50 protein-coding genes and 3 tRNA genes (1 of these 53 only partly in view) are annotated in these 57063 nt (G+C 56.2%); 40 read left to right on the top strand and 13 right to left on the bottom strand.

The genetic code is table 11. The features are described from left to right. Positions 1 to 61, top strand: partial view of an L-cystine transporter gene (locus ACT3TC_RS10325; RefSeq protein WP_087107938.1) — the end only. The gene continues 1331 nt to the left of window position 1, outside the view; 61 of the gene's 1392 nt are visible here — the last part of the coding sequence; the start codon falls outside the window, past its left edge; its stop codon occupies positions 59 to 61. A 167-nt stretch (positions 62 to 228) separates the two neighbouring features. On the opposite strand, the gene fdxA is transcribed toward ACT3TC_RS10325, so the two are convergent. Both fdxA and mutS read right to left on the bottom strand, forming a co-directional pair. Beyond that, positions 229 to 552: a ferredoxin FdxA gene (fdxA, locus tag ACT3TC_RS10320; protein WP_087107940.1), complete on the bottom strand. Its 324-nt coding sequence runs from the start codon at positions 550 to 552 to the stop codon at positions 229 to 231. 157 nt (positions 553 to 709) lie between these two features. Then, entirely contained in the window at positions 710 to 3298 is a 2589-nt protein-coding gene (gene mutS, locus ACT3TC_RS10315; protein WP_444639967.1) for a DNA mismatch repair protein MutS, read from the bottom strand. Between the two features lie 148 nt (positions 3299 to 3446). On the opposite strand from mutS, the gene ACT3TC_RS10310 reads away from it, so the two are divergent. From ACT3TC_RS10310 to ACT3TC_RS10270, 9 genes are all read left to right on the top strand, one after another. Continuing rightward, entirely contained in the window at positions 3447 to 3980 is a 534-nt protein-coding gene (locus ACT3TC_RS10310) for a CinA family protein (RefSeq protein ID WP_087107945.1), read from the top strand. A gap of 88 nt (positions 3981 to 4068) precedes the next feature. Then, on the top strand, positions 4069 to 5130 hold the full coding sequence (recA, locus tag ACT3TC_RS10305; RefSeq protein WP_087107947.1) for a recombinase RecA: 1062 nt from the start codon (positions 4069 to 4071) through the stop codon (positions 5128 to 5130). 5 nt (positions 5131 to 5135) lie between these two features. Beyond that, on the top strand, positions 5136 to 5597 hold the full coding sequence (locus ACT3TC_RS10300; protein ID WP_444639965.1) for a regulatory protein RecX: 462 nt from the start codon (positions 5136 to 5138) through the stop codon (positions 5595 to 5597). Positions 5598 to 5767: 170 nt separating this feature from the next. Continuing rightward, entirely contained in the window at positions 5768 to 8377 is a 2610-nt protein-coding gene (gene alaS / locus ACT3TC_RS10295) for an alanine--tRNA ligase (RefSeq protein WP_444639963.1), read from the top strand. 98 nt (positions 8378 to 8475) lie between these two features. After that, complete coding sequence (locus ACT3TC_RS10290) at positions 8476 to 9726, top strand: aspartate kinase (protein WP_087107953.1); 1251 nt, start codon at positions 8476 to 8478, stop codon at positions 9724 to 9726. A 192-nt stretch (positions 9727 to 9918) separates the two neighbouring features. Next, positions 9919 to 10110: a carbon storage regulator CsrA gene (gene csrA / locus ACT3TC_RS10285; protein ID WP_444639962.1), complete on the top strand. Its 192-nt coding sequence runs from the start codon at positions 9919 to 9921 to the stop codon at positions 10108 to 10110. A gap of 123 nt (positions 10111 to 10233) precedes the next feature. Next, positions 10234 to 10326 (top strand) — tRNA-Ser (locus ACT3TC_RS10280). A gap of 17 nt (positions 10327 to 10343) precedes the next feature. After that, a tRNA-Arg gene (locus ACT3TC_RS10275) sits at positions 10344 to 10420 on the top strand. Between the two features lie 102 nt (positions 10421 to 10522). Then, positions 10523 to 10599: transfer RNA gene (locus tag ACT3TC_RS10270), tRNA-Arg, on the top strand. Between the two features lie 135 nt (positions 10600 to 10734). Here ACT3TC_RS10270 and ACT3TC_RS10265 read toward each other — a convergent pair. Then, the gene (locus tag ACT3TC_RS10265; protein WP_444639961.1) at positions 10735 to 11742 is read right to left on the bottom strand and encodes a tRNA dihydrouridine synthase; all 1008 of its coding nucleotides are present in this window, start codon (positions 11740 to 11742) and stop codon (positions 10735 to 10737) included. Positions 11743 to 11868: 126 nt separating this feature from the next. Between ACT3TC_RS10265 and ACT3TC_RS10260 the strand changes: the two genes are divergently transcribed. From ACT3TC_RS10260 to ACT3TC_RS10250, 3 genes are all read left to right on the top strand, one after another. Continuing rightward, positions 11869 to 12126 carry an OadG family protein gene (locus ACT3TC_RS10260; protein ID WP_193056492.1) on the top strand — a complete coding sequence of 86 codons (258 nt, stop codon included), beginning with the start codon at positions 11869 to 11871 and terminating at the stop codon, positions 12124 to 12126. A 91-nt stretch (positions 12127 to 12217) separates the two neighbouring features. Further along, complete coding sequence (gene oadA / locus ACT3TC_RS10255; protein ID WP_444639959.1) at positions 12218 to 14035, top strand: sodium-extruding oxaloacetate decarboxylase subunit alpha; 1818 nt, start codon at positions 12218 to 12220, stop codon at positions 14033 to 14035. A gap of 11 nt (positions 14036 to 14046) precedes the next feature. Beyond that, a complete protein-coding gene (locus ACT3TC_RS10250; RefSeq protein ID WP_087107962.1) occupies positions 14047 to 15369 on the top strand; it encodes a sodium ion-translocating decarboxylase subunit beta in 1323 nt (440 codons plus the stop codon). A gap of 73 nt (positions 15370 to 15442) precedes the next feature. Here the strand turns inward: ACT3TC_RS10250 and ACT3TC_RS10245 are convergent, their stop codons facing one another. Next, the gene (locus tag ACT3TC_RS10245) at positions 15443 to 16075 is read right to left on the bottom strand and encodes an IMPACT family protein (RefSeq protein WP_444639958.1); all 633 of its coding nucleotides are present in this window, start codon (positions 16073 to 16075) and stop codon (positions 15443 to 15445) included. After that, positions 16076 to 16513, bottom strand: a complete 438-nt coding sequence (locus ACT3TC_RS10240) for a LexA family protein (protein WP_444639957.1) — start codon at positions 16511 to 16513, stop codon at positions 16076 to 16078. 268 nt (positions 16514 to 16781) lie between these two features. Between ACT3TC_RS10240 and ccmA the strand changes: the two genes are divergently transcribed. From ccmA to smc, 10 genes are all read left to right on the top strand, one after another. Continuing rightward, complete coding sequence (ccmA, locus tag ACT3TC_RS10235; protein ID WP_444639956.1) at positions 16782 to 17402, top strand: cytochrome c biogenesis heme-transporting ATPase CcmA; 621 nt, start codon at positions 16782 to 16784, stop codon at positions 17400 to 17402. Between the two features lie 3 nt (positions 17403 to 17405). After that, entirely contained in the window at positions 17406 to 18134 is a 729-nt protein-coding gene (gene ccmB, locus ACT3TC_RS10230; RefSeq protein ID WP_444639955.1) for a heme exporter protein CcmB, read from the top strand. A gap of 14 nt (positions 18135 to 18148) precedes the next feature. Next, positions 18149 to 18895: a heme ABC transporter permease gene (locus ACT3TC_RS10225; RefSeq protein ID WP_444639953.1), complete on the top strand. Its 747-nt coding sequence runs from the start codon at positions 18149 to 18151 to the stop codon at positions 18893 to 18895. Then, entirely contained in the window at positions 18895 to 19104 is a 210-nt protein-coding gene (ccmD, locus tag ACT3TC_RS10220; RefSeq protein WP_444639952.1) for a heme exporter protein CcmD, read from the top strand. The genes ACT3TC_RS10225 and ccmD overlap by 1 nt, the downstream gene beginning before the upstream one ends. After that, complete coding sequence (gene ccmE / locus ACT3TC_RS10215; protein ID WP_444639950.1) at positions 19094 to 19570, top strand: cytochrome c maturation protein CcmE; 477 nt, start codon at positions 19094 to 19096, stop codon at positions 19568 to 19570. The genes ccmD and ccmE overlap by 11 nt, the downstream gene beginning before the upstream one ends. Positions 19571 to 19619: 49 nt before the next feature. Then, positions 19620 to 21623: a heme lyase CcmF/NrfE family subunit gene (locus ACT3TC_RS10210; RefSeq protein ID WP_444639949.1), complete on the top strand. Its 2004-nt coding sequence runs from the start codon at positions 19620 to 19622 to the stop codon at positions 21621 to 21623. Beyond that, positions 21620 to 22147: a DsbE family thiol:disulfide interchange protein gene (locus ACT3TC_RS10205; RefSeq protein WP_444639948.1), complete on the top strand. Its 528-nt coding sequence runs from the start codon at positions 21620 to 21622 to the stop codon at positions 22145 to 22147. Before ACT3TC_RS10210 ends, ACT3TC_RS10205 begins: the two co-directional genes overlap by 4 nt. After that, a complete protein-coding gene (locus ACT3TC_RS10200; RefSeq protein WP_444639946.1) occupies positions 22138 to 22608 on the top strand; it encodes a cytochrome c-type biogenesis protein in 471 nt (156 codons plus the stop codon). The genes ACT3TC_RS10205 and ACT3TC_RS10200 overlap by 10 nt, the downstream gene beginning before the upstream one ends. Beyond that, on the top strand, positions 22605 to 23495 hold the full coding sequence (gene ccmI, locus ACT3TC_RS10195; RefSeq protein WP_444639944.1) for a c-type cytochrome biogenesis protein CcmI: 891 nt from the start codon (positions 22605 to 22607) through the stop codon (positions 23493 to 23495). The genes ACT3TC_RS10200 and ccmI overlap by 4 nt, the downstream gene beginning before the upstream one ends. An 83-nt stretch (positions 23496 to 23578) precedes the next feature. Next, positions 23579 to 27073, top strand: coding sequence for a chromosome segregation protein SMC (gene smc, locus ACT3TC_RS10190; RefSeq protein ID WP_193056502.1), 3495 nt, complete (start codon positions 23579 to 23581; stop codon positions 27071 to 27073). A gap of 21 nt (positions 27074 to 27094) precedes the next feature. Here the strand turns inward: smc and ACT3TC_RS10185 are convergent, their stop codons facing one another. Then, entirely contained in the window at positions 27095 to 28264 is a 1170-nt protein-coding gene (locus tag ACT3TC_RS10185) for a mandelate racemase/muconate lactonizing enzyme family protein (protein WP_193056503.1), read from the bottom strand. Positions 28265 to 28363: 99 nt separating this feature from the next. Here ACT3TC_RS10185 and ACT3TC_RS10180 point away from each other — a divergent pair, with 99 nt between their 5' ends. The 4 genes from ACT3TC_RS10180 (at position 28364) to ACT3TC_RS10165 (ending at position 33924) form a co-directional block, all read left to right on the top strand. Then, positions 28364 to 29242 carry a LysR substrate-binding domain-containing protein gene (locus ACT3TC_RS10180; RefSeq protein ID WP_193056521.1) on the top strand — a complete coding sequence of 293 codons (879 nt, stop codon included), beginning with the start codon at positions 28364 to 28366 and terminating at the stop codon, positions 29240 to 29242. Between the two features lie 512 nt (positions 29243 to 29754). Then, a complete protein-coding gene (zipA, locus tag ACT3TC_RS10175) occupies positions 29755 to 31509 on the top strand; it encodes a cell division protein ZipA (protein WP_444639943.1) in 1755 nt (584 codons plus the stop codon). A gap of 109 nt (positions 31510 to 31618) precedes the next feature. After that, positions 31619 to 33655 (top strand): NAD-dependent DNA ligase LigA, encoded by a 2037-nt coding sequence (gene ligA, locus ACT3TC_RS10170; protein WP_444631080.1) that lies wholly within the window; start codon positions 31619 to 31621, stop codon positions 33653 to 33655. Further along, complete coding sequence (locus ACT3TC_RS10165; RefSeq protein WP_172118191.1) at positions 33652 to 33924, top strand: YheU family protein; 273 nt, start codon at positions 33652 to 33654, stop codon at positions 33922 to 33924. Before ligA ends, ACT3TC_RS10165 begins: the two co-directional genes overlap by 4 nt. On the opposite strand, the gene mnmC is transcribed toward ACT3TC_RS10165, so the two are convergent. Next, on the bottom strand, positions 33918 to 35915 hold the full coding sequence (mnmC, locus tag ACT3TC_RS10160) for a bifunctional tRNA (5-methylaminomethyl-2-thiouridine)(34)-methyltransferase MnmD/FAD-dependent 5-carboxymethylaminomethyl-2-thiouridine(34) oxidoreductase MnmC (RefSeq protein ID WP_444639942.1): 1998 nt from the start codon (positions 35913 to 35915) through the stop codon (positions 33918 to 33920). The two genes, ACT3TC_RS10165 and mnmC, sit on opposite strands and share 7 nt — an antisense overlap. Positions 35916 to 36071: 156 nt before the next feature. Then, positions 36072 to 36371 (bottom strand): YciI family protein, encoded by a 300-nt coding sequence (locus tag ACT3TC_RS10155; protein ID WP_172118189.1) that lies wholly within the window; start codon positions 36369 to 36371, stop codon positions 36072 to 36074. A gap of 199 nt (positions 36372 to 36570) precedes the next feature. Here ACT3TC_RS10155 and ACT3TC_RS10150 point away from each other — a divergent pair, with 199 nt between their 5' ends. Together ACT3TC_RS10150 and ACT3TC_RS10145 are read left to right on the top strand one after the other, a co-directional pair. Continuing rightward, the gene (locus ACT3TC_RS10150) at positions 36571 to 37512 is read left to right on the top strand and encodes a PHP domain-containing protein (protein ID WP_444631078.1); all 942 of its coding nucleotides are present in this window, start codon (positions 36571 to 36573) and stop codon (positions 37510 to 37512) included. A gap of 64 nt (positions 37513 to 37576) precedes the next feature. Then, on the top strand, positions 37577 to 38200 hold the full coding sequence (locus ACT3TC_RS10145) for an L-threonylcarbamoyladenylate synthase (protein ID WP_442353078.1): 624 nt from the start codon (positions 37577 to 37579) through the stop codon (positions 38198 to 38200). Between the two features lie 88 nt (positions 38201 to 38288). Here ACT3TC_RS10145 and ACT3TC_RS10140 read toward each other — a convergent pair whose 3' ends face one another. Continuing rightward, positions 38289 to 39164 carry an ion transporter gene (locus ACT3TC_RS10140; RefSeq protein WP_444639941.1) on the bottom strand — a complete coding sequence of 292 codons (876 nt, stop codon included), beginning with the start codon at positions 39162 to 39164 and terminating at the stop codon, positions 38289 to 38291. An 88-nt stretch (positions 39165 to 39252) separates the two neighbouring features. Further along, positions 39253 to 40170 carry a CYTH domain-containing protein gene (locus ACT3TC_RS10135; protein ID WP_444639940.1) on the bottom strand — a complete coding sequence of 306 codons (918 nt, stop codon included), beginning with the start codon at positions 40168 to 40170 and terminating at the stop codon, positions 39253 to 39255. A 137-nt stretch (positions 40171 to 40307) separates the two neighbouring features. On the opposite strand from ACT3TC_RS10135, the gene ACT3TC_RS10130 reads away from it, so the two are divergent. From ACT3TC_RS10130 to argA, 3 genes are all read left to right on the top strand, one after another. Continuing rightward, positions 40308 to 40988 (top strand): TIGR00153 family protein, encoded by a 681-nt coding sequence (locus tag ACT3TC_RS10130; protein WP_193055358.1) that lies wholly within the window; start codon positions 40308 to 40310, stop codon positions 40986 to 40988. Positions 40989 to 40997: 9 nt separating this feature from the next. Beyond that, the gene (locus ACT3TC_RS10125) at positions 40998 to 42263 is read left to right on the top strand and encodes an inorganic phosphate transporter (protein ID WP_444639938.1); all 1266 of its coding nucleotides are present in this window, start codon (positions 40998 to 41000) and stop codon (positions 42261 to 42263) included. Between the two features lie 188 nt (positions 42264 to 42451). Beyond that, positions 42452 to 43768 carry an amino-acid N-acetyltransferase gene (gene argA, locus ACT3TC_RS10120; protein WP_444639936.1) on the top strand — a complete coding sequence of 439 codons (1317 nt, stop codon included), beginning with the start codon at positions 42452 to 42454 and terminating at the stop codon, positions 43766 to 43768. Between the two features lie 186 nt (positions 43769 to 43954). On the opposite strand, the gene ACT3TC_RS10115 is transcribed toward argA, so the two are convergent. Further along, a complete protein-coding gene (locus tag ACT3TC_RS10115) occupies positions 43955 to 44809 on the bottom strand; it encodes an SDR family oxidoreductase (protein ID WP_444639935.1) in 855 nt (284 codons plus the stop codon). 715 nt (positions 44810 to 45524) lie between these two features. Here ACT3TC_RS10115 and ACT3TC_RS10110 point away from each other — a divergent pair. From ACT3TC_RS10110 to ACT3TC_RS10100, 3 genes are all read left to right on the top strand, one after another. Then, positions 45525 to 46190: a hypothetical protein gene (locus ACT3TC_RS10110; RefSeq protein WP_444639933.1), complete on the top strand. Its 666-nt coding sequence runs from the start codon at positions 45525 to 45527 to the stop codon at positions 46188 to 46190. A 93-nt stretch (positions 46191 to 46283) separates the two neighbouring features. Then, positions 46284 to 46721: a phage holin family protein gene (locus ACT3TC_RS10105; RefSeq protein WP_444639932.1), complete on the top strand. Its 438-nt coding sequence runs from the start codon at positions 46284 to 46286 to the stop codon at positions 46719 to 46721. After that, entirely contained in the window at positions 46718 to 47896 is a 1179-nt protein-coding gene (locus ACT3TC_RS10100; RefSeq protein WP_444639931.1) for a DUF3618 domain-containing protein, read from the top strand. The genes ACT3TC_RS10105 and ACT3TC_RS10100 overlap by 4 nt, the downstream gene beginning before the upstream one ends. Before the next feature lie 112 nt (positions 47897 to 48008). On the opposite strand, the gene ACT3TC_RS10095 is transcribed toward ACT3TC_RS10100, so the two are convergent. Continuing rightward, a complete protein-coding gene (locus ACT3TC_RS10095) occupies positions 48009 to 48944 on the bottom strand; it encodes a MurR/RpiR family transcriptional regulator (protein ID WP_444639929.1) in 936 nt (311 codons plus the stop codon). A gap of 193 nt (positions 48945 to 49137) precedes the next feature. Between ACT3TC_RS10095 and ACT3TC_RS10090 the strand changes: the two genes are divergently transcribed. Together ACT3TC_RS10090 and ACT3TC_RS10085 are read left to right on the top strand one after the other, a co-directional pair. After that, on the top strand, positions 49138 to 50463 hold the full coding sequence (locus ACT3TC_RS10090; RefSeq protein WP_444639928.1) for an aspartate aminotransferase family protein: 1326 nt from the start codon (positions 49138 to 49140) through the stop codon (positions 50461 to 50463). A gap of 39 nt (positions 50464 to 50502) precedes the next feature. Next, positions 50503 to 51075, top strand: a complete 573-nt coding sequence (locus ACT3TC_RS10085; protein ID WP_444639927.1) for a carboxymuconolactone decarboxylase family protein — start codon at positions 50503 to 50505, stop codon at positions 51073 to 51075. A 194-nt stretch (positions 51076 to 51269) separates the two neighbouring features. Here ACT3TC_RS10085 and xseA read toward each other — a convergent pair whose 3' ends face one another. Continuing rightward, positions 51270 to 52607, bottom strand: coding sequence for an exodeoxyribonuclease VII large subunit (gene xseA, locus ACT3TC_RS10080; RefSeq protein ID WP_444639926.1), 1338 nt, complete (start codon positions 52605 to 52607; stop codon positions 51270 to 51272). A 169-nt stretch (positions 52608 to 52776) separates the two neighbouring features. On the opposite strand from xseA, the gene guaB reads away from it, so the two are divergent. The 3 genes from guaB to ACT3TC_RS10065 all read left to right on the top strand — a co-directional run. Next, positions 52777 to 54246 carry an IMP dehydrogenase gene (gene guaB / locus ACT3TC_RS10075; protein WP_172118172.1) on the top strand — a complete coding sequence of 490 codons (1470 nt, stop codon included), beginning with the start codon at positions 52777 to 52779 and terminating at the stop codon, positions 54244 to 54246. Positions 54247 to 54340: 94 nt separating this feature from the next. After that, complete coding sequence (gene guaA / locus ACT3TC_RS10070; protein WP_444639924.1) at positions 54341 to 55918, top strand: glutamine-hydrolyzing GMP synthase; 1578 nt, start codon at positions 54341 to 54343, stop codon at positions 55916 to 55918. A 309-nt stretch (positions 55919 to 56227) separates the two neighbouring features. Beyond that, the coding region (locus tag ACT3TC_RS10065) for a tyrosine-type recombinase/integrase (RefSeq protein ID WP_444639922.1) at positions 56228 to 57063 on the top strand (836 nt) is incomplete at its 3' end.

The raw sequence follows: 57063 nt of genomic DNA, 5'->3' as shown, positions 1-57063 counted from the left end.
GCACGACGCGGCTATTTTTGCTTCCAACGATGACCAGTTGGACGAGCCGAAAGCAGCGTGATTCAACTGACAAATTAAGCAAGCTACAAAAAGCCGCCTTCGGGTGGCTTTTTGCGTTTGTCGCGTGCGTTATCCTTGAAGAGGAGGGACAAGCAGACATAAAAAAACCAGCGCGGACGCTGGTTTTTAAGCCGATGGCTAACGACACGGTACTAAAAGCGTGCTGTGTTATCGCTCCAGCTTGTCGATCTTGCCGCTCTTGCCATCCCACTCTTCGGCATCCGGCAAGGCATCTTTCTTTTCAGCTATGTTGGGCCACACTTCAGCCAACTCAGCGTTGATCTCGATAAACGGTTCTTGCCCATCCGGCAGCTCATCCTCTGAGAAGATGGCTTCGGCCGGGCACTCAGGCTCGCATAGCGCACAGTCAATGCACTCGTCCGGGTGAATCACCAGGAAGTTGGGGCCTTCATAAAAGCAATCGACCGGGCAAACCTCTACACAGTCGGTGTATTTGCATTGGATGCAGTTTTCGGTAACGACAAACGTCATCGCGCTATCCCTCTTGCGGGACCGGGGGAGGTCCCGGTCATAGGTCAATCATGAATGGTTATAAAACGGCTGTTTCTTATAAGCTAAAAAGTATGGGCGACATTCTAGTGGCGCCCATACCTCACGGCAAGCACTTGGCTATCTTCTCTTGTACCGGTTACAACAAATCTCGCCATTGATAGACCAACGCCAGCGCCTCGCGGGGCGATAAATCATCAATGTCGGCACGCTCCAGTGCTTCTAAAACCGGATGTGGCGCACTGGCAAAGAGATCGTTTTGCTGGGGTGACGGGCTATTGGCAGGAGTCTGTTGTGCCGGGCCTGGGCGCGCCTGATGAGTGTCTACATCGCGCTGTTCCAGGTCAATCAACTTTTCACGGGCGCGCTTGATAACGTGGCTTGGAACACCGGCTAGTTGGGCGACCTGTAAGCCGTAGCTTTGGCTGGCCGGGCCTGCCTCAATGCGATGCATAAACACAATGCTATCGCCATGCTCTGTAGCGGTTAAATGAATGTTTTCCACGCCTTCGGCCTGCTCGGGAAGGGCGGTCATTTCAAAGTAGTGCGTAGCAAAGAGCGTCAGTGCCTGCGCCTGCGCCAAGTGCTCAGCGCTTGCCCAGGCCAGGGAAAGTCCGTCGAACGTACTGGTGCCCCGGCCGATTTCATCCATCAGCACCAGGCTATGCTCTGTGGCATTGTGCAGGATATTAGCCGTTTCGGTCATCTCGACCATAAAGGTGGAGCGCCCACCGGCAAGGTCATCCGAGGAGCCTATGCGGGTGAATATCCGGTCGACAGGACCAATCTCAGCCGCATCGGCAGGCACAAAGCTACCGCTATGGGCTAGCAGCGCGATCAAGGCGGTCTGGCGCATATAGGTCGATTTACCGCCCATATTGGGGCCGGTAATAATTAGCATGTGACGGTCAGGCGACAGCACAACGTCATTGGGCACAAACGGCTTGTCGCTTACTTGTTCCACTACGGGGTGGCGGCCAGCGGTAATGCTAATGCCGGTCGCGTCGCTCAGGGTTGGGCGCACCCAGTTAAGCGCATCGGCACGTTCGGCAAATGCACACAGTACATCAAGTTCGGCAAGCGCCCGGGAAGTGCTTTGTAGCGCCATGAGATGTTCGTTGAGTTCGCTTAGCAGGCGCTCATACAGCCACTTTTCACGGGTCAGTGCGCGTGACTTGGCGGAAAGCGCTTTGTCCTCAAACTCCTTGAGCTCGGGGATAATAAACCGCTCGGCGTTTTTCAGCGTTTGACGGCGGATGTAATCAGCCGGTGCTTGCTGGGCCTGGGAGCGGGGTAGCTCTATAAAGTAGCCGTGCACCCGGTTGTAACCCACCTTGAGGTTGGCAAGGCCAGTACGCTCACGCTCACGTAGCTCCAGTTGAACCAGGTAACTGCCAGCGTTTTCGGCCATACCGCGATGTTCGTCAAGCTCGGCATCATAGCCATCGGCAATCACACCGCCATCGCGGATCACCACCGGCGGGTTCTCGATCAACGCCCGGCTCAGCTGGTCGGCGATATCCGGATAGGGGCGAATATGCGGACGCAAATTATCCAGCGTACTGCCGCTTTCTACGCCACCTAACTGCTGCTCAAGTGCTGGCAACGTATTAAGGGCGTCTCTTAAGCGGGCCAGGTCGCGTGGGCGGGCGCTATAGAGCGCGACGCGGGCCAAAATACGCTCTACATCACCCACATCATTGAGTGTGTCGCGTAGCGTCATGTATGCAGCATCGAGGCTTAAAAGTGCCACCCCCGCCTGGCGACCCTGCACGGTTTCACGCTGGCGTAGGGGGCGATTCAACCAGCGCTTTAAAAGCCGCGACCCCATGGCGGTGGTGCAGGTGTCCAGTACGCTGGCAAGCGTGTTGTCCGTGCTACCGCCAAGGTTGATATCGATTTCTAAATTACGTCGGCTGGCAGCATCAATGACCACCGCATCATCACGGTTTTCAACGCTGAGTGCCGTTACGTGGGGCAAGCGCGAGCGCTGGGTATCTCGGGCATAGTCAATCAGTACCCCGGCGGCCACCAATGCGGTGGTAAGGTGGGCGCAGCCAAACCCACGCAGGTCCTGAACTTCAAATTGGTCGCACAGGCTGCGATTGGCGCTTTCCAAATCAAACAGCCACTCGCCCTGGCGACGCAAGCTGCGCTTCTGCGACCACACGTCGGGCAGCGTCAGGCTCTCAGGCACCAGTAGTTCGGCAGGTGAAAGGCGGGTCAGCTCGGCAAGCATTTCGGCTTCGCTCTCGACTTCCAGCACGCTAAAACGCCCGCTGGATAGCTCAAGCCACGCAAGCCCCCAGCGGTCGCTGCCGGGTGCCAACGCGACCAGCACGTTGTCGCGCCGGGCATCCAGGAGCGCCTCATCATGCAGTGTGCCGGGTGTTACGATGCGCACGACTTGCCGCTCAACCGGACCCTTGCTGGTTGCCGGGTCACCAATTTGCTCGCAAATGGCCACGGATTCACCGGTAGCCACCAAGCGGGCCAGGTAGCCTTCGGCGCTATGATAAGGAACGCCCGCCATCGGGATGGGTTTGCCACCGGATTGGCCACGCTGGGTAAGCGTGATATCCAACAGCGCAGCCACGCGCTTGGCATCATCAAAAAACAGCTCGTAGAAGTCCCCCATCCGGTAGAACAGAAGGACGTCAGGGTGTTCGCGTTTGATCTTTAAATACTGCGTGATCATGGGCGTATTGGGGGGGATGGCCTGTGACATGGGCGTCCTGATTGAGCGTGGCGTAAGCGCATTTCGCTTACGGCATGTTCATTAAATAAAAGCGTTAAATACGTTCTTTGAGCGATTTCGTTGAGAAAGCTAAACGCAGTATTCTACGCTGACTGATATCTTACATGAAGGAGCGACCATGACGCCCAGCATAACGAGCCTAAAAAATCTGGATTTGTCCCTGCTGGCGCAGCGGCTTGGAAAGCTTTGCCAGCAGCTGGATATAGAAGTGACCACGGCAGAGTCGTGTACCGGTGGTGGCATTGCCAGTGCGATCACCTCGGCTGCAGGTAGCTCGGCCTACTTCACAACGGGTTACGTGACGTATGCTAATGCGGCTAAAACGCGGCTGATCGGTGTCTCAGACGTTACACTACACACCCATGGCGCTGTCAGTGAAGCGGTGGTGAATGCCATGGTGGCCGGTGCCTGCCGTGATAGCGGCGCGCAGTTGGGCGTGGCGGTCAGTGGTGTGGCAGGCCCCGGGGGCGGCAGCGATGAAAAGCCGGTGGGTACGGTGTGGTTGGCTTGGGGCGATGTTAATCACCAGGAAGCCAAATGTTTTCATTTTCCCGGTGATCGCCAAGCGGTACGCGAGCAGGCCGTTCGCGAGGCGTTGGCAGGGCTGGTGGCGCGCCTGGATATGTTGGCTGAGGGTCAGGAAGAGAAATAATCGTTAAAAACCACGTTGAGGATTTGTTTAGCGACGAATTTTTGGCATAATACTGGTTAATTATACAGTCTGTGATGAGGGTGTTTGCATGGCTCAGGATGACAACCGTACGAAAGCGCTAAACGCCGCACTTAGCCAAATTGATCGGCAGTTCGGAAAAGGCACGGTAATGCGCTTGGGTGACGCGCCTCGCGTTGTGATGCCGTCAGTCTCCACTGGCTCGCTGGGGCTGGATATTGCGCTTGGCATTGGAGGATTACCCTTTGGCCGAGTAGTCGAAATCTTTGGCCCTGAATCCTCCGGTAAAACCACCCTGACGCTTTCCGTGATTGCTCAAGCACAGAAGCAGGGCAAGGTGTGTGCGTTTGTCGATGCCGAGCATGCGCTTGATCCAAGCTATGCGGAAAAACTGGGCGTTAACCTCGATGATTTGCTGGTTTCCCAGCCGGACACGGGTGAACAGGCGCTTGAAATCACCGATATGCTGGTGCGCTCAGGCGGCGTTGACGTGATTATTATCGACTCCGTGGCAGCGCTTACTCCGCGTGCGGAGATCGAAGGGGAAATGGGGGATACCCACGTAGGCCTGCAAGCACGTTTGATGTCTCAGGCGCTGCGTAAAATCACCGGTAATATTAAAAACGCCAACTGTTTAGTGGTCTTTATCAACCAGATTCGCATGAAAATCGGCGTGATGTTTGGTAGCCCGGAAACCACCACAGGCGGTAACGCACTGAAATTCTACTCCAGTGTCCGGTTGGATATTCGCCGCACCGGCTCGGTGAAATCGGGCGATGAAGTCACCGGTAACGAAACGCGCGTTAAAGTAGTTAAAAACAAGGTAGCTCCGCCGTTCCGTCAGGCCGAGTTCCAGATTCTTTACGGCAAGGGTATCTACCATGCCGGTGAGGTGGTCGACTTGGGTGTACAGTGCAATCTGGTCGACAAGGCGGGTGCCTGGTATAGCTATAAAGGCAGCAAAATCGGTCAGGGCAAGGCAAACGCGGCTCAGTACCTTGAAGAGCATCCGGCCATTATGGAGGAGATCGAAAGCCAGATCCGCGAACAGTTGCTTGCCAAGCCTGACCCCAAGAAAGAAGAGGCATCGGCTGCTGATGTTGCCGCCGATGCTGACGACGACCTGCTGTAACGCTTATGTTTGCTTCGTCACGTGATGCCACCCCACGCGACATCGCACTACAGCTGCTATCTCGGCGCGAGTACTCTCGCGCTGAGATAGCGCAAAAGCTAAAACAAAAAGCCGTTGCTACTGCTGACATTGAGGCGTGCCTGGATACCCTTGAAGAGCAGGGGCTTCAGTCAGACGTCCGCTTTGCTGAAAGCTTTATCCGTTCACGCATTATGCGCGGTCAGGGCGTGATACGGATTAAAGGCGAGCTGCATCAACGCGGCATCAGCCAGGAAATAGTGGCAGAAACCCTCGCTACCGTAGCAGAGAATGAAGGTGTCGATTGGTTTGAACTGGCCAGTGATACCTTATCGCGACGCTTTTCCTCCCCCGGTGAATCCCCCAAAGAGCGGGCCAAACGAGAGCGCTTTCTAGCGTCACGAGGCTTCGATTTTGAACAAATTCGTTACGCGCTCTCTTGCCTGTAAAGCCTTCTTTCATCACTATTGTGGGTTATCGTTTTCTGACGTCTTTAGCTCTTAGCCATTAACTGCCGCTTTAGTCGTTAGACAACTGCGCTATAATGGCGTTTTTGCGACCCCAGCGGGTAGCGGCGACAGCGCCCTGGGGCATCATGCTTTATTGTTACGGATACCCTATGAGAAGCGCAGAGATTAGACAGGCCTTTTTATCCTTTTTCGAAGAGCAAGGGCATACCATTGTGCCCACAAGCTCACTGGTGCCAGGTAACGACCCGACATTACTGTTTACCAACGCGGGCATGGTGCCGTTCAAAGATGTGTTTCTTGGCCGTGACCCACGCCCTTATGTGCGTGCCACCTCATCTCAGCGCTGCGTGCGTGCCGGTGGCAAGCATAACGACCTGGATAACGTTGGCTATACCGCACGCCACCATACGTTTTTTGAGATGCTGGGTAACTTCAGCTTTGGTGATTACTTCAAGCGGGACGCTATCCGCTTTGCGTGGACGTTTTTAACCGAAACGCTGGGTCTGCCTAAAGAGAAGCTGTGGGTCACCGTGCATATTAGCGATGATGAGGCCGAGCGCATCTGGAAAGATGAAATCGGCATCGACCCGGAACGCTTCTCCAGGCTGGATGAAGATAACTTCTGGCAAATGGGCGATACCGGCCCCTGCGGCCCCAGCTCAGAAGTTTTCTTTGATCACGGCCCTGACGTATGGGGTGGTCCTCCCGGTAGCGCTGACGAAGATGGCGACCGCTACATTGAGATCTGGAACCTGGTCTTTATGCAGTTTGATCGCGATGCCCAGGGCACGCTGAACCCGCTGCCCAAGCCCTCTATTGATACCGGTATGGGGCTTGAGCGGGTAGCGGCCGTTATGCAGGGCGTGCACTCCAACTACGAGATCGACCTGTTCCAGAATTTGCTCCAGGCGGCCGCCAAGGCGACCGGGCATGCCGATATGGCAACGCCTTCGCTACGCGTTATTGCGGACCATATTCGTTCGTGTGCATTTTTAATCGCCGACGGCGTGCTGCCTTCAAATGAAGGCCGTGGTTATGTGCTGCGGCGCATTATCCGCCGAGCGGTTCGCCATGGTCACAAGCTGGGCGCCACCAAGCCGTTCTTCTATACCCTGGTGGATGCACTGGATGCCGAGATGGGCGATGCCTATCCCGAACTGCGTGAGGCAAGCGCCCAAATTGCCCGTATATTGCTGAAAGAAGAGGAGCAGTTTGCGCGCACGCTGGACCACGGCATGGGCTTATTGAATACCGCGCTTGAGGAGCTTGATGGCAACGTGCTGTCGGGTGAAACCGTGTTCAAGCTGTATGACACGTACGGTTTCCCGTTTGACCTTACGGCGGACGTTTGCCGTGAGCGCGGTGTGACGTTGGATGAAGTTGGTTTCCAGCGCGAGCTTGACGCTCAGCGCGAGCGTGCCCGTGCGGCCAGCCAGTTTGGCGCCGACTACAGCGCCTCTATTGAGCTGGATGGCGAAACCCGGTTTACGGGATATGACCAGCTTGAAGATCAGTCCACGGTAACTGCTATTGTGGATAGCGAAGGCAACGCCCTTGTCGCGCTGGAGGCAGGCCAGAAAGGCACTGTCGTATTAGACCGTACCGCGTTTTATGGTGAATCGGGCGGCCAAGTGGGTGATACCGGCTACTTATACGTAGAGGGCGGCCGCTTCGAAGTTACCGATACACAAAAGCAGAACGGTCATCATCTGCACCAGGGCGTGATGATAGAAGGCACGTTGAACGTGGGAGCCAGCGTTCGTGGCGAGGTTGATGCCAGCTTGCGCTCTGCGACCATTCGCAACCACTCGGCCACTCACCTGCTGCACAAAGCCTTGCGCATGGTGTTGGGCGATCACGTGCAGCAGAAAGGCTCGCTGGTAAATGCTGAACGTCTGCGCTTCGATTTCAGCCACTTCGAGCCTCTGAGTGCTGATCAGTTGGCAGAGGTGGAGCGTCTGGTTAACGAGCAGATCCTTGCTAATGCGCCGACGTACGTTGAGCAGATGAGCCTGGAGCAAGCCAAGGCCAAAGGGGCTGCGGCGTTGTTTGAAGCCAAGTATGCGGAAAATGTTCGCGTATTGACGATCGGTGCTGACGGCTTTTCGATTGAACTGTGTGGCGGTACTCACGTTGCACGAAGTGGTGATATCGGCTGCTGCCATATCGTCAGTGAAGTAGGTATTGCCTCTGGCGTGCGGCGCATCGAAGCCATTACCGGCGAGAATGCGTTGGCCTATTTCCGCGAGCAGGAAGCGCGCGTGCAGCGGTTGGGCGATCGCCTGAAAACCAAGCCCGAGCAGGTGGAAGCCCGCGTTGAGTCATTGGTCGAGCGTAATCGCAGCCTGGAAAAAGAGCTTGAGCAGTTGAAGGCTAAGCTGGCAAGCGCTGCGGGTAGCGACATGCTGAGCCAAGCGCAGGAGATCGGCGGCGTTAAGCTGCTGGCGACTCAGTTGGAGGGAGTATCCGGTAAGGATCTGCGTGGCGTGCTCGACCAGCTTAAAAACAAGATTGGCTCTGGCGTTATTATCTTGGGCGTTGCCGATGAGGCGGCGGGCAAGGTCAGCCTGATTGCAGGCGTGACTCAAGACCTGACCGAGCGCGTTAAAGCCGGTGAGCTGGTTAACCATGTCGCCTCGCAAGTTGGCGGTAAAGGCGGTGGTCGTGCTGACATGGCGCAGGCGGGTGGCAGTCAGCCAGAAGCGCTGGCTGGCGCGTTAAGTAGCGTCCCCGCGTGGCTGGAGAACATACTTAGCTAATCACAAAGGCCGGTGGCAATTAACTGCAACCGGCCTTTTGCTAACTTAATATAATTACTTTCATCCCCCATTCCCGGACGAATAGGAAAAAACGGCATATGGCACTATACGTACAGAAGTTCGGTGGCACCTCGGTAGGTTCTGTTGACCGTATCAAAGCCGTGGCGGAAAAGGTCAAGGGCTTTCGTGACCAGGGCCACCAGGTCGTGGTCGTGGTCTCCGCCATGAGCGGAGAGACCAACCGGTTGACCGATATGGCCAATGCGCTTAATGATGACCCTGCCCCGCGTGAAATGGATATGCTGCTCTCGACCGGTGAGCAGGTAACGATTTCATTGCTCGCCATGGCGCTCCAGCAGGTTGGCGTTGCGGCCACTTCGCACACCGGTGCCCAGGTCGGTATTCATACTGACAATGCTTACACTAAAGCGCGTATTCAGCGCATTGAAACCGAAGACCTTAAGGCTGACCTCGACGCAGGCAAGGTCGTGGTTGTGGCTGGTTTTCAGGGCGTTGATGAAGACGGCAATATCACTACGCTAGGACGTGGTGGCTCGGACACTACCGGGGTAGCGCTTGCTGCGGCACTCGGCGCCGATGAGTGCCAGATCTATACTGACGTTGATGGGGTTTACACCACTGACCCCCGCGTATGCACCAAGGCACAGCGCCTGGAGTGCATTACGGTGGAAGAAATGCTGGAGCTTGCAAGCCTGGGCTCCAAAGTACTGCAAATTCGTGCGGTAGAGTTTGCGGGCAAGTACAACGTTCCCCTACGGGTACTGTCGAGCTTTGAAGATGGCCCCGGTACCCTAATTATTGCAGATGCTGACCAAGACGAGGACTCCATGGAAGAACCGCTGATTTCTGGTATCGCGTTTACCAAAAATGAAGCCAAGCTGACACTGCTGCACACGCCCGATGTACCAGGTGTTGCGTCGCGCATTCTTGGCCCTATCGCTGATGCCAACATTGAAGTCGATATGATCGTGCAGAACGTAGCACCGGCGGGTGACTACACCGACTTTACCTTCACCGTGGCGAAGGGCGACTACAAGACCACCAAGAAGCTGCTTGAAGAAACGGTTATTCCTGACCTGGGCGGTGGTGAGCTGCGTGGCGATGACAATATCGCCAAGGTATCCCTGGTCGGTGTTGGCATGCGCTCTCACGCCGGTGTTGCCTCGAAGATGTTCCGCGTTTTGGCTGATGAAAACGTCAATATCCGTATGGTTTCCACCTCTGAAATTAAAATCTCAGTGGTGATTGATGAAAAGCATATGGAACTTGCCGTTAACGCGTTACACAAGGCATTTGGCCTGGATAAGTCAGATATAGAATCTGAATAACATTTCTGCCTTAAACCTTCTACGCTGAGGAGGTACTCGCTACTTGCTGGTGGTGAGCTTTCTTTCAACGGGAGGTTTAGTTGTCATGGAGTCAGAGGCATTGGTTAGCGCGCCGCTATGCCGCATAATGGCTTAGTGGCGCCTCTGGTGGACACAACCCGTTGTATAAAACGTCTGAGAAGGAGATCAGCCATGCTCATCCTAACCCGCCGAGTTGGCGAAACATTGATGATAGGTGATGAAATCACCGTCACAGTGTTAGGTGTGAAAGGTAATCAAGTGCGTATCGGCGTCAATGCGCCGAAAGACGTGGCTGTACACCGTGAAGAGATCTATCAGCGCATCCAGCGCGAGCGTAGCAGTGAAGAAAGCGAAACAGAATAAATGGTCGCTTTTATCCGCCCAATACAGGGCGTATCAACGGTAAGATAAAGCTGGCGCGAAAAAAATCGGCATAGGACTAGACAGCAGTCGCTGAAATCGGTAACATTCGCGCCGTGCTGTTGAGGAGAGGTGGCCGAGTGGCTGAAGGCGCTCCCCTGCTAAGGGAGTATAGGGTTTATAGCCCTATCGAGGGTTCGAATCCCTCTCTCTCCGCCAGCCGCACATTAGAAGATGCGCCCGTAGCTCAGCTGGATAGAGTACCTGACTACGAATCAGGGGGTCGGAGGTTCGAATCCTCCCGGGCGCGCCATCTTCTAACCTGATGTAAGGCGGAAGCCTATAAGTATTTCATTACAAGTATTTAAGCATAAGCTCTTCATCATGTTTAGTAATGAGTATTTACATCACTAAAGCGCCCGTAGCTCAGCTGGATAGAGTACCTGACTACGAATCAGGGGGTCGGAGGTTCGAATCCTCCCGGGCGCGCCAGATTCTAAACCCGTTCTCTTTTATGAGAGCGGGTTTTCTGCTTTCTAGCCTGACCAAGGCGGCTCGCGCTTTGGTTTTGGATCGTTTTAAGCGCCCCGCATTGCGAGGGCGCTTTTTTTTGGTCAATGCTCTTGCTTAGTGGCAGCTGACAGCCGCCTCAGGGTGCGCTGTGTCGATGACCAGGCTTTTAAGCAGGGTATCAAGGTCTGTTAGGCGTTTAACGCGCTGAAAGTGCTGGTTGGCTTCTTCATTGCCCTGGCGCATCTGTGCGAGCCACTGCTTTACCAGTGAGACCACAACTCGGTCGGGTAGATGCTGCCGCTGAAGGTGCGCGTACTCCTTGATCACGCTGGCACGCATTGGCCATGTGGTTTCAGGCAGTCGTTCGCCGGTTCGCTGCCAGTGCCGGATACGTGGCGCAAGCCAGGGGTCTGCTAGCGCGCTACGGCCTAACATCACATCTCTGCAGCCTGACAGGGTGCGCGCTTTCCAGTACGCCTCCAGCGTCCATATATCGCCATTGGCAACCACGGGTATCGATACCTGCTGGCGCACTCGGCCGATCCACTCCCAGTGGGCCGGAGGGCGATAGCCTTCATCACGTGTGCGGCCGTGAACAACCAGACGAGTGGCACCGCCTGCCTGGGTCGCCTGGGCGCAGGCGACGGCTAAGCGCCGGTCTGAAAAGCCCAGGCGGATTTTAGCGGTGACCGGAATTTGACCCTCAAGTGCTTCGGAGACGGCCTTCACTGCCTGGTAGACGCGTTCAGGGCGGCGTAGTAACGAGGCGCCTCCATCATGCCGATTAACCAGCTTGGCCGGGCAGCCGAAATTCAAGTCCACGCTGACAGCGCCTAGCGCTAACGCCTGGCGAGTATTTTCAGCCAGCGCCTTAGGGTCAGAGCCAAGCAGTTGCAAATGCACGGGAATGCCGCTGGCGGTCGCAACAGGGCGGTTGGTAAGCTCAGGGCAGTGCTTGTAAAACACTCGGGGCGGGAGGCGCGTGTCGACCACGCGGACAAATTCGGTAACGGTCCAATCAAAGCCTGCCTCACGCGTTAATAAGTCGCGGGTGAGGGCGTCGATAACGCCCTCCATCGGGGCGAGGCCAATTTTTCCGTTTTGTAGTAAATTAACAACCATGACTTCCACTATGGCGCGATTGCGTTTTATGCTGGGTGTGGCAGGTTAGTGTATTACTTTGACGACGCCAAGTGGCTTTTAGAACCCTTTAAGCGTTAATTTATGCTCTACAACAAGAGAGACATTATGCAGAATGCAGAACTACTCCAGGAGGGGCTCGCAATTATGGGGCTTGGGATGGGCTTTGTTTTTGTTTTTCTTACTATTTTAGTCATTAGCGTTACGTTGATGTCAAAACTGTTGGGACGTTTTCAGCCGACGCCTGTGCCGACGTTGGCAGGTACAAAGCCTTCGTCTGCTCCTGCATTGAGTGGCGAGGACGAGGAAGTGACTGCAGTTATCAGTGCTGCGGTGCATCGTTACCGCTCATTAAAGCGTCACTAATCGGTAATTTTTTAGTCAGCCTATCCCCTTATTTGCCTTTATTTTGTTAGTTTTACTACATATCAATAATTTTAACGTGTGAGCTACTGCTATGAATGAGACAAAACGACCGCTGGGAATTACCGATGTGGTACTGCGTGATGCCCATCAATCACTGTTTGCGACCCGCTTGCGTCTGGACGATATGCTGCCCATCGCTGAAAAGCTGGATCGTGTTGGCTACTGGTCGCTAGAGACTTGGGGTGGCGCCACCTTTGATGCATGCATTCGTTATTTAGGCGAAGACCCATGGGAGCGCATCCGGGCATTAAAAGAGGCGATGCCCAATACGCCTCAAGCCATGCTGCTGCGTGGTCAAAACCTGTTGGGCTATCGCCACTATGCGGATGACGTAGTCGATAAGTTTGTCGAACGGGCCAAAACCAATGGCGTTGATGTATTCCGTGTGTTTGATGCCATGAATGACCCGCGCAACTTGGAGCGCGCGATTAAAGCGGTTCGTCAGGTGGATGGGCATGCGCAGGGCACCATTTCCTACACGGTAAGCCCGGTACATACCCTGGATAGCTGGGTCGATCTAGCGACCAATATTGCCGAAATGGGCGCAGACTCGCTGGCTATCAAGGATATGGCGGGGCTGTTAACGCCTTACACCGCATTTGAACTGGTAACGCGGCTGAAGAAAAATCTGTCTATTCCTGTTCACCTGCACTGCCATGCCACGACAGGACTTTCCACTTCCACCATTCTTAAGGCAGTCGAGGCCGGTATCGATAACGTCGATACCGCGATTTCGTCCATGTCGATGACGTATGGACATAGCCCCACAGAGTCCGTTGTTGCGATGCTCAAGGATACCGACCGTGATACCGGGCTGGACCTTGAGCTGTTGGAAGATATCGCGGGCTATTTCCGTGAAGTACGTAAAAAGTATGCTGCTTTTGAAGGTTCGTTACGCGGCATCGATTCGCGCATTCTGGTGGCCCAGGTGCCAGGCGGCATGCTGACCAATATGGAAAGTCAGCTGAAAGAGCAGGGTGCGGGCGACAAGCTGGACGATGTGCTTGGCGAAATTCCTCGCGTGCGTGAAGACCTGGGATTTATTCCGCTGGTGACGCCCACGTCGCAAATCGTCGGTACTCAAGCGGTAATGAACGTGATGATGGGCGAGCGTTACAAGTCCATTTCCAAAGAGGTGCAGGCGCTGCTGAAAGGCGAATACGGCGCGGCACCCGCCCCCTTTAATACCGAGCTTCAAGCCCGCGTGATGGAAGGCGGTCAGCCGATTACCTGTCGCCCGGCGGATAACCTTGCACCTGAAATGCAAAAGCTGGCGGCAGAGCTTAAAGAGAAAGCCGGCGCCGAGCAGGTACGCCTGGCAGAAGGCGACTGTGAAATAGACGATGTCTTGACCTACGCCTTGTTCCCGCAAATCGGTCTAAAGTTTCTTAAAAATCGTGATAACGCGGACGCTTTCGAACCTGCGCCCCAGGCGGCTGGTAGCGAGCCTGCCAAACCTCCGGTGGTTACTCAAGGCAGTGCGCCAGAGGCGGCACGTGGCCCTGAAACCTATACCGTAAAGCTCAATGGCAAAGCGTTTGTAGTGGAAGTTTCTGAAGGTGGCGATATTGGCCAGGTGCAAGAGCAGTCGCCTACGCCAGCGGCGAGCCCCGCCCCGGCAACCGCGGCGGCCAGCCGTGGTGAAGCCATAGAAGCACCGCTTGCTGGCAATATCTTCAAGGTGAATGTGCGCCCTGGCGACCAGGTAGTGGATGGGGACGTGGTCATCATTCTTGAAGCTATGAAAATGGAAACCGAAATTCGCGCCAGCAGTGCCGGCACGGTATCGAAAGTCAATGTTAGTGAAGGCGACAGCGTAGCTGTTGGCGACGTACTGATTGAGCTTTAAGGGCCTCGGGAATGGATAAGCTAGTCACGTTATGGGAGGGCTCGGGGCTTTATAACCTTGAGCTTGGCCAAGTGGTCATGATCGGGGTCGGGCTGCTGCTGCTCTATTTGGCGATCCATAAGAAATTTGAGCCGCTGCTGTTAGTGCCGATTGGTTTTGGGGGAATTCTTGCCAATATTCCCGAAGCTGGCCTTGCGATTTCAGCGCTGGACCAGGCCATTGAGGTTGGCAAGCCTGCCGTGCTTCAGCAGGTTGGGGCCGCGCTGGGCGTAATGCTGGATCCTTTGGCGGGTATTGATGCGTGGCGTGAAACGCTCAAAGTGGTTGCCCATGGTGAGGTAGCGCCAGAGCAGCTGCGTGCCGCTAAGGATATTGCGACAAGCGTCGGTTACAGCAATGGCATGCTGTATAACTTCTATTCAGTGGCCATTGCATCGGGTATCGCGCCGCTGTTGATCTTTATGGGCGTGGGCGCCATGACTGACTTTGGCCCGCTGCTTGCCAACCCTCGTACGCTGTTTCTAGGTGCTGCGGCCCAGTTTGGTATTTTCGCCACGCTGTTTGGTGCCGTTGTGCTGACCTCCATGGGCATCATGGACTTCTCGCTGAACCAGGCGGCAGCGATCGGGATTATCGGCGGCGCCGATGGGCCAACGTCTATCTATGTGTCCAGCGTGCTTGCTCCAGAGCTATTGGGTGCTATCGCGGTGGCGGCCTACGCGTACATGGCGCTGGTGCCGTTAATCCAGCCACCTATCATGCGGCTGTTAACCACTGAAAAAGAGCGTCAGATAAAAATGACGCAGCTGCGGCCCGTCTCCAGGCTGGAAAAAGTGATTTTTCCACTCATGCTGTTGATCCTGGTCGCGCTGTTTCTACCCGACGCAGCACCGCTTCTGGGGATGTTCTGCTTTGGTAATTTGATGCGCGAATGCGGCGTGGTAGAGCGGCTTTCGGATACCGCCCAGAATGCGCTGATCAACATCGTGACGATCGTTCTAGGGCTTTCTGTTGGCTCAAAGCTGATGGCGGAAAGCTTCTTGACGGTGGAAACCCTCGGGATTCTGGGGCTGGGCATCGTGGCCTTCGGGATCGGTACCGCCGCCGGGGTGTTAATGGCCAAGCTAATGAACCTAATGAGCCGTATGCCGATTAATCCGCTGATAGGTGCTGCCGGGGTATCCGCTGTGCCTATGGCGGCGCGTGTAGCTAATAAGGTCGGTCTGGAATCCAATCCGCATAACTTCTTGTTGATGCATGCGATGGGTCCAAACGTGGCAGGGGTAATTGGTTCTGCCGTGGCTGCCGGGGTAATGATTAAATATTTGGGATAAATAGACAGGATTGACGGGGAAGCAGAAGTGCCCCATGCACGGCTTACGGTTTACTCCGTAAGCCGTTTTTGGTTTAGGGGGCGGGTGCGTTTACCGGGGTAACGTCCAGCGTGCACTTTAGGCGATTTTCCAAGGGGGAAAGGTCGAACGTATGGTCGCGGGGCCAGCCAATGGTGAGCTGAACACCTTCGCCATCGTAGTTGACGTGTTCAATGGGGATGGTCTTTTCGTCGCACCAGGCGCGGGCGATCGCCTCGCTGGCAAAGGTAAGGCGTAGCGTGTAGGCGTCTCGCTCAATCACTTCACGCGTCGGTAAGGTTTCCAATGCATGGCTGATGGCTTGAGCGTAAGCCCGTGCCAGCCCGCCGGTGCCTAGTTTGGTGCCGCCAAAGTAGCGCGTCACGACACCGCCGATTTCACCCATTTGGCGGCCTTGAAGTACCTGGTACATTGGCCGACCGGCCGTGCCGCCAGGCTCGCCATCATCGGAAAAGCCAATCAGCGTTTGCTCCCCAGGCGGCCCAGCAATATAAGCCGTACAGTGATGGCTGGCATTGGGGTGAGCGGCTCTTGCCGCTTCAAGAAGTGCACTAAAAGCGGCCACATCTGGCGCATGGCATAGCCACGCCAGAAACTGGCTTTTTTCGACTTCTATCTCGGCGGTATGCCACTGCGAGGCAGCTAAATCAGGAACTTGATAACGCAATCAGTGCTCCATAAGGCCATAAGAATTGGCAGCAAGGTCGTTGGCACTATCCTGCGCCACACCCATTACCATTCCTAACACTTGAATATCACGATTGTGCAAAAAGAGATCCGGCGCTTGGGTATCGGCAGGCCATAAATGTACGCCAAAGCGACTGATCGAGAGCTGCTTCAACGCAACAGGTTGCTGATTGATGTGAGCGACGGCGGTTTCTTCGTGGGTATCGCATTGAAAACGCCGAATAATAATGACATCTCCATCAAGCAAGTTGCAATCACGCATTCGGTTGCCACGTATTTTTAGGGCGTAGGTATTGTGCCGCGTTCTGCGTGGTGCTGTTTTAAAGGCGCGTGCCGATTGAATGCCTTTAGGTGCGCAGGACGCGCTGCTCAATACGGTAGAACCGGCGTGAGTTGGTGCTGACATCGATATATTCATAGGAAATTCTCCAATGCAGCGCCCTTTCCCTAGGCGTTTAGTAGTGGCAAGCCAGTAGGCTGTTGGTATGTCTTTTCATACAGTGTTTTAGTATACAGCTGTTTTTGCATACAGTGGTAGTGCTGTTTTTATCCAGTGCCTTTGGCTATTCAAAATGCTGATACCGTCGGCACGCCTGGTGCATTCTCACGGCTGCTGCGATTGGCTGGAGATAACGTGGCTTTCCGTGTAGAGTTTTGGCCAACTATCAACCTGTTGGGAGACACCTTTGAGCCTGTGCCTGCAAGCACGACAACTAGCCTGCGAGCGTGATGGGCGCTGGCTATTTGAAGGGCTCGATCTCACGATTCGCAGCGGTGACATTGTTCGAATTGAAGGCCCCAATGGCAGCGGCAAGACCACGCTGTTAAAGCTGCTGGCAGGTCAACTGAGTGATTACCAAGGCGAGCTTTTCTGGAACGGCGCGCCACTTCGCAAGGTGCGTGAACATTATCTGGCTAACCTGCTGTATCTGGGACATTCGCCAGGCATCAAGGCCGGGCTTTCACCGCTTGAAAACCTGGCCTGGTACCAGGCGCTAAGCGGCGAGCGGGGTAATGAATCGCAGCGCCTGAGCGCTTTGGAGCAAGTAGGGCTTGGCGGTTTTGAGGACGTATTGGTCGGCCAGCTGTCGGCGGGTCAGCAGCGCCGTGTGGCGCTGGCCCGGTTAACGCTGACGCGCCGTCCGCTCTGGGTGCTTGACGAGCCGTTTTCCGCCATTGACCACCAAGGCGTAGCCGCGCTTGAAGCGCAGCTTTCAGCTCATGCTCAAGCCGGGGGGAGCATTCTGGTAACCACTCACCATGCGCTGGATGCTTCGCCCGCCGCTCGCTGTATTCAACTGGGGTAGACAATGACGCAGGGGCAGAAGGCGACCACTACACTACTTGAAACGCCGGTGCCGGGCGGGCTGTGGATCGCCTTTACCGCTACCCTGAAGCGTGATGTAACACTGATGTTCAGACGCCGCGGCGAGCTGTTCAATCCGCTGGTCTTCTTCGCGCTGGTGATAACGCTGTTCCCAATCGGCATTTCACCCGACCGCGCCGTACTTGCGCTGATCGCGCCAGGTCTTTTGTGGGTAGCGGCACTTCTGGCGGCGCTTTTGTCGCTGGATAGCCTGTTTCGCACCGATTATGACGACGGCAGCCTTGAGCAGATGCTGCTCGCGCCTCAGCCGCTAGCCGCGCTTAGCCTGGCCAAGGTGCTGGCCCACTGGTTGTTGACCGGGCTGCCGCTGGCACTGGTCGCGCCGCTTCTGGGTGTGATGCTGGCCCTGCCTCCGGGCAGCTACGCGGTGCTTGCGCTTTCGCTTTTACTGGGCAGTGCCAGTTTGAGCCTGCTTGGCGCGATTGGTGCGGCGTTGACCGTCGGTATCGCGCGAGGCGGTGTACTGCTGTCGCTGCTTATACTGCCGCTGTATATACCGGTGCTTATTTTTGGGGTCGGGGCGGTGCAGGCTGCTGTCATCGGTGAAGGTGTCGCGGTGCACCTGGCCATGCTCGGGGCCCTGCTGGCCGCGTCGCTACTGTTGGCTCCCTGGGCGATTGCCGCCTCGCTACGCATCAGTATCAACGGTTGAGGACAGAACACACCATGTGGACCTTTATTCATAAATGGGGCTCTCCCAAATCGTTTTATGCAATGAGTGCAAAGGTGCAGCCCTGGTGCTGGGCAGTCTCCCTGGTACTCATTGCGACCGGTACGGTATGGGGGTTAGCCTTTGCACCCACCGAGGTGAATCAGGGGCAGGGCGATAGCTTCAGGATCATTTATGTCCACGTGCCCGCCGCCTTTCTTGCCCAGTCGGTGTTTGTTTCGATGGCGGCAGCGAGCCTGGTCTTCATGGTATGGAAGATCAAGGTGGCGGATATGGCCGCGACAGTCATGGCGCCGTTTGGAGCGGTGATGGCGTTTGTGGCGCTTTTTTCCGGGGCGGTGTGGGGTGTCCCCACCTGGGGCACCTGGTGGATGTGGGACGCCCGACTGACCTCCATGCTGATTCTGTTGTTCCTGTTTCTGGGGGTGATCGCCCTGCGCAGCGCTTTTGCCCGTCGTGAGGGGGGGGCAAAAGCGGCTTCGGTACTGGCCATGGTTGGGGTCATCAATATTCCGATTATCAAGTACTCGGTGGACTGGTGGTTTACGCTCCACCAGTCGGCGACCTTTACGTTGACGTCGCGGCCCCTTATGCCCACGGAAATGTGGCTGCCGTTACTGATCATGGTGCTGGGCTTCTACTGTTTTTTTATCGCTCTCACACTGACGCGTACGCGGAGTGAAATCCTGCGTCGGGAAATTGATAAGCGTTGGGTCAGGGATTTGATCAGGGAGGCGCAGTAATGGCATTTACATCGTTTGGCGCGTTCTTGGCCATGGGCGGACACGGACCTTACGTGTGGGCGGCTTGGGGCGTTACGGCACTTTTGATGGTTGCCTGCATCATTCATGCTCGTTTTGAGCGCCGCCAACTGGCCAGTGCTGTAAAGCGCCGTGCCCGGCGTGGTGATAGCCATCCACCCCATCAAGCGAGACATGCTGATGACACCTAAACGTCGCCAGAAGCTAGTGATCATTCTCGGCGCGCTGGCGCTAGCCGCCGTGGCGGTAGGCCTCACGCTCTACGCCCTGCGCGCTAATATCAACCTGTTCTACAGTCCGGTGCAGATTGCCCAGGGGGACGCGCCCATCGAGCGGACAATCCGTGCAGGCGGTATGGTAAAGGAGGCCTCGGTGGTCCGTGACCCGCAAAGCCTGAACGTCGAGTTCCTGGTAACCGACTACGTGGACGAGCTTGCGGTGGCCTATAACGGCATCCTACCGGATCTGTTTCGCGAAGGGCAGGGCGTGGTAGTGGTAGGCAAACTGTCTACAGACGGGCGGTTTATCGCTGACAAGGTGCTTGCTCGCCACGATGAAAACTACATGCCGCCCGAAGTGTCGCAAGCGTTAGAAGAGGCAGGCTACTCGCCTGCTGATTATCAGGACCAACCGGTTGAAGCAGCCAGGCGTGAATAGGTTGAGCCAATGTCCTATACCCTAGAGTCCGTGTCATGCTGGAGTGCCGATGTTGGTAAAATTGATCCCTGAGCTTGGGCACTTCGCGTTAATTATTGCCCTGCTAATGGCAGTATTGCAGAGCGTAATGCCGTTAGCCGGGGCGGCCACGCGCAGGCCGCTTTGGATGGCATATGGTCATCCCATGGCCACGGGGCAGTTTCTGTTTATCGCAGTGGCTTATGTGTGCCTAACCGCCAGCTATGCGTTGGATGACTTCAGCGTGGCGAACGTCGCCAACAACTCCAACTCGCTGTTGCCCTGGTACTACAAGCTCAGTGCGGTGTGGGGCAACCATGAAGGGTCGGTGCTGTTGTGGAGCCTAATGCTGGCGGGCTGGGGGTATGCCGCTTCGCGCTTCTCAGGCGGCCTGCCTCGCGACATGGTAGCGCGGGTACAGGGTGTGATGGGCTTGATTAGCGTGGGATTTTTACTGTTTATCCTGCTGACGTCCAATCCCTTCGAGCGGCTTTTGCCCAATGTGCCTCACGATGGCGCGGACCTTAATCCGCTGCTTCAGGATATTGGCTTGATTGTTCACCCGCCGATGCTCTACATGGGCTATGTCGGGTTTTCCGTCGTGTTTGCCTTCGCCATTGCCGCGCTGCTGGGGGGGCGGTTGGATGCGGCCTGGACGCGCTGGGCGCGCCCCTGGACCAATATTGCCTGGGCCTTTTTGACGGTGGGTATTGCATTGGGCAGTTGGTGGGCCTACTACGAACTTGGCTGGGGAGGCTGGTGGTTCTGGGACCCGGTGGAAAACGCCTCGCTGCTGCCCTGGCTAACCGGCACCGCGCTGATCCATTCGTTGGCTGTCACCGAAAAGCGCGGGTCGTTTAAAAGCTGGACCGTACTGCTGGCCATTTCCACCTTTTCGCTATCGCTGCTGGGTACCTTTCTGGTGCGTTCTGGTGTGCTTACCTCGGTGCACGCGTTTGCCAATGACCCCTCACGCGGCTTGTTTATTCTGGTGCTGCTGACGATCACCGTGACGCTTTCTCTACTGATATTTGCGCTGCGCGCGCCCCGCGTGAGCCATCATGCGAGCTTCAACTGGCTATCACGAGATTCGCTACTGCTTATCAACAATATTCTATTGGTCATCATGACCGTGACCATTTTGCTGGGCACGCTCTATCCGCTGATTTTAGACTCGCTCAAGCTGGGTAAAATCAGCGTGGGCCCGCCGTACTTTAATGCGCTTTTTGTACCGCTGACGGTTGTGATGTGTCTCTTTATGGGGCTTGGTCCGGTCGCTCGCTGGAAGAGCATGTCGGCCAGTGAGCTGCGCCGTAAGCTGTGGCTTGCTGGCGTCGCTGCGCTGGTGCTGGGTATGGTGTTGCCGCTGATATACACCGGTGAATGGAACCTGTGGGCCTCATTGGGTATTGTGGCTGCGCTGTGGATCGTGCTGCCGATTGGGAAGGACATGTGGGATAAAACCCGCCACGGCTCTAGCCGCCTGGCGGGTTTGCGCAAGCTTTCCCTGGCATATTGGGGCATGGCGCTCGGGCATGTGGGCATTGCAGTGACGATTATTGGTGTGGCCGTGGTGTCCAACTATGCCTCTGAGCGCACGGTGCGTATGGCGCCGGGCACCGAGCTTGACGTCGCGGGCTATCAGTTCACGTTGACGGAGCTTAAAAGCCGCCGAGGCGCCAATTTTATGGCCGATACGGCCGTCATTCAGGTGCGCAATATCGAATCAGGGCGTGGTTTTATTATGCGCCCTGAGAAGCGCTTTTATCTGGCAACGGGTATGCCCATGACCCAGGTTGCGCTACGCCCCGGCCTGTTTCGGGATCTTTACGTTGCCATGGGTGAAGACCTGGAGGGTGGCAGTTGGGCCATGCGCATTCAATATAAGCCTTTCGTGCGCTGGCTTTGGCTGGGCGGTTTGTTGATGGCGTTAGGCGGCTTACTGGCGATAGCGGATAAGCGCTATCGCCGAACCAGAACGGCCGACCGTGCCGACATGGCCCGCTCGCCCAAAACGCAGGAAGCCGCGCTATGAGCCGTCGACTATGGCTGTTACTGCTACCGCTGGGTTTTCTTCTGGTGGCGCTGTTTTTATATCAGCGTTTGCAGCATGACCCGTCAGCGCGGGACTCTGCGCTGATGGCGCGTGCGTTTCCGTCATTTCAGGCCACCACGCTGCGCGACGAAGGCCGCCAAGTCGATCAAACGCTGCTCGAGGGGGAGATCTCACTGGTTAACGTATGGGGCGAATGGTGCCCGGCCTGCAAGCAGGAAATGCCCCAGCTTTTGGAACTGGCCGACCAGGGTATTCGTATGGTCGGGGTGAACTATCGTGATACCCGCGAAAAAGGAAGGCACTTTTTAAACGAGTTTGGCGACCCGTTTGAAGTGAATATCTTTGATCCTGACGGCAGCCTGGGTTTTGACCTTGGCGTTTATGGCGCGCCTGAAACGTTTCTGGTTGATGCCGAAGGGATTATTCGCTATCACCATAAAGGCGATATCTCGCCTCAGGATGTGGCCGAGCGTATTTTGCCGGAGGTCGCCAAATGGCGTTAATACGTACCCTGGCCGTGCTCTTCCTGCTGCTGTTGTCGACAAGCGTCGTGGCGGAGGGAATCGAGCTGCGTGAGTTTGACGACTCGGTGCTGGCGCAGCGTTATCACGCATTAACCGCGTCCATGCGCTGCCCGCTGTGTGAAAACCAGGCCATCAATGATTCGAACTCGCCTATCTCCGCCGATATGCGCGAACGGGTGTATCAAATGCTGCAGGATGGGCGCTCCGATAGCGAAGTGATCAATCACATGGTCGAGCGCTTTGGTGACTATGTTCTCTATAATCCGCGCCTGGAGAGCCGCACCTATCTTCTGTGGGGGCTACCCATCGGGTTAGGCGTCGGGGGTGTTTTGATCGTGCTGCTGATTGTACGCGCACGGCGCCATGCGTCTGCCAAGGCACTAAGTGCTGAAGAGCGCGCTCGGCTGGATGCGCTGATTCAGCGCAGGAGATCCTCATGACACTTTTATGGGTCGCCATGGCGATTGTTATGTTGCCAGCGATTGTCTTGCTACTTTCCCCGCTGCGTAAGGCGCATGCGCTTTATGACCAGCAACGTGCATATGAAGCCAACGACACTTCGGCCGAGCAGAACGTGGCCATTTTTCAGCGTCGGCTTGCCTCGTTAGAGGCGGCTCATGCGCGTGGCGATGTTAGTACCGCGCAGTTTGAAGAAGGAACGCTGGAACTTGAGCGTAGCCTTCTGGAAGATACTGCCACGCTGGCCGTACGACCGCTACAATCGCCCCTTACCGGGCGTTTAGCTGTGCCATTGATTGCCTTGAGTGTGGTGGCCATCAGTCTTTTTTGGTACCTGGAAGAGGGGGCCGAGGGTGATCTTGCCCTGTATGGCGTTCAACAGGAATTACTCAACGACCCTAGTGCTACTCCAGACACGTATATTCGTCGTATGGAAGAGCAGGCCGCGCTTCAGCCGAGCAATGCCAACGTGTGGGCCTCGCTGTTTCCGCTGTATCGCGATACCGGCCAGGAAGATAACGCCATCGATGCGCTGGAACGGCTCATCGCGCTGGAAGGCCGGCTTCCTGCACTGCTTGCCCAGCTTGCGCAAATTCGCTTCTTTATGGCGGGGCGTGAGCTGACCCCGGATGTGCAGCGTTTGGTGAATGAAACGCTGGCTCAGGACCCACGCCAACCAACGGTGCTCGGTCTGTTAGGCATTCACGCGTTTGATAACGGCGATTACGAGGGCGCAATGGACCGCTGGCGGCGCGCACTGGCAACGGTCAACGATCCGAACACGGCCGACTCGCTACGTGAAGGTATCCGCGCGGCCCAGGAGCGCCTGGCCGATACATCCGAAACAGCGGCGGCTGATGAGCCCTGAGCTAATCACCGCTGCCGAAGTCGTTATGAATCATGTATTTTGAATACGTCTCATGTTTATAAATAATTTTTTGTAGGATTGGCATGCGCTTAACCTCTATCCGCCTTGTTGGATTCAAGTCGTTTGTCGATCCGGTCACGGTGCCCTTCGACGGTAATATGACCGCGATTGTCGGCCCCAATGGCTGTGGCAAGTCCAATATTATCGACGCCGTGCGCTGGGTGATGGGCGAGTCTTCCGCTAAAACCCTGCGTGGCGAGTCCATGGCCGACGTTATCTTTAATGGCTCGACCGGGCGCAAACCGGTGGGCCAGGCGTCTATTGAGCTCAAGTTCGACAATCGCGATGGCACCATGGGTGGCGTGTATGCCCAATACGCGGAGATCGTGGTCAAACGGTTAGTGACTCGTGACGGCCAGTCCAACTACTTCTTCAATGGCCAAAAGTGCCGTCGACGGGATATCGCCGACCTGTTTATGGGCACCGGGCTTGGCCCGCGCTCCTACGCGATTATCGGCCAGGGCATGATCTCGCGATTGATTGAAGCTCGCCCCGATGACTTGCGCTCAACGCTTGAAGAAGCCGCGGGCATTTCCAAATACAAGGAGCGCCGCCGCGAAACCGAAAATCGTATGCGGCGCACCCAGGAAAACCTTGAGCGTTTGGACGATATTCGCGAGGAGCTGGATAAACAGCTTGAGCGCTTAAAGCGCCAGGCCGAGGCGGCCAAACGCTATCAGGAGTTAAAGCAGCAGGAGTACCGGCTTAAAGGCGAGCTGGCACTGCTACGCGGGCGCACTTTGCGGGCAGAGCAGTCGCAGCAGGAGAGCCGGGTTCGTGAGCTGGAAATCTCAGTTGAAAAAGATGTGTTTGGCGTACGCCAGTGCGAAACCCGCCTGGAGCAAGCTCGTGAGCAGCACGATGAGCTGGCCGAGGTACTGGAGCGCCACCAGCAGCAGTTTTTTGAAACCACCACGCGCATTGCACGGCTGGAGCAGGATCAGGCTCACCGGCGTAGCCGTGAGTCCCAGCTAGCCAACGATATTGCCACTGCACGGCGCGAGCTGGATGAGCAACGCCTGGTGAGCGAAGGCGACCGAGAGCGCCTTGCGGCCATCGACGAACGCTTTGAGGATCTGGCGCCCGAACACGAAGTGCTGGAAGAGCAGCTGGACGCCCTGGAACAGGCCTTGGCCGATGCTACCCCCGCCATGGAAGCCGCCGAGCAGCAGTGGTCGGACGCCGAAAATCGCTGGCGCGATGCCAGCCGCGAAGCCGACCGCAGCCAGGACCAGCTACGCGATTTAGAGCAGCGTATTCAACGCTTACAGGCAGAGAGCCAGCGGCGGCGCCAGCAGCGCGGCGATTTGGCGGACTTGAGCGCGCTACGCGAAGAGCACGCTCAGTTCCAGGCACAGTTGGAAGAAGCTGAAGAGCGTTCCGAAGCCTTCACCCAAACGCGTGAACAGTGGCAGCAGCAGTACAGCGATGCCAAACAGCGTTATCAACAGGCAACGCTTACCCGTGATGATAAACGCGCTGAATTGAGCCAGCGCCAGGGTGAGCTGGCCTCGCTGCAAACCTTGATGGATGCCGCGCTGGCCGACCATGACCCGGACATGGAAGCAACCCTGGCAACCCACGGGCTAAGTAATGCCCCTCGCCTGGGGGAAACCCTCAGCGTGACACCCGGTTGGGAGACGGTCATTTCCTGGCTGTTGGCGCCCTGGTTGAATGCTCGCCTGGTCGCAAGCCACCAGCTTGCCGCACTGCCGCAGGCGCTGGCTACCGACTGGTGTTTGATTGATGAGCAAGCGCCCGCCGCTTCAACCCAGGGCCAGCGGCTGGATTCACTGGTAAGCGGCGCTGGTGCGATAGGTGCATGGTTAGCAAGTATTCACTACGTTGAGTCCGGCGCCGAGGCTGAGCAGCTTGCGCCCGGCCTTGCAGCGGGAGAAAGCGTTGTTAGCCGTGACGGCGTTTGGCGGGGGCGCGGCTGGCTGCATCAGCAGGCCAATGGCGAAGGCGTTGATGCCTTACTGGTAACGCGGCGCCGTTTCAAGGAGCTGGACGCCCTGCGCGAGCAGGATGAAGAAGCGCTGGCGCTGGCTGAAGAACAGTGCGAAACGACCAGTGAGACTATTGAAGCCCTGGAGCTTTCCCGTGAACAGCAGGCTGAGCAGGAGCGTGGCCATGCTGCAAGCGTTCAGCAGTTGGCCATTAAAGAGCGTAGCGCTGCCCAAAAGCTGGAGCATTTGGAGAGCCGGGCCACCGAGCTTGATGCGGAGCTTGGGCAACTGCAAGAGGATGAGGCAGCGTTAACGCTTACCCTGGAGGAGCAGCGTGCCCGCTGGCACGTGGCGATGGAAACGCTGGAAACCACTGCACAAGCACGCGAAGAGGCCAGCGAGCAGCGTGGCCGCCAGCGCGAACAGCGCGACCAGCTGACTCAGCAACACGGCCCGTTAAAAGCACAGCAGCAGACGTTGGCATTAGAGCGTGAACGGTTAACCGCTGAGCGGAGTAGTTTGCGCGCCCAGCAGACGCGCTCCAGCGAAAGCGAAGAGCGCTTGACGCTACGCATAGCAGAGCTAGAAGAGTCACGGGAAACGCTACTTGAGCCGGACGAGTTGGCCGGTGAAGAGCTTGAAGAGCTACTACATCAGCGTGAGCAGCAGGAGCGCCGCCTTAACGAAACGCGCCAGCAGGCCCAGTCGCTGACAGAACAGCTGCGCAATGATGAGCTGGCCCGCCAGCAGCACGAACGCAATCTTGAACAGAGCCGCGAGCAGCTTCAGCAGCGGCGTATGGATGTTCAGGCGCTGGCGCTAAAAGCGGCCACGCAAGATGAGCAACTGGCCGAACTGGGGCATGACGCCGATGCCCTGGCCGAGAACCTGCCAAGCGATGCCAGTGAGCAGGTTTGGCAGGAGCGTTTGGAAAGCACTGGCGAGAAGATACGCCGCCTGGGCGCCATTAATCTGGCAGCGATTGAGGAGTACGACCAGCAGGCCGAGCGACGCAACTATTTGGAAGCCCAGCACGCCGAACTGACCGAAGCGCTGGAAACCCTGGAGCGAGCGATCAAGCGTATCGACCAGGAAACGCGGGTACGTTTCAAGGAAACGTTTGATCAAGTGAATAGCGGTTTGCAGGAGCTCTTTCCCCGCGTGTTTGGCGGTGGGGCGGCCTGGCTAACGCTTACCGGTGATGATCTTCTGGAAACCGGGGTGGCGATCATGGCGCGTCCGCCGGGTAAGAAGAACAGCACGATTCATCTGCTCTCCGGTGGGGAAAAAGCACTGACTGCGCTTTCGTTGGTGTTCTCGATCTTCCAGCTCAACCCTGCGCCGTTCTGTATGCTCGATGAAGTTGACGCGCCGCTGGATGATGCCAACGTGGGTCGATATGCCAAGCTCGTAAAAGAGATGTCGGAAAACGTTCAGTTCATCTATATCACCCACAACAAGATTGCCATGGAAGCCGCCGAGCGCCTGATGGGGGTGACCATGCAGGAACCCGGCGTGTCGCGCCTGGTATCGGTGGGGATTGATGAAGCCGCCGCGTTGGTGGATTAGGCGAATTAAGGCAGAATTTTCTTAGCCTTCGCCTAGCTCACGCATCACTGCATACAGCCTGGATTTGGCTTCAAAGCCTACGCCTGGAAGATCGGGCAGGCCGACGTAGCCATTTTCAACCTGAATGCCGTCAGCGAAGCCACCAAACGGCTGGAAGACATCCGGATAGGATTCGTTGCCGCCCAGGTGCAAGCCTGCGGCGATATTCAGTGACATTTGGTGGCCGCCGTGGGGTACGACGCGGCGCGATGACCAGCCAAGCTCATCCATCACGTTCAGCGTGCGCATGTACTCCACCAGCCCATAAGAGAGGGCGCAGTCGAACTGCACGAAATCGCGATCGGCACGCATGCCGCCATGGCGTAGCAGGTTACGGGCGTCCTGGTGCGAGAACAGGTTTTCGCCGGTCGCCATGGGTAATTCATAGTGGTTGACAAGCTCCGCCTGAAGCGCGTAATCCAGCGGGTCACCGGCTTCTTCGTACCAGAAGAGGTTATAAGGCTTCAGCGCTTCGGCGTAAGCGATTGCCGTTTTCAGGTCAAAGCGCCCATTGGCATCTACCGCCAGGCGGCTGCCATCGCCAACGACTTCAAGCACGGCTTCGATACGCCGAATATCTTCTTCAAGCGGGGCGCCGCCAATCTTCATTTTTACCACGTTGTAGCCACGCGCCAGGTAGCTACGCATTTCGTCCTGCAGCCTGGTGTGGTCTTTACCAGGGTAATAGTAGCCACCAGCCGCATATACCCAGACCTTATCGTCGGCCTGGCCGTTTCGATAACGCTCGGCAAGCAACTGGTAGAGCGGTTTGCCCTCAATTTTGGCGACTGCATCCCAAATTGCCATGTCGATCGTGCCTACCGCGACCGAGCGCTCACCGTGCCCGCCGGGCTTTTCGTTTTTCATCAGGGTGTTCCAGATAGCAAACGGGTCCAGGTTGTCGCGGGCGTGATCAATGAGCGTGTCGGGGTTGGCCTCGGTGATTCTATCCAGAAAGCGGTCCCGCATGAGCGCTCCCTGGCCATAGCGCCCGTTGGAGTTAAAACCGTAGCCAATCACGGGTTTACCGTCGCGTATCACATCAGTGATGACGGCCACGACCGAACAGGTCATTTTGGAAAAATCGATATAAGCGTTGGCAATCGGGGAGGCAATCGAAACGGTTTTCTCGCGAATATCCACAATACGCATGGCAAGCTCCTTGGTGGTTAAGTGCTTAACCCTATGCGTGACAAGGGGGGCTGCCCAATGCTATTACTAGGTGCTCCCATGCTGAAACGGCATTGCCCCATGGAACTCGTCTGGTTAGAAGACTTTACCGCCCTTGCCGAGCACGGCAGTTTTGTACGTGCTGCAAACTCCCGACATATTACCCAGCCCGCGTTCAGCCGACGGATCCGCGCGTTTGAACAGTGGATGGGCGTTAGCCTGTTTATTCGCACCCCACAGGGCACCACGCTCACCGACGCCGGTAAACACATACAGGCCAGTGCGTTTGACGCAATTGGCCGACTGTACCGCTTGCGGGCTGAAGCACAGCAAATTGCCGGGGAAGCGACCCGAACGTTGCAGTTTGCAGCGACGCACTCGCTGTCATTTACGTTCTTCCCCCGTTGGATAAGAGCCCTGGAGCAGGGAGCGCCCATGGAGGCCGTGCGCCTTCACTCGGATACAATGTCCACGTGTGAGCAGTTGTTGTTACAAGGTGACTGCCAGTTCTTGTTAAGCCATCGGCATTGCGCTGTTCCCTCACGGTTATCGCCTGACCAGTTTGAGAGTATAAAGGTGGGCGAGGATTCGCTGATTCCACTGGTGGGAAAAGAATTAAGCAGTTCTCAGTGCCTGGAAGTGTTGCCTTACCTGGGATATACCGATGCTTCGGGATTAGGCCGTGTTGTTAACCACTGGCTTAATGAAAATGCCACTTCTCTTATAAGTGCACCTCGCTTTACCAGCCACTTGGCTGCGGTGTTGATGTCCATGGTGTTGGAAAATAAAGGCCTGGCATGGATACCTAAAAGCCTTTCAGAACAAGAGATTAGCGATGGAAGGTTGGTGCGTGCATTAGATGATTCGTGGGACATCCCGTTAGAAATACACCTGACCCGACCACGTGTATTAGCCAGCCACTTTGCGAACGCATTCTGGCAAAAGCTGTCCAACGGTTAAGCAAATAACTGCTACAACTGTTAACAAATTGAGTAGAAATAATAAAAAAATGTGTAAAAACGCTCAACTTATCTATATTGATCATTATAAAATTGTGGTTAATGCTATGGTAGGTTTACCTTGAACTAGTGTGGCTGAGCTGGATTAAAGCCTTTTGCTGTTTTTATATACAGTAGTGGCAGGTTGGTTGTTAAGCTCGCTTCGCTTTAAGGATTAAGTAAACATTAAGTAAGATAGATTCAGTACATATACACTAGGATTAAAGAGCAGATTCACGACCTGAATAATAGCAACTGAGTCTGATCACGATGAACGTCAATATTGCTTAGAAAACGTCAGGAACTGTACTTAGGAACTGTGCTTAGGAACCGTGCCATAATGTAGAAATCGCTAAAAAATGGCTCTATTTATAGTAACCGCGCTATGCTAGTGGTATTTATTTACCACCTGAAAGGTTTTCACTCAGGTATGGCGCTTTAGTAACCGGTTAAATGACCCATGGAATGTTCGACATGGAACTAAGAGAATGGTTAATCATTTTAGGACTGGCGTTGGTGTCGCTCATCGTAGTCGACGGTGTGCGACGACTCCAACGCCAGCGGCGCGTCCCTCGTCTGGACCAGGCGGTTAAGGACCTTCCCGAGGCGAAGCTAACCGAGCTGGATGATGAGGCTAAAGAAGCCGAAATTAGCTGGGAGCTTCCGAACGGTGGCGCACGTGTCGTTAAACCTGCGGACTATAGTGGGGTCGGCGCGAAACCCAAGTTGGAACGTCAAGACCATCCAGGGCCTTCCAGAGTGCTATCCGAATTTAGGCGCTCCTTTGCCAATGCGGTCCCTAAGCGTAAAGCGACTACTCCGCCAGTGGATACAGCAGCATCTGCACAGCCTCAGCGCCAGGCCGCTGCGCCTAAAGCACACCCGGCTGACATTGATCGTCGAGAGCCAAGCATCTTCCCGAATAGCGACGCTCCAGCGGACGTGAGCCAGGTTGAACCCCAGCCAACGGCACAAGCCAATCCTGTTAACACTCAGTCGGTAGACAAAACAGCGTCAGAAGCGCATGCGCCTATTGCCGAGCAAGTGCCAACCCAAAGCAAGCCACACACTGGAGAGCCGTCTATCTCCCTATCTACTGCCAACGAAGAGTCCGTTGCTGCGAAAGAAGAGTCAGTCGCGGTGAATGAATCCGTCGCGGTGAATAAGGAGAGCCCCGCTGAGCCGGTCCTCGCTGTTGAAACAGACGCCGATCCTGTGTTGCGTGCAGAGCCAGAAGATGCCGCTTCGGCCAGGGCGCCCAAGCGTCGTCAACTGCGTGAAGATACGGCCGGCGAGTATGACGAGCTGGATGATGATGCCGTTGATGAGTATCGGCTGGTTGATTTTGAGGGTATGGGCCGCTCGCTTAAACGTCGCCTGATACAGCGTCGCCAAGAAAAAGCCCGTAAGAAAGCTGAAAAGGCCAAGCGTGCTGAAGCCGCCGCCAAGCTGAAAGCAGAGCGCAAAGCGCTTGAAGCCGAGCAGCGCCGTGAAGCAAAAGAAGCTGCCGAGGCAGAAAAAGCCCGCATTGCCCAGGAGCAGGCCGAAGCTCGCGAAGCCGCCGAAATTGCTGCGGAAGCGCAACGGGCCGCTGCACGCCATGACGAGTCTGAACCTGCTTATGCGCATGAAACATCAGCGGATCAGTACGATGACTATGAAGCCTACGATGAAGCGCCGGTGCGTGGCTCGCGTGATAATGTCGTACGTGCTCACCCAACGCTTGAAAAAGCGTTGCGTCATGATGTGCCGGGTGAACATGCCAAAGAAACATTGACCAATGCCGATGAGGTGGTGGTTATCAGCGTGCTCTCCCGGGACCCGGAAGGCTTCGATGGCAGCAAGTTGCTGGATCTCATTATGGCGTGCGGCCTACGCTACAGCCGTGCCATGGGTGTGTTCCACCGCTTTGAAACAGAAAGTGACGACAGCGAACTTCAGTTCTCAATGATTAACGTTGTTAAACCCGGCACATTCCCTATTGAAGAGATGGGTGAGTTTGTAACGCCAGGGATCACCTTCCTGATGCCCTTGCCGGGAGCGGTCGACAGCTCTGCAGCCTTTGAAGCCATGGTGGAAACCGCTATGGTCGTGGTTCGCCATATGAGTGGCGAGCTGAAGGATGAAAATCGCAGCGTCATGACGGCTCAAACCATTGAGTTTGCCCGCCAGCGGGTGCATGATTTTGAACGCCGCCACCGCTTGCATCGCCACATGCAAGCCCACTAAGTAGCGCTTGCTGTTAAACACCCGCCTTCTTGCAGAAGGCGGGTGTTTTTGTTCCAGGATGTGTCTTTTTTGTGATTGATTTTAGCCCGTACGATGGAAACCAACGTTAATGAGTCAGCCTGACCCCCAAGTGCTGGAAGCAGTCACCCAGCTGCGCGCCGAGCTTGATGAAGCCAACTACCGTTACTACGTATTGGATGAGCCAACGTTATCGGACGCTGACTATGACCGGAGACTGCAACGCTTAAAGCAGCTGGAAGCTGAAAACCCAACGCTCGTCTCTCCGGATTCACCGACTCAGCGCGTGGGTGCGGCCCCTGCTGATGGCTTTCCTTCGGTCGCCCACGCCATCCCCATGCTCTCGCTGGATAACGCGTTTAGCGGCGACGACATCGTGGCCTTTGCTGAGCGCGTCGCAGAGCGCTTGGAGTGCGCAGCAGATGACGTTGAGTTTACCTGTGAACCGAAGCTTGATGGCGCTGCGGTATCGCTGGTGTATGAGCAGGGCGTGCTGGTGAGTGGCGCCACCCGTGGCGATGGCCGCACCGGGGAAGGCATTACCTCTAACCTGCGTACGCTGCGCTCGGTGCCTTTAAAGCTAATGGGCAAGCAGATCCCTGAGCTTTTGGAAGTGCGCGGTGAAGTCATCATGCGCCACCAGGGGTTTGAAGCGCTTAACGAGCGTGCACGCGAGGAGGGCAGTAAGGTATTTGCCAACCCGCGTAACGCCGCTGCCGGTAGTTTACGTCAGTTGAACCCCGAGATTACTGCTACCCGCCCGTTGGAGTTTCATGCCTATCAGGCGGCGCGTCTGGAACCGGACATGGGCGACACCACGCATAGCGCACTAATGGATCGACTGGTAACGCTGGGCTTTCGCGCCAGCGCGGAGTTAAAAGTGCTGACCGGCCCGCAGGCGGTCGTTGAGTATTGCGAGCAGTTGGGTGAGAAGCGCGACCAGTTGGGCTACGACATCGACGGCGTGGTGATCAAGGTGAATGCACTGCGCTATCAGCGTGAGCTTGGGTTTGTGGCTCGCGCACCCCGCTGGGCAACGGCGTTTAAGTACCCCGCTCAGGAAGAGATCACCACGCTGAATGACGTTGAGTTTCAGGTAGGCCGTACGGGTGCCATCACACCAGTGGCAAGGCTTGAACCCGTTAGCGTTGCAGGCGTTACCGTTTCCAACGCGACGCTGCACAACGCCGATGAAATCACCCGCCTGGATGTCATGATTGGCGATACGGTGGCTATTCGCCGCGCAGGCGATGTGATCCCCCAAGTGGTCCGGGTCGATAAGGAAAAACGCCCAATAGACGCGCAGCCGATTGTGTTCCCCGAGCACTGCCCGGTGTGCGGTTCGGATATCGAACGCGTGGCAGGCGAAGCGGTAGCGCGTTGCTCGGGTGGGCTTTTCTGCGCTGCCCAGCGTAAAGAAGCGCTCAAACACTTCTCCAGCCGCAAGGCCCTGGATGTAGATGGCCTGGGCGTCAAACTGATCGACCAACTGGTAGAGCTGGATTGGGTGAAAACACCTGCCGACCTGTTTCACCTGACGGTTGAGCAATGGCAGAGCTTGCCGCGTATGGGCGAAAAATCGTCCATTAATCTGGTCAACGCGCTGGATAAAGCTCGTCATACGACGCTCGCTCGGTTTATCTACGCATTGGGTATTCGCGAGGTGGGTGAGGCCACCGCTGCCAATCTGGCGAGCCATTTTGGAACGTTGCAAGCGCTTCAAGCAGCCGAACAGGCAGCGCTTGAGGCGGTCAACGATGTTGGCCCCATTGTGGCGGCCCACGTACACACCTTTTTCCGCCAGCCCCATAACCAGGAGACCCTTGCTGCCTTGATTGAGGCAGGCGTCACCTGGCAGGAAGCCGACGTTACCCAAGGCCCTACACCGCTAGAAGGCCAAACCTGGGTGCTGACGGGCGCCATGGAAAGCATGACCCGTGACGAGGGCAAGGCTCGGCTACAGGCGCTTGGCGCCAAAGTAGCGGGTAGCGTTTCGAAAAAGACCACGGCGCTGGTCGCCGGTGAAGCGGCCGGTAGTAAGTTAACCAAAGCGGAACAGCTGGGCGTAGAGGTTGTGGATGAAGCCACCTTTATTGAGCGCCTTGCGCAGTGGGAGCAGAGCGAATGAGCCGTTTCATTGAAGTACCCGCCCGCATGTTGCCGCCGGAAACCCTTGATGCGTTGCTGGAGGCGTTTGTTACCCGGCAGGGTTATGACACCACCGATACCGGCACGGGGATGAAAGGGTGGGTCGACGAGCTGAAACAGCAGTTGGCGCGCAGTGAACTGATTATTGCCCATGACCTCAAGCTTGAAATGACCGAAGTAATGACCTTGGCGCAGTGGCGTTCCTTCGGTCGTGATCTGGCAGATGATGAGGAAGAGGGTGACTACTGACCGCGAATAATCGCGCTGATAATACGTCGCCCAGGATGAAGGTGGTCGACCAACTGAGCCTCAAGCGGCATGGGGTCATCAAGCAGTCGGGAGGCAATAAGCTCGGCGCATAACGGCGCACTGGAAAGCCCGCGGGAGCCGTGGGCGGTAGATATCCACAACCCTAGGTAGTGCTCACCCGGGGCGTTTGGCACTCGCGAGGCGTCTTTGGCCAGCACGGCATAGGCTGTCTGCCAGGCCGAGGCGTTGGGGACTGGGCCTGCATAGGGCGTTTTATCAGGGCTTGCCGCGCGTACCGCCGCACGTCCTTCAAGCGCCTGTGGAGTCAGGTGGGTGCCTGCGCTTTCAAGTTCTGCCACCAGCGCTGGAAGCGTTTGGCGAAGCTCATCAATATTGCGCTGGTGGTCGGTATCGGTCACGTCGGTAGAAGCATTGTTGGGCACGAAGCTTGCCCCAAAGGTAAGCACCCCTTCAATGGCGGGCGACACATAGCCACCGGCGCATACCACCCGCTCAGGGCCTTTTACGCCGGCGGGCAGCCTCACTTCACTGACCTGGCCGCGCACCTGTTGGAGCGGCAGGCTGGCCGTCTGAGCATACGTATTGGCGTAGTGAGCGCTTGCAATCACCACCTGGTCTGCACTTATCGTATTTCCATCAGCAAGTGCGAGCTGCCAGCGGTCATTTTCACGCGTAAGGGACGTAACATCGCCCTGTCTCAGCGTGATATTAGGCGTTTGGAGTAAGTGCTCACATAGCGCTTTGGGTCGCACCCAGCCTGCGTGTGGATAAAACAGGGCGTGTTCGGCTTCAATGGCCACACCGGCTTTCTCACTCAACCCTTGGGTAAGCGGCGACACCACGCTTTCGGGAAGCGCATGCTGCTCGCTAAAGCGCTGCTGGCGCTTGGTCTCTTTCGCGTTGGTGGCCAGTTGCACGACGCCGCAGGGCTGCCAAAGCGTTGGAACCTTGAGCTGATTAAGCCAGCGCTGGCTGTATAAAAGGCCGGAGAGATAAAACCGGCTTTGGTGGTTGGTGTCGGCCGCAAGCTTCACATAAAGCGCCCCCTGGCGATTACCCGAGCCGCCTGCGCCGGGTGTTTCGCGCTCGATCACCGTCACATTAACGCCACGCTTGGCAAGTGCTGCCGCCACGCTGCACCCAGCGATCCCTGCTCCGATAACCGCTACTTTCTGCGTGGGAAGAGGCGCTGGCGGCGTAAACCAGGGCGCTGCCTCACGGCGCTTATCGGTAGGCGGTGTGTCAATCATGCCTGCCAGTATTTCGCGCTTACGCCCGCAGCCCGGGACTTTTTTCCAGCTAAAGCCTGCCGCTTTCAAGCCCCGCTTAACAATGCCCGCACAGGTGAACGTGGCAAAGGTGGACCCCGGCCGAGAGCGCGCCGCCATGGCTTCAAACAGCTCGGGCTGCCACATTTGTGGATTTTTAGAAGGCGCAAAGCCGTCCAGAAACCAGGCATCGACCTGACCATCTAACAGCGCCAGCCGCTCGGTGGTATCGCCATAATGCAGATCCAGCGTCACGCGGTCGCTCAGGTGCAGGCGGTGTACGCCGCTAACGGGTGAGGGCCACTGCTCGCAAAGCCGCTGTGAATAACCGGCAAGCGACGGCCAGGCGCGTAGGGCGCGCTCAAGCGACACCTGATCCAGGGGATATTTTTCTGTGGATAAAAAATGCAGCCGCGCCCCAGCGGCCGCGTGCTGCTCAAAGCAGGCCCAGGCACACAGCATATTAAGGCCCGTGCCAAAGCCGGTTTCCCCGATCACAAAGGCGCGCGTGTTTTCCCAAGCGGCAAATCGCTCAGGCAAGCGGTTGGTATTTAAAAAAACGTGCTCGGTTTCTTCAAGACCGCCCTCACGGGAAAAGTACACGTCATCAAAATCATCCGAGTGCGGTGAAGTGTCACTCCAGGTGAGTAATGGCGCGCTTAACGCCGCTAAAGGGGGTAGATCAGTAAGGCGTTGAGGCACGCGGATATCCGTAATGACTGAAGTGGTTAAAAAATAATCAATTTGTTAATCAGGGCGCTATCTCTGGCTTAGCGAAAAGCGTCCGCCGGGTTTGCACAGAGTTTTCCACAGGCTCTGTGAATTAGCAGGCGGACCCTCCACACTCGCCCTAATCGGTCAAGGCAAAACTTTCTTGAACGGCTTAACAATTACCTTGGCATAGACACCCGCAATGATGTATGGATCGGCGTCAGCCCAGCCCTGAGCGGCTTCCAAACTGTCGAATTCAGCCACCACAAGGCTGCCGCTAAAACCCGCGTCGCCGGGGTTTTCAGTATCCGCAGCGGGGTGCGGGCCCGCGAGCACCAAGCGGCCTTCATCGCGTAGCGTTTCCAAGCGTGCCAAATGGTCCGGGCGGGCCGCCAGGCGGCGTTCAAGGCTATTCGATACGTCTTCACTAATAATGGCGTAGAGCATGGGGATAACTCCTTAAAAGCATGTAGTAAAGCGCCCTATGCAGCATTGACCGCATCCACATAAGCGCGCACCATGGCGAGCGTTTGTAAATCGTCCCACGCGCAGCGCTGTGAACACCAGGTCTTTTGAACACGGCACATTATGACTGTTCGTGGTAGACATCCCTATTCTGACAAACTCGCCACATGACGTCATGCCCATGCCTTTACTTCCTGCAACGTTACTTCCTGCGGTGTTTGATGCCGATCAGCGCTACACGGCTGACCTGCATATGCACTCAACGGCGTCGGATGGCGCGTTAACCCCCACTGAGTTGGTATCGCTGTGCGCAGCGCGAGGCCTTACCCACATGGCGCTGACAGACCATGACACCATGGACGGCATCGACGAGGCCGGAAAGGCGGCGGTACAAGCCGGGCTATGCCTGGTGCCTGGCTGCGAGTTATCCACTCGCTGGCAAGGCATTAACATCCACGTCGTGGCGCTGATGCCCGGTGGTCTGCAAGGTCCGCTGGTTGAAGGGCTTGAACAGCAGCGGTTGGCGCGTATTCAGCGCGCAGAAGTGATCGCCGAGCGGTTAGAGAAAGTGGGCCTTAAAAATGCCTTGGAAAAAGCCCGTGAGCAGGCAGGCAGTGACCGCCCGCTAGGCCGACCTGATTTTGCCCGCGCGTTAGTGGCCGAGGGGGTTGTGGCCGATTGGGCCACTGCGTTTAAACGCTACCTGGGCAGCGGTAAAAAAGGCGATGTTAAAGCTCACTGGCCAGAAATCAGCGAAGTCGTCGAGTGGGTGGTGGCCTCTGGTGGCGTTGCGGTGATTGCGCATCCTTTACGCTACGGCTTAACCCGGCGTAAGCGAGGGCAGTTAATGGATACCTTTCAGGCCGCAGGCGGCGACGCGGTTGAATTGGTCAGCGGCCAGCAGAATCCGGATGTCACAAGGGACCTTGCCCGTCAAATGGTCGAGCGTGGGCTTTACGCCTCGTTAGGCAGCGACTTCCACTTTCCCGGCAGCCACGCCGCCCCTGGCAGCATGAGCATGGTACCGCGCACGGCCGCGCCGCCCATTTGGCAGCACCCTCGCTTAGCACATTTACGCAATGCCCCCGCTGGTCCATTAGCCGCTGCGTCAGCTATGGTATGAGTAAGCGTTTGATAAAAGCGAATACCCTAATGGACTGAAACGCGCCCACGGGCAGGAGCAGACAATGAGCCAATATTTCCAGATTCATCCAGAAAACCCACAAAAGCGCCTGATTGATCAAGCGATCGAGATTATTCGCAAAGGCGGTGTGGTGGCTTATCCCACTGACTCAGGTTACGCGTTAGGCTGTCATCTGGGCGAAAAGAAGGCCATTGAAAAGATCAAGTGGTTGCGCTCGCTGGATGACAAGCACAACTTTACGCTGATGTGCTCGGACCTTTCGGAAATTGGCACCTACGCCAAGGTAGATAATGCGGTATTTCGGCTGCTGAAAGCGCATACACCAGGACCGTACACCTACATTCTGGATGCCACAACAGAAGTCCCGCGCCTGCTGCTGCATCCTAAACGGCGTTCCATTGGCGTACGCGTACCTGATCACCGGATTGCTCATGCTCTACTGCAAGCGCTTGGCGAACCGCTAATGAGCGTTACGCTGATTCCGGTGGGGGAAGACCTTCCCATGAGCGACCCAGAGGAAATTCGTGACCGCTTTGAAGCGCATTTGGACCTGATTATTGACGGTGGCGCCTGCCACCTGGACCCCACCAGCGTCATCGACCTGCGAGAGCTACCGCCCAAAATTGTCCGTGCCGGACGCGGTGACACGGCTCCCTTCGAAAGTTAAGCCCTTCGAAAGCCAACCCTTTCTCCGCGTTGTGCCAGCCCCAAACCGGGGAGGGCACAACGCGGGCTTAATAAGCAGCTAGCAGATTTTAAGGCTCTAGCGGTAGCGTTTCCTTTTTGGGGGCTTCCGTCATTTCATCCAGCCAGGTGCCGCAACGAAGGCAGTAGAGTGCGTCTTTTTCGTGACGGTCGTGGCCGCATCCTGGGCACGCTTCATCGGAGTAGCGGTCTTCACGGATTGAGCGGATCACCTGGGCTGAAAAAATGCCGGTAGGCACGGCGATAATCGAGTAGCCAATCAGGATGAGAAGCACAGTAATCGCTTTGCCAAGCGCTGTGCCCGGCACGATATCGCCATACCCCACTGTGGTAACGCTGACCACCGCCCAGTAGATCGACATGGGAATACTGGTAAAGCCGCTTTCCGGCGACTCGATGGTATACATCAGCGCGGCAAACATGGTGACAACCATAAAAATACTGCAGAAAAACAGCAGTACCTGGCGCACGCTACGCTTTAATGCTTCGATCAGCAGTCGTCCTTCGCCCACAAATTCCATCAGGCGCAGGATACGGAAAATGCGCAGCACGCGGAGTATGCGAATAATCACCAGCGCATGAAAGCCGGGCATCAGCAGTACCAGCCAGGCTGGCAGGATGGAGATTAGATCGACCACGCCATAAAAGCTTTTCAGATAGATAGTAGGACGTTCAAGGCAGTAGATGCGTACCGCAAGCTCTACGGTGAACAGAATCGTAAAGCCCCACTCCAGGTAGTAGAAAAGCCAGCCATACTCTTGGGAAAACTCCTGAACACTGCCGAGCAGAATGACGGCGACGCTGCCCAAAATCATCACAATCAGCGCAATATCGAATCCTTTGGCAGTGGGCGTGTCGGACTCGAAAATAATGTGGAACAGCTGTGTGCGAAGCCCTTCAGCGGCAGGGGTCAGGTTAAAACTCATGGCGATCCTGATGAAATGAGCAATCACTTATCACAGTGATTAGGTCTATGGGCAAACGTGCTTGAATCTATCTAAAACAACGTGAAGGTTAGCTTAGCTCGCGTTGCAGCGCTAAACGATGGGAAAGCGTCAGGAGCGTCACGCCATAGGCAATACGGGGTTGACCAGCGTCATCTAGCGCTGTGGATAGGTGAGCCGCCTGGGCCTTCATGTCCTCAGGCAGTGATGCGTGTTCGGCCAACCGGGTCAGTGCCTCATGGGTAAGGTCCAGGAACGGGCGCTGCTGGCTGTCGTGGTAGGCATCAAGGGCAAGCGTTGCCCGGTGTAGCCATTCAGCAGGTGTCGTTGCGTTAGGAAGCGGCCACTGTTGGGCGCGCAAGGCGTTACCCCGCGATGCCTTGCTGCTATCAGATGGGCGAAGCGGAACCTGTTCTGCCAGCGCAATCGCCAGCGACCAGAGCGCTTGCGGGTCACCGTTTTTAAGCTCCAGTTCTACTTCACAAATGGGTGTGCGGTAGTCACCACTTTCAACTTCGCCTTCATCCAGTACCAGCTCAATCTGGCTGCCCTGCCAGTCGAGCTGCCAGCTATATCGGGTAAAGTCGGTGCGCAGTATGGGAGCTAGATGCGTTAGTCGTTCTCTGAGCACTTTGTGGGCAGGTCCATTATTGACCGGCTCGTCGCTGAAAGGTGGCAGTGCGGCGAGACCTGTCTGGTCGAGTTCAGCGCATGCGACCGGCCACTCCCACTCCTGGCGGCTGGATAATCCGCCACCCCCCTGGCCCGCCGTTTTTACCGTTTGCAGCACGCGGCCATCAACTTGACGAAGACGCACCGCGATTCGTGCGTTGGCCATGTCATGGGTCGGTGTGTCGAAGTAGGTATTGGCTAAGGTCTGGATTAACGGTGTTTTTGTGTCGAGAAAAGGGTGGTGCTTGAGCGCCTCAATACTGGCTTGGGCAAGCGCAAGCTTTATCTCTACTTCGATTGGTGTTGCATTTTTCATGACAATAGCCACTCTTAAACGTGAAGTACTGGTTAAATTTTTGCTACCAATATGAAGTTTTCATGACGGCGGCGAGCGCACTCTTTATACTGGCGTCGCCATTTCCAGGCTCCCCCGAAAACAGGCTAAAAGGCTCTATGGTTACCTCCAACCCTTTTTCCGCGATGTTTGGCCGCTCGCCATTCCAGCCGCTGCTGGCCCACATCGTCAAGGCCAATGAATGCGCCGACCAACTGTTACCGTTTTTTGAAGCATCGCTTGCTGGCGATTGGGATACCGCCACTGAGCTGCGTGAAAACGTAACCCGTTTAGAACACGAAGCGGATGTGCTGAAAACGGATCTACGGCTCAACCTGCCCAGCACCATGTTTCTGCCGGTTTCACGGTCTGATCTACTGGATTTGATTAGCGTCCAGGACAAAATCGCCAACAAGGTGCGCGACATTACCGGCATTATGCTAGGCCGTAAAATGCGCGTGCCTGATGAGCTCGCTGATCCGATGCGCGATTATATGGCGACTAGCGTGGCATGTGTGGCCCAAGCGCGCCAGGCCCTTGAAGAGCTGATGGAGCTTTTAGAGTCAGGCTTTGGGCGTAACGTCGCGGATGTTATGAGCAACATGATCCGTGAGCTGCATAACCTTGAACACCAGGCAGACAGTCAGCAGGTGGCCATTCGTCGCCAGCTGTTTCAGCTTGAAAGCCAACTACCGCCCGTCGATGTGATCTTTCTTTACAAGATTATCGAATGGGTGGGTGAAGTGTCTGACCGTGCTGAGCGCGTAGGCAGTCGCTTGCAGATTTTGACCGCACGCTAAGGGAAACCAATGCAAATTATTGCCCAGTACGGCGAGATATTTATTATTCTGGCCTGTTTATTTGGCTTTTTCATGGCGTGGGGCGTCGGCGCAAACGATGTTGCCAACGCCATGGGAACGTCGGTGGGGTCGAAAGCGATCACCATCAAGCAAGCCATCATCATTGCTGTTATTTTCGAATTTTTAGGTGCCTGGCTTGCCGGTGGTGAGGTTACCGCCACCATTCGTGGCGGCATCATCGATCCCAACCTGCTTGAAGCCAACCCACAGTTTTTGGTTTACGGCATGTTGTCGGCGCTGTTGGCGGCAGGCATTTGGCTGATGGTCGCTTCTGCCCGTGGCTGGCCGGTGTCGACCACACACTCCATTGTTGGTGCCATCGTCGGTTTCGCGGCGGTAGGTCTAGGCGTTGATGCGGTGGCCTGGGACAAGGTCGGCCAGATTGCCTCTAGTTGGGCTATTTCTCCGCTGATTGCCGGTACCATCGGCTATATGCTGTTTAAGTCGGTACACCACTTGATTTTCGAGAGTTCAGATCCGTTAGCGGCGGCCAAGCGCTATGTGCCGGGCTATATATTTTTGGTCGGCTTTATTGTTGCCATGGTGACGCTGACCAAAGGCCTTTCCCATGTTGGTCTGCATCTTAGCTTCAGCGAAAGCCTGATGCTTTCGATTCTGATTGGTGTGCTGATCATGGGCCTTGGCATAGTGATGCAGCGGCGTATCAAGTACACCAAGAACGCCAATGACCACTTTGGCTATGCCAATGTTGAGCGTGTTTTCGGCGTGCTGATGATCTTTACCGCGTGTGCCATGGCCTTTGCTCACGGTTCCAACGATGTCGCCAATGCGGTGGGGCCGCTGGCCGCCGTCATAAGTGTCGTGCGCAGCGAAGGTATGATTGATAGCGCGGCGTTGGTGCCCTGGTGGGTGCTGATATTGGGCGGCGCGGGTATCGTCGTTGGCCTGGTGACGTATGGGCGTCGGGTAATTGCGACCGTGGGCACCGGGATCACCGAACTCACCCCTAGCCGTGGCTTTGCCGCAACGCTTGCCGCGGCGAGTACCGTCGTCGTTGCCTCGGGCACGGGCCTGCCAATTTCAACGACCCATACGCTGGTCGGCGCGGTGTTGGGTGTCGGGCTGGCGCGCGGTATGGCGGCACTTAACCTGCGCGTTATTGGCACCATTGTTGTCTCGTGGTTGATTACCCTGCCCGCCGGTGCAGGCTTAGCGATTGTGTTCTTCTTTATGTTTAAAGGCATGTTCGGCTAACGGTGTAACAGGCGGCGCCACCCGGCGCACGCCCGCACGAAAAGCCTCAAGATCAGCGGCACCTTCATGCAGATTTGCGCTAGCCGATTTGCAATAGAAGGTGCCGCTGTTTTTTGCGCTCTGGTAAAGTAGCGCGAGTAGTGTTGTAAACGTCGTTTTTTCTTTCATCTGCTGCCGGAGAGCGGCCCTTGGATAAGCATTTCCCCTTTGTTGATTGGTTTCGTAACGCATCCCCCTACATTAATGCGCACCGGGGGCGAACCTTCGTCATCTTGATTGAAGGCGAAGCCATGGCGTCTGGCCGTGGGGAGCAATTGATTCAGGATTTAGCCCTGCTGCATACCTTGGGCGTGCGCTTGGTGGTGGTATTTGGCACCCGCCCGCAAGTGCAGGAAGCGCTTGGCCAGGCCGGTGTTGAACCCATGCGCATTAACGGACGCTGGGTGGCCGACCGCGCCGTAATGACCCATGTAGAGCAGGTCGCTGCCCACCAGCGGCTTTGGCTTGAAGCACGGTTATCGCTTGGCCTGCCCAGCACGCCGCTTCACGGTGTAGAGCTTAGCGTGATTTCGGGGAACCTGGTCACCGCCAAGCCCTTGGGCGTTCGGGAGGGGGTGGACTTTGATCATAGCGGCGAAGTACGCCGCGTTCGGGCTGGCGCCATTGAAGGGCTGCTCGATAAGGGCTCGCTGGTACTCCTGCCGCCACTGGGTTTCTCAAGCACCGGCGAAGTGTTCGACCTGGACGCCGCAGAAGTGGCCCAGCACGCCGCCGTAGCGCTCAAGGCCGACAAATTGATCCTGCTGGGCGAATCAGAAGGCTTACAGGACGAGGGGGGCGCCTTGCTGCGCCAGCTAACCCCTGCCGATGCTGAACCTCGGCTTGAGAGCGCGCCGCCCGGCAGCGAGCTTGCCCGCCACCTTCAAGCTGCGTGCAACGCTGCACGAGAGGGGGTGGCCCGCACCCACCTGTTGTCGTGGCGCAATCACGATGCGCTGCTGGGTGAGCTTTTTACCCGCGACGGCGTGGGCACCATGATTACCCAGCACCGCTACGAGCAGCTACGCCCGGCTAAGCTCAACGATATTGCAGGGCTTCTGGAGCTGCTTGAACCACTGGAGCGCCGCGGCATGCTAGTGGCGCGCTCGCGTGAGCGTTTGGAGCATGAAATTGATGACTATATGGTTATCGAGCGCGATGGCATGGTGATTGGCTGCGCCGCGCTGCACGTATTCCCTAACACCACGGTTGCCGAGTTGGCCTGCGTGGCTGTGCACGGTAACTACCGTGGGGGCGAACGCGGTGAGCGTTTAATGGAAGCGCTGGAACGCCGCGCACGCCAACGCGGTGTTAGCGAAATATTTGTATTAACCACCCACACGGCCCACTGGTTTGTGGAGCACGGCTTTCAGGCCGCCAGCCTTGAAGAGTTACCCCCTTTAAAGCGCGAAGCCTATAACCACGCACGTAAATCGAAGGTGTTACTGAAAGCGCTGAAAGCTTAGCGAGGTCAGGTCAATAACGTAGCGTGTGGTAAGCGCAGCGCACCCGCGGGAGCGGCGCGTAGCGGTGCCGGGGTTGAAGCTTGATGGTGCACTTGGGCGGCAAAGCCGCCCAGCTCTCTTGCATCTTTTGGCCTTTAACATCTTTTGGTTTTTAACACCTTTTAGTTTTTAACACCTGTGCCGGGCTTACGTATTTAAAATAACCCCACCGTTAAGGTGTAGGGTCTGCCCCGTCATGTACGAAGACTCTTCGCTTGCCAGGTACACATAGGCAGGCCCCATTTCGCTCGGTTGCCCGGCGCGATTCATGGGGACTTGCCCGCCAAACTCGGCGACTTTCTCATCGTCAAAGCTTGCGGGGATCAGCGGTGTCCATACCGGGCCTGGAGCAACAGCGTTCACCCGAATTCCGCGACCGACCAGCGACATGGCAAGCGAGCGCATTAAACCCTGGATGGCCCCTTTAGTGGCGCTGTAATCGATCAGCGTGTTGTTGCCTTTAAAGGCATTAATGGAGGAGGTAGCAATAATGGTATCGCCTTCCTCCAGATGAGGTAATGCTGCTTTGGAAAGGTAGAAATGGCTAAACAGATTGGTCTGAAAGGTGCGTGTTATCTGCTCGTCGGGGATCTCGGTCAGATCGCTCCAGTCGTACTGTTCGGCCGCATTGTTGACCAGAATATTAAGCTTGCCGAAGTGGTCCAGCGTTTTTTTAACGATGTCACGACAAAAGGCGGGGTCAGCTACATCGCCCTGTAATACCAGGCAACGGCGACCTTCCGCTTCCACCAGGGCTTGCGTATCTTCGGCATCTTTAGGCTCTTTAAGGTGAACAATCACGCTATCGGCGCCTTCACGGGCGTAATGTACCGCTACCGCGCGCCCAATACCGCTATCACCGCCGGTAATAATCGCTACCTTATCAACAAGCTTATCGGTGCCTTTATAGCTATCACGAATAAATTCAGGTTCCGGACGCATTTCGTGCTCATCACCGGGCTGTTTGTTCTGGTGTTGAGGCGGCTGTTTCTGATCGCTCATGTGCAGTGACTCCTTGTTGGGACGTTAATCCTTCCTCTACGAAAAGCCGTGGCCTAATCGTATTTCTGCGTTACTTACACTAGCGCAAGGTTTTATCAAGAGCCAATTCAAGTGCGTTTGATTTATAAAAGATTGAATTATTGTAAAGTTTGGGGTTGATGGGTGAAGGGTTTTTATAGGCTTTAGCTGGTATAGGTGCGTTGTTTGTCCTTTTGATCTTTTTTATCAACCATGTAATGCGTTTATTGAAGTTTAAGATTGATTTAAGTAGGTCTTTAAAGGGTGAGGTAGGTATTTTAGGCCCTGATGAACAAAGATAATCAGCTTGAGGGGATGCCGCTATTCATGCCTGCTGGATGTGAGGGAAAGGCAGCAGTGGTGGGAGGTCGAGGCGGGTTTGTTGATGTTTGTTAAAGGCTGGTTTTTGCTTTTAATTAAATGTTTTTTGATATTGGTTAAATAGCGGTGCCGTAAGGGTGTGCCCAAGGTTATAAATTGACAGGGAGTGTTGGGTAACTATAGTGAAAAAGCCGATTTATATTAAACAACTATTTGGGTGGTGAGCTCGTTATCTAGTGCGTGTGTTTAATTGATTAGCGGTTCAGTTCGTTTTGTTTCAAGCCACTGTTTGTTAACTGCTTGTTAATAAGTGTTTGTTAGTGCGTGCTGGTTAACAAGTACGTTAACGCGTGAAACGACAAGGAGGAAGTAACAAATGAATGATTATGGAAAACAGGCTGACCCAGGTTCTTCAAATACCGACTCGCTCAAACAGCAAGGGCGCGACGCGGCACATGACGTAGGTGAAGCGGCTCAGCATCAGGCTGAAAGCTTTTACAATCAGCAGCGTGATACCGCCACCGAGCAATCGCAAAAATTTACCAGCGCTTTTCGTAAGATGGCTGATGAGTTTGATCATCAAGATCAGCCGTACTTCTCACAGCAGGCGAGAAAGTTTGCCGATACAGCTGATCGTTTTTCAGACAAGCTACGCAACAAGGACTTAAACAGCATCTGCCAGGAAGCGAAAAGCTTCAGCGAACGTGAGCCTGCCTTGTTCTTTGGCGGGGCAATTGCGGCTGGTTTTTTGGTGACACGCTTCTTGCGTAGCTCAGGCAAGCATTCGCACTCATCTGGCGGTTCAAACCGTTATTCAAACGGCCCAGGTAGTTATGCTCATCCGTCATCGGGTGCTTATTCAAGCCATGAGTCTCCTACGCCTGAGAACCCGGAAGGTGGCGTGATGGGTGGGGCATCTTCGCGTGCCTCGGACCCCACACAGCAACGCTCAGCGCCTACGGCAACGCCCGGCGGCACGGCTGATACCACTACTGCTACGCCAGGTTCAACCAATAAGCCCGGTGACTCCGGTCGGCTGTAGCTGGCCTGTGTAGCCGCCAGCTGTGGATCAACCTGTCGCCAGGTTTAAAAGATTGAGTTGAAGGCCCTTAATCAAGGGCAAGAGAGGTTATGAATGGATTCAGATCACAATACGCCCCCACAAGGCTCGTCGGTCGGCTCGCTTTTATCGACGGTGATGCAGGAAATAACGTCGTTAGTGCGCAACGAAACCGAACTTGCCAAGGCAGAGGTGTCGGAAAAAACGCATCAGGTCATGATCACCTTGGCGGCCATTGCGGTCGCAGGCGCGGTGCTTTTAGGCGGCTTTCTCACGCTGCTTGCCTCCCTTGTCTTTATGCTCAATGAGGTGCTTCCTCCTGATATGACGCCTTGGCTCTCTGCCATTATCGTTGGTGTGGTGGTATCGGTAATTGGCATCGTGATGCTTAAAAGTGGGCTTGCCAAACTTCAGGCGCGCAACCTGGTGCCTGACCGCACGTTGCATAGCCTACAGGCCGACAGGGAGCTCGCCAGAGAGCATAGGCATAACGTCAAGGAGGATTTGAAATGAGCGATCACAGCCATAACGACAGCCACAGCGATATCCATCATCAGCGCGACCATCATGACCATCGCGACCACGACCATCGCAGCACCGAAGAGATCGAAAAGGACATTCATCGCTCGCGTGAACGCCTTGACGCCACGCTGCATGAAATTGAAGAGCGCTTCTCTCCTCAACAGCTGTTAAACAGCTCTTATGACTATATTCGTCATGGCGGTGCTAACGAGTTTGCATCTAACCTGGGTGCAGCAATCAAGCAGCACCCGCTGCCGTTTTTGATGACCACTGCCGGTCTTGGCTGGTTGATGCTTTCCCAGCGTCACCCGAACCATGAACGGCGCCATCAGCATGCATCTTCGCACCGCTATGCAGATGAACATGCGGTGAGCGGCTCGCCGGGAGTGCCGTTTCATGAGGGCACGCATACCGATGATGGAACGCCTATCCATAGCGGTACGCCAGGCTACGTTGCCGGTAATCCAGCACAGCATGGCAGTAGCAAAGGCCGTATGAGCAGCATGAAAGAGGGCGCGAAAGACAAGGCTCATCATATTAGCCAAAAGGCCAGAGATACCGCTCACCATCTTGGCGACAAAGCACATCATCTTGGCGAAAAGGCACAGCACATGGGAGGCAGTATGCGAGACACCACATCCCACCTTCAGCACGGCACGCGGGATCACCTGCACAACATGTCGGATCGCGCTCGCCACGCGGGCAGTCAATCCTCTGAGTTTATTCAGGAGCACCCGCTGGTGGTCGGTGCGCTAGGGTTTGCGCTAGGTGCTGCGTTAGCGGGGCTGTTCCCCACGACGCGTAAGGAGGATGAATACATGGGCGAATACCGCGACCGCGCCTTGCACAAGGCATCCGAAGCGGGCCACGAGCAGGTGGATAAAGCCCAGCAAAAGATTCATGAGAAAGCCGAGCACATGAAAGAAGACGCGCATTCTGACCACACGCATTCGACGTCCGGCCAGTCTTCAGCGTCTTATGCAACGCCGGGCACGTCATCAAGCAGCAGCCCCACAGGCCATGGTTCGGCTTCAAGCATTAGCGCAAGCACCACGGGCGCCACGCCGAATACGGCCAAGGGCGTCACCGAACCCGGCCTTGCAGGCTCCAGTACGCCCTCCGGTAATACGCAAGGCAACGACACCTTGACGCCGCCCAGGCGTTAATCAGGCAATCAGACGCTCTTATCTTGTCGCGCAGTGCCCGGCCTTGGCTGGGCACTTTTTTATGGGCAGCATTAATGCTTTTTGCGCCCGAAGCCAGCCAAAGCGGTAGCGTTCACTCTCGCCGGGGGAGCGCATTCGAGTAGGTATTAAGATGCGCAAGGTGGTCATCGGCGTCCTGCAGTGCTTCTAGCGTGGCAGGGCGGTCACGCTCGGCCAGCAGTGTGCAGAGCACTTCCGAAACGGCTAGCGCAGGGGCCAGAGTATGAAAGAAGCTGTAGCTCTCGGTGGCGCAGTAAACCGTATGCTCGGAAATACTCACCAGCGGTGATACCTCGCTATCGGTGATCGAGAGAACCGCTAGGCCTTTATCTTTTGCTAGCTGCGCAAGCGTTAGCGTATCGCGCGCGTAGGGGGTGATGGATATGGCCAGCAGCACCTCATCGGGTTTTGCACGAATCAGAGCATCGCCCCCTGTGCCAGCAGGTCCATCAAGATGAACCGAGCGCTCGCCCAACAGCGACATAACGTAATGAAAATGCCAGGCCACCGCATGGCTTGAACGTAACCCCAGCACATAGATTTTTTTGGCTGCCGCGAGCCTTTCGGCCATGGCGGTCAAGCGCTGCAGCGGCTCAGGCTCGCAAAGCGCGGCTATCTGGGCGCTTAACCCGTGCAGCATGTGATGCTCGATATCACTGCCTGGCGCGCTTGCCGCCTGACCATCACGTTGGCGCACCTTGGCCGCAAAGCCATCGTTTCGCTGACGCACCGTTTGTGCATAGTGAGCGCGAATTTCGTTATAGCCCTGAAAGCCCAACACCTTGGCAAGCCGCGTCATGGTCGCCGGTTGAACTGCTGCCAAGCGCGCCAGTTCGCGCATGGACACCAAGGCCACTTCTTCCGGATGCTCAAGTAGGTAGCGCGCGGCCTGTTGCAGCTGTGCTGACATACCATCGAACTGCGCAATGATCTGCTCTCTTAACGGATCGCTTTGGGATACAGGGCTTTTTGACGCAGAGCTTTTTGATGTAGGGCTTGTTGATGACATAGCAGAGTTGCCTCTTGAATACGCCCAAGGGCTTTAGATGATTGCGCACAAGGGTAAGGGCGCTTTTCGATAAAATAATGATCCAAATGTTTTAGTTTTTCAATTAAAGATTGGTGTGTTGCATTGACGCCCTCGATCGTGTCACTCTTATCCTAAACAGGGTGGTTGATGGTCATCTGAAGAGGAAAGGGCTATGACGCGTATTCTTCACCGCAGTATTGGTCAGGCGTTACCGCATGCGGCGTCAGCACAGGGCGTTTATATCACTGATACCGAAGGCTGCCGCTACCTGGATGGTTCGGGTGGGGCGGCGGTGACGAGTGTGGGGCACGGCCATCCGGAAGTGCTGGCGGCCATGCGCGCCCAGATTGATAGCCTCTGCTACGCCCATACCGGCTTTTTCACCACGGATGCTGCCGAGGAACTGGCTGAGCAGTTGGTGAACCTGGCGCCAGACGGGCTGGATTACGTTTATCTGGTATCCGGTGGTTCAGAGGCGGTAGAGGCCGCGTTAAAAATGGCTCGCCAGTATTTTGTCGAAACCGGCAGGCCAGAGAGGCGGCATATTATTGCCCGGCGCCAGAGCTATCATGGCAATACCCTGGGCGCGCTTGCCACCGGCGGCAACGCCATGCGTAGGCAGCAGTTCCAGCCGCTTCTGCCTCAAACGCACCACGTTTCGCCCTGCTACGCCTACCGTGACAAGGCAAACGACGAATCTTTTGAGGCGTACGCCGCCAGGCTTGCCGATGAGCTTGAGGCCAAGATTCTTGAGCTGGGCCCTGAAAGCGTCATGGCGTTTGTGGCCGAACCAGTGGTGGGGGCGACCCTTGGCGCGGTGGCCGCTGAGGCCGATTACTTCAAGCGAGTGCGTAAAATCTGCGATCAACATGGCGTGCTGCTGATTCTCGATGAAGTCATGTGCGGCATGGGGCGCACGGGCACCCTGTTTGCCTGCGAGCAGGACGGCATCACGCCCGATATTCTCACCGTGGCCAAAGGCTTGGGCGGCGGCTACCAGCCGATTGGGGCCGTGCTATTGTCCTCCGCTATTTATGATAGCTTCGCCAACGGCTCCGGCCTTTTTCAGCATGGGCATACGTACCTTGGGCACCCGGTCGCGGTGGCTGCGGCGAACAAGGTTGTCGAGATCATCGCGCGGCCTGAAACGCTAGCGAATGTAAACGCCATGGGCGCACGTTTGCAAAGCGGCCTTGAAGCGGCGCTGGGCGCGTCACCTTATGTGGGCGATATTCGAGGCAGGGGGTTGTTTCGTGGCATCGAGCTGGTGGCCGATCAAGAGCTAAAGACGCCGTTTGATCCCGCTCGAAAGATCCACGCCAGGATCAAGCGCCAGGCCATGGCACGAGGCCTGATCAGCTATCCGATGGGCGGTACGATTGATGGCGTGTATGGCGATCACGTGCTGCTCGCGCCGCCGTATACGATTAATGCAGACGAGATTGATCTCCTCATTGAACGGATTGCTCAGGCGATTGACGCCGCAATAGCCGAATAACCTGGCGCGATAGCCAAATAATACAAGAGGAAATGCACCATGAAGCAGTCTCCCTGCCCGCCGATGAGCGACGCCGATTGGCCAGAAGCGTTTGCAGAGTTACGTGAAGGTTTTGCAGGCGCGATGAACGTCTACCGCACCATGGCACATCATCCGGCTCTGCTAAACGCCTGGGCGCCGTTGCGGCAGCACGTAGTGAAGGACAATGCCTTGGGCCCCGAGTTAACCGAGGTGGTGATTCTACGTGCCGGTTTTCGCCTGGGGTCGGCCTATGAGTGGGCCCACCATGTCAGCCGTGCGCTGGCGCTAGGGTTTTCTGATGCGAGAATAAACGCTATTCGTGGCGTACCTGAATCAATTAACGGCGTTGATGGCCTGATTGTTAACGCGGTAGATGCGCTACTCGACAAGCGGATGCTGGCAAGCGATCAGGAAGAAGCATTGGCCGAGGCGATTGGGCGTGAAGCCGTGATCGACCTGATGGCCATGGTCGGCTTCTATTCGGTGCTGGGGTATTTGCTCAAAACTTACGACACGCCGATTGATGAGGGTATTCAAGAAGAAGCGCGGTTGAACCCAGCGCTGTTTTCGCTAACACCGCCGCCTGTATAGCAAGCTAAGGTCTCGGGCAGCCCTACGCGGGGGCGCTGTGAACCCTTCCCTGGGCGCTACTTTCGCCATCTGACCGCCATGGATGGTGGGAATGCCGGAAACGCCGGGAGCTGTTTTCCGGCCTTGGCGAAAGACCCCCGCTACGGGCTGCCCGAGACCACGCAGTTACTCACGTAGGTATCTTCAATACATCCCTACTTAAACCGCCGCTTTACCTCGACACTCAGCCTGCCTTCACCCAAACGCAGCGAGAGTTTCTGGCCGGGTTTAGTCTCCTCGGCGCGGCGCACGACTTGGCCCTTGTCATCCTGGGCAATCGCATAGCCCCGGCCCAGTACAGCCAGCGGGCTAATCGCATTAAGCTCCCGTGCGGCGCTGGTTAAACGCGCCTGCTGACGTTGAAGCTGGCGCTGCATGGCGTTTTCCATACGGCGGTGCAATTGGCCCACCCGTTCGCTTTCTGCACGATGCAAACGCGCCATGCCCTGGCTCGCCAAGCGCTTGCCCAGCTGCGTTACGCTTGCCTGCTGCTGAGTAAGCGTTTGCTGCATAGCGCGATTTAAACGCTGGGCAAGGGTCGCCACGTGCTGGCGCTGGCGGTTTAGCTGCTCGCCGGGATGGCGAAGCCGTGCGCGCAGGCTATCCAGCTGCTGGCTATCGCGCTCCAACCGGCGCTGCATGGCGCGGTGAAGGCGGTGTTGCTGATCAACTAACTGGCGCTTCAAGGCGTGTTGGTCCGGCACCAGGCGCTCGGCGGCAGCGGAAGGGGTCGGGGCGCGAACATCGGCGGCAAAATCGGCAAGCGTGACATCCACTTCATGGCCCACCGCCGACATCACCGGCAGGCGTGAATGAAAAATCGCCCGTGCCAGGTGCTCGTTATTAAACGCCCACAAATCTTCCAGGCTGCCGCCGCCCCGGGTGATTAACACCACATCGCGCTCAGGGTCTAACCGTGCCTGGCGGTTGAGTAGCCCAAGCGCTGCGATCATTGCGGGTGCCGCTTCCACACCCTGCACCGGTACCGGGATTAGCGTCACATCTGCCAGGGGCCAACGCGCCGCTAAAACGGCCAGCACATCACGAATAGCCGCGCCGGTGGCCGAGCTTAAAATCAAAATCTTGCGCGGCGGAAAGGGTAGGGGACGCGTATTGGCAAACACGCCCTCGGCATCCAGCTGGGCTTTGAGGCGCTCAAAGGCGGCCAGCAGCTCGCCAAGCCCCGCCGCCTGTACGGCTTCGGCAATCAGTTGGTAGTCACCACGCGGCTCAAACAGCGACACCCGCCCGCGCAGTTTTACCTGGTCACCATCGCGCATCGGCGCCGATACAAAACGCGCCCGCTGACGAAACAGCGCGCAGCGCACCTGGGCGCGGTCATCTTTAAGCGTGAAGTAGATATGCCCGGACGCCGGGCGCGAAACGTTAGAAAGCTCGCCTTCCACCCACACCTCGCCCACATCGCGTTCAAGCGCCTGACGGGCCTGCTTGTTGAGCTCGCTGACCGAAAGGGCGTGGGAGGCGTCTGGCATGGCAATCACCTTGGTTTACAAGAAATAAAAACGGTTAGTTTAGCCTACCACCAACGCAGAGTAGATAATTGGTCGCATGCTCACATTGCTGGGGAACCCCTCAAAACGCTATAATGGGGGATTAACTTTTCACGCCCCTTCTTCCCACATCAAATTGGGTGTTGCCGCTATGCTACGTATGGCCCAAGAAGCGCTTACGTTCGATGACGTACTTCTCGTTCCTGGCTTCTCCGATATCCTCCCCAAGGATGTCAGTCTCAAAACTCGCCTGACCCGTAATCTCTCGCTTAATATCCCGCTCGTTTCTGCTGCGATGGACACCGTGACCGAAGCGCGTCTGGCGATTGCGATGGCTCAGGAAGGCGGCATCGGCATCATTCACAAGAACATGACCATGGCCCAGCAGGCCACGGAAGTGCGCAAGGTCAAAAAGCACGAAAGTGTCATTGTTAAAGACCCGGTTACCGTTAGCCCCAAAGCCAAGCTTGAAGACCTTCTCGCCATGGCGAAAGAGAACGGCTTCTCCGGCTTCCCGGTGGTGGAAGGCGAAACGTTGGTGGGTATCGTGACCGAGCGTGACATGCGCTTCCAGCCGAATGTAGGCGACAGCGTGGCCGATATCATGACCCCGCGTGATCGGCTGGTTACCGTTAAGGAAGGCACTGACCTTGAAGCCAGCAAAGCCAAGATGCGCGAACACCGCATTGAGAAAATGCTGATTGTCGATGACGCCTTCCACCTGCGTGGCCTGGTCACCTTCCAGGATATCGAAAAAGCCCGCACCTACCCGATGGCCGCTAAAGACAGCGATGGCCGCCTGTTAGTAGGAGCCGCCGTAGGCACCGGCCCAGAAACCCCGGACCGTGTTATCGCACTGGCGGAAGCAGGCGTTGACGTGATCATTGTCGATACCGCTCACGGCCATTCCCAAGGCGTTATTGACCGCGTTAGCTGGATCAAAGAGCACTACCCGGACATTCAGGTCATCGGCGGCAACATTGCCACCGGCGCCGCTGCCAAAGCATTGGCCGAAGCGGGTGCCGACGGCGTGAAAGTGGGCATCGGCCCAGGTTCCATCTGCACCACGCGCATTGTGGCTGGTGTAGGCGTGCCGCAAATCACCGCCGTTTCCAATGTGGCCGCCGCGCTTAAAGAGTATGACATTCCGTTGATTGCCGATGGTGGCGTACGCTTCTCTGGCGACTTGGCCAAGGCAATTGCCGCTGGCGCAAGCGCGGTGATGGTTGGTGGCCTGCTGGCCGGTACCGAAGAAGCACCGGGCGAAGTCGAGCTGTTCCAGGGCCGTACTTATAAAGCCTACCGTGGCATGGGCTCCATGGGCGCCATGGCGCAGAACCAGGGCAGCGCCGACCGCTACTTCCAGGATAAGGACGCCGGTGCCGAGAAGTTGGTACCTGAAGGCATCGAAGGCCGCGTACCGTATAAAGGCATGATGAGCGCCATCGTTCACCAGATGATGGGCGGGCTGCGCGCCTCCATGGGCTACACCGGCTGCCGCGATATTCAGGAAATGCGTACCAAGCCGGAATTTGTCCAGATTACCGGTGCTGGCTTTAATGAATCCCACGTTCACGACGTGCAGATCACCAAAGAAGCTCCCAACTACCGGGTGAGCTAACCAGCGCTTTAAGTAACACGGCGGCGGGCATTGCTCCGCCGCTTGCTTTTCGGCCTTACCAGCAGCACCTCCACTGCTTACTCGAGATACCGCCATGAATGATATCCACGCCCACAAAATCCTGATTCTCGACTTCGGCTCACAGTACACCCAGCTGATCGCCCGCCGGGTACGCGAAATTGGCGTATTTTCTGAGGTTCGCGCCTTCGACATCACCGAAGAAGAGATCCGCGAGTACAACCCTAACGGCATCATCCTGGCCGGCGGCCCCGAGTCCGTGACCGAGCTGGATTCCCCGCGTGCGCCGCAGTGCGTGTTCGAAATGGGCCTGCCCGTGTTTGGCGTTTGCTACGGCATGCAGACCATGGCCGAGCAGTTGGGCGGTAAGGTGGAAGGCTCCAACAAGAGCGAGTTTGGCTACGCGCAAATCCGCATCGACGCTGAAAACGCACTCTTCAAAGACATCAAAGACCACGTAGACACCGAAACCGGCAAAGCCCTGCTGGACGTATGGATGAGCCACGGCGACAAGGTCGCCCAAGCGCCTGCCGAGTTCACCATTACCGCTTCCACACCCAGCTGCCCGATTGCCGCCATGGTCTGGGAAGAGAAGCAGTTCTACGGCGTACAGTTCCACCCGGAAGTGACCCACACCCTGCAAGGCCAGCGGATTCTTGAGCACTTCGTGCTGGATATCTGTAAAGCTGAAAAACGCTGGACGCCTGCACAAATCATCGAAGACCAGGTACAGCGCGTACGCGAGCAAGTGGGCGACCGCCACGTACTGCTCGGCCTTTCCGGCGGTGTGGATTCTTCCGTAGTCGCCGCGCTGTTACACAAAGCGATTGGCGACCAGCTGACCTGCGTATTCGTGGACAACGGCCTGCTGCGTAAAGCGGAAGGCGACCAGGTCATGGAAACCTTCGCCAAGCACATGGGCGTGAAGGTTATCCGTGTAGACGCCGAAGACCTGTTCCTGGGTAAGCTGAAAGGCGAGAAAGACCCGGAAGCCAAGCGCAAAATCATCGGCAACACCTTCATCGACGTGTTCGATGAAGAAGCCAGCAAGATTGAAGGCGTCGAATTCCTGGCCCAGGGCACCATCTACCCGGACGTGATCGAATCCGCCGCCTCCAAAACCGGCAAAGCGCACGTCATAAAATCCCACCACAACGTGGGCGGCCTGCCGGAAACCATGAAGCTCAAGCTGGTTGAACCGCTGCGCGAACTGTTCAAAGACGAAGTGCGCAAGCTTGGTTTGGAACTCGGCCTGCCCTACGACATGGTCTACCGCCACCCCTTCCCGGGACCGGGCCTGGGCGTGCGTATTCTGGGTGAAGTGAAGAAAGAGTACGCCGACATCCTCCGCGAAGCCGACGCCATCTTCATCGAAGAACTGCGCGCTTCCGGCTGGTACGAGAAAACCAGCCAGGCATTCGCCGTGTTCCTGCCGGTTAAATCGGTAGGTGTAGTAGGCGACGGCCGCCGCTACGAATGGGTTATCGCCATCCGCGCGGTAGAAACCATCGACTTCATGACCGCCCGCTGGGCGCACCTGCCTTATGAACTGCTGGAGACTGTCTCCAACCGCATTATCAATGAGTTGGGTGGGGTGTCGCGGGTGACTTATGATGTTTCTAGCAAGCCGCCTGCTACTATTGAGTGGGAATGATCACACGTTAGGCACTAGCTGGTACTAACTGGCATTGAATGACACTTAAGCCCATGTTTTCATGGGCTTTTTTGTTTTTGTGTCTGGCAGTATTTGGCAACTGATAGCAGCGAGAAGCACCGCTTGAGCGTGGTATCCAAGGTGGTATTATCGAGACAAGATGCCATGAGCGATAGCCGATACCATGCTGCTTGATCCTGTATGTTCATGGTATCGATATTATTTAACTTTCTGTTTTTATTGATATTATTTCCTGATTTTTTGGGTGATCTTTCAGCATGGTATCGGAATCGAAGAAGGATAAGACTCTTGCTGACCGATACCAAGCTGCGCAACCTCAAGCCGAGGGATAAACTCTACAAGGTGAATGACCGGGATGGCCTCTATGTGGCTGTCACCCCTGCCGGTTCCATCTCATTCCGTTACAACTACTTGATCCATGGCAGGCAAGAGACAATCACCTTTGGCCGCTATGGCGTTGGTGGTATCACGCTGGCAGAAGCCCGTGAGCGACTTGGTGAAGCCAAGCGGATGGTCGCTGATGGAAAGTCGCCAGCGAAGGAGAAGGCACGAGACAAGGCGCGTGTAAAAGGGGCTGAAACCTTTGGTGCTTGGGCGGAAAAGTGGCTACGTGGCTACCAGATGGCCGACTCTACCCGTGATATGCGTCGCTCGGTCTATACACGAGAGCTGGAAGCGAAATTCGGCAATCAGAAGCTGACCGAAATCACTCACGAGGACTTGCGAGCACTGACCGACGCCATCGTTGAGCGTGGTGCGCCTGCTACGGCGGTTCATGCGCGTGAGATTGTACTCCAGGTATACCGCTGGGCGACTGAGCGAGGCCAAAAGGTTGAGAACCCGGCAGACTTGGTGAGGCCAGCAAGCATTGCCAGGTTTGAGCCTCGAGATCGAACCTTAACTCCTGAAGAAATCAGGATGATGTATCAGTACATGGGGCGTATTGGTACATCACCATCAATCCGTGCAGCGGTCAAGCTGCTGCTGTTGACGATGGTGCGCAAGAGCGAATTGACGAATGCAACCTGGAGCGAAATTAATTTCAGCGAAGCACTTTGGACTATTCCTAAGGAGCGAATGAAGCGGCGAAATCCTCACCTGGTGTTTCTATCTAGGCAGGCCAT

Source organism: Halomonas sp. AOP27-A1-41, assembly GCF_052378605.1.
Classification (GTDB): Bacteria; Pseudomonadota; Gammaproteobacteria; order Pseudomonadales; family Halomonadaceae; genus Vreelandella; species Vreelandella citrativorans.
The sequence above is the reverse complement of the archived record's forward strand: the minus strand, read 5'-3'. Positions and strand labels throughout refer to the sequence as shown.

What these genes read in the sequence shown, in the direction of transcription:
- alaS (WP_444639963.1), top strand. Translation starts at nt 5,768, where the DNA reads ATGAGAAGCGCAGAGATTAGACAGGCCTTTTTATCCTTTTTCGAAGAG.
- ACT3TC_RS10265 (WP_444639961.1), bottom strand. Translation starts at nt 11,742, where the DNA reads ATGGTTGTTAATTTACTACAAAACGGAAAAATTGGCCTCGCCCCGATG.
- ACT3TC_RS10210 (WP_444639949.1), top strand. Translation starts at nt 19,620, where the DNA reads ATGTTGGTAAAATTGATCCCTGAGCTTGGGCACTTCGCGTTAATTATT.
- ACT3TC_RS10115 (WP_444639935.1), bottom strand. Translation starts at nt 44,809, where the DNA reads ATGAGCGATCAGAAACAGCCGCCTCAACACCAGAACAAACAGCCCGGT.
- fdxA (WP_087107940.1), bottom strand. Translation starts at nt 552, where the DNA reads ATGACGTTTGTCGTTACCGAAAACTGCATCCAATGCAAATACACCGAC.
- xseA (WP_444639926.1), bottom strand. Translation starts at nt 52,607, where the DNA reads ATGCCAGACGCCTCCCACGCCCTTTCGGTCAGCGAGCTCAACAAGCAG.
- ccmB (WP_444639955.1), top strand. Translation starts at nt 17,406, where the DNA reads ATGACGCAGGGGCAGAAGGCGACCACTACACTACTTGAAACGCCGGTG.
- ACT3TC_RS10260 (WP_193056492.1), top strand. Translation starts at nt 11,869, where the DNA reads ATGCAGAATGCAGAACTACTCCAGGAGGGGCTCGCAATTATGGGGCTT.
- ligA (WP_444631080.1), top strand. Translation starts at nt 31,619, where the DNA reads ATGAGTCAGCCTGACCCCCAAGTGCTGGAAGCAGTCACCCAGCTGCGC.
- csrA (WP_444639962.1), top strand. Translation starts at nt 9,919, where the DNA reads ATGCTCATCCTAACCCGCCGAGTTGGCGAAACATTGATGATAGGTGAT.
- oadA (WP_444639959.1), top strand. Translation starts at nt 12,218, where the DNA reads ATGAATGAGACAAAACGACCGCTGGGAATTACCGATGTGGTACTGCGT.
- guaA (WP_444639924.1), top strand. Translation starts at nt 54,341, where the DNA reads ATGAATGATATCCACGCCCACAAAATCCTGATTCTCGACTTCGGCTCA.
- ccmD (WP_444639952.1), top strand. Translation starts at nt 18,895, where the DNA reads ATGGCATTTACATCGTTTGGCGCGTTCTTGGCCATGGGCGGACACGGA.
- ACT3TC_RS10250 (WP_087107962.1), top strand. Translation starts at nt 14,047, where the DNA reads ATGGATAAGCTAGTCACGTTATGGGAGGGCTCGGGGCTTTATAACCTT.
- ccmE (WP_444639950.1), top strand. Translation starts at nt 19,094, where the DNA reads ATGACACCTAAACGTCGCCAGAAGCTAGTGATCATTCTCGGCGCGCTG.
- ACT3TC_RS10125 (WP_444639938.1), top strand. Translation starts at nt 40,998, where the DNA reads ATGCAAATTATTGCCCAGTACGGCGAGATATTTATTATTCTGGCCTGT.
- ACT3TC_RS10200 (WP_444639946.1), top strand. Translation starts at nt 22,138, where the DNA reads ATGGCGTTAATACGTACCCTGGCCGTGCTCTTCCTGCTGCTGTTGTCG.
- ACT3TC_RS10100 (WP_444639931.1), top strand. Translation starts at nt 46,718, where the DNA reads ATGAGCGATCACAGCCATAACGACAGCCACAGCGATATCCATCATCAG.
- ACT3TC_RS10155 (WP_172118189.1), bottom strand. Translation starts at nt 36,371, where the DNA reads ATGCTCTACGCCATTATTAGTGAAGACGTATCGAATAGCCTTGAACGC.
- ACT3TC_RS10095 (WP_444639929.1), bottom strand. Translation starts at nt 48,944, where the DNA reads ATGTCATCAACAAGCCCTACATCAAAAAGCTCTGCGTCAAAAAGCCCT.
- ACT3TC_RS10225 (WP_444639953.1), top strand. Translation starts at nt 18,149, where the DNA reads ATGTGGACCTTTATTCATAAATGGGGCTCTCCCAAATCGTTTTATGCA.
- ACT3TC_RS10185 (WP_193056503.1), bottom strand. Translation starts at nt 28,264, where the DNA reads ATGCGTATTGTGGATATTCGCGAGAAAACCGTTTCGATTGCCTCCCCG.
- ACT3TC_RS10135 (WP_444639940.1), bottom strand. Translation starts at nt 40,170, where the DNA reads ATGAAAAATGCAACACCAATCGAAGTAGAGATAAAGCTTGCGCTTGCC.
- ACT3TC_RS10105 (WP_444639932.1), top strand. Translation starts at nt 46,284, where the DNA reads ATGGATTCAGATCACAATACGCCCCCACAAGGCTCGTCGGTCGGCTCG.
- ccmI (WP_444639944.1), top strand. Translation starts at nt 22,605, where the DNA reads ATGACACTTTTATGGGTCGCCATGGCGATTGTTATGTTGCCAGCGATT.
- ACT3TC_RS10300 (WP_444639965.1), top strand. Translation starts at nt 5,136, where the DNA reads ATGTTTGCTTCGTCACGTGATGCCACCCCACGCGACATCGCACTACAG.
- ACT3TC_RS10180 (WP_193056521.1), top strand. Translation starts at nt 28,364, where the DNA reads ATGGAACTCGTCTGGTTAGAAGACTTTACCGCCCTTGCCGAGCACGGC.
- ACT3TC_RS10290 (WP_087107953.1), top strand. Translation starts at nt 8,476, where the DNA reads ATGGCACTATACGTACAGAAGTTCGGTGGCACCTCGGTAGGTTCTGTT.
- ACT3TC_RS10090 (WP_444639928.1), top strand. Translation starts at nt 49,138, where the DNA reads ATGACGCGTATTCTTCACCGCAGTATTGGTCAGGCGTTACCGCATGCG.
- zipA (WP_444639943.1), top strand. Translation starts at nt 29,755, where the DNA reads ATGGAACTAAGAGAATGGTTAATCATTTTAGGACTGGCGTTGGTGTCG.
- guaB (WP_172118172.1), top strand. Translation starts at nt 52,777, where the DNA reads ATGCTACGTATGGCCCAAGAAGCGCTTACGTTCGATGACGTACTTCTC.
- ACT3TC_RS10205 (WP_444639948.1), top strand. Translation starts at nt 21,620, where the DNA reads ATGAGCCGTCGACTATGGCTGTTACTGCTACCGCTGGGTTTTCTTCTG.
- ACT3TC_RS10145 (WP_442353078.1), top strand. Translation starts at nt 37,577, where the DNA reads ATGAGCCAATATTTCCAGATTCATCCAGAAAACCCACAAAAGCGCCTG.
- ACT3TC_RS10130 (WP_193055358.1), top strand. Translation starts at nt 40,308, where the DNA reads ATGGTTACCTCCAACCCTTTTTCCGCGATGTTTGGCCGCTCGCCATTC.
- ACT3TC_RS10310 (WP_087107945.1), top strand. Translation starts at nt 3,447, where the DNA reads ATGACGCCCAGCATAACGAGCCTAAAAAATCTGGATTTGTCCCTGCTG.
- ACT3TC_RS10240 (WP_444639957.1), bottom strand. Translation starts at nt 16,513, where the DNA reads ATGAATATATCGATGTCAGCACCAACTCACGCCGGTTCTACCGTATTG.
- ACT3TC_RS10140 (WP_444639941.1), bottom strand. Translation starts at nt 39,164, where the DNA reads ATGAGTTTTAACCTGACCCCTGCCGCTGAAGGGCTTCGCACACAGCTG.
- recA (WP_087107947.1), top strand. Translation starts at nt 4,069, where the DNA reads ATGGCTCAGGATGACAACCGTACGAAAGCGCTAAACGCCGCACTTAGC.
- mutS (WP_444639967.1), bottom strand. Translation starts at nt 3,298, where the DNA reads ATGTCACAGGCCATCCCCCCCAATACGCCCATGATCACGCAGTATTTA.
- ACT3TC_RS10085 (WP_444639927.1), top strand. Translation starts at nt 50,503, where the DNA reads ATGAAGCAGTCTCCCTGCCCGCCGATGAGCGACGCCGATTGGCCAGAA.
- ACT3TC_RS10165 (WP_172118191.1), top strand. Translation starts at nt 33,652, where the DNA reads ATGAGCCGTTTCATTGAAGTACCCGCCCGCATGTTGCCGCCGGAAACC.
- ACT3TC_RS10110 (WP_444639933.1), top strand. Translation starts at nt 45,525, where the DNA reads ATGAATGATTATGGAAAACAGGCTGACCCAGGTTCTTCAAATACCGAC.
- ACT3TC_RS10150 (WP_444631078.1), top strand. Translation starts at nt 36,571, where the DNA reads ATGCCTTTACTTCCTGCAACGTTACTTCCTGCGGTGTTTGATGCCGAT.
- smc (WP_193056502.1), top strand. Translation starts at nt 23,579, where the DNA reads ATGCGCTTAACCTCTATCCGCCTTGTTGGATTCAAGTCGTTTGTCGAT.